This is a genomic window from Synechococcus sp. YX-04-1 (assembly GCF_030546365.1).
In the GTDB taxonomy this organism is placed as follows: Bacteria; Cyanobacteriota; Cyanobacteriia; order PCC-6307; family Cyanobiaceae; genus Parasynechococcus.
This window is the reverse complement of sequence record NZ_JAUONZ010000001.1, coordinates 371,897-427,383: the sequence shown is the minus strand read 5'-3', so window position 1 is coordinate 427,383 and position 55,487 is coordinate 371,897. Positions and strand designations below refer to the sequence as shown.

The window sequence follows — 55,487 nt, the reverse complement described above, 5'->3', positions numbered from 1 at the left end:
CCAAAACCTCCGCAAACGGCCTTAACGCCGCGGCTTCCAGCCGCACCGCGCCCCGTTGCAGTTCAGCCTCCAACCAAGCCTGAATGGCCTGCTCATCGGCGATGGATCCCGCCTGAATCAACACCTCCAGGCCCTCTGAATAGCTGAAGGCACCCACGGGCAGGGCCGGGCTGACCAATTGCAACAACGCCAGGGAGGTCATCCGTGCTGATGGCCTCCGTAGGCGCCGCCCTCAGGGGCAAACGGCTGCAGACAGCGGCTGACCGTCAATCCACGCCCTTCCAGCATCGTGGCGAGCACGGAATCCTCAGGCAGCAACAGCTCCTGCTCATGCAGCTCCAGGGCGACATGTCGATTGCCCAGGTGATAGGCCGCCTGCAACAGCTCCAGGGGATGCGAGCCCTGCACCCGCAGCAACGCTTCCGGCGCTGCCGTCACCTCAACAACGGTCGACCCAGACTGATCCCCCAGCAAATCACCCGGCTGCAGCGATCCCACACGAGGCAACTGCAGCAGCACCGGACAACCGCAAGAAGTGGTGCGACGACCACGGAGCACCGTGCGCTCTTCGGCCGTCAACGGCAACTGCAGGGTTGCCGTGGCACTGCTGTTCTGCAGGCGCTGCTCCAGCACGACCATCGCATCCGTCACGAGCACCTCCTCTCCAGATCCATAACGAAAGCGTGCCGATCAATCACCAGCACTTTGGTGTGCATTGCTACAGAGTTGAAGCCGATGGCGGCGGAGCGTGAGGCCATGCAACGTCTTGATCCTTGGCACGGCCACTGCAACCTGCAGTTTCATGCCACCAACGGCAGCACCAAACACCAGGGGGGCTGCACAGCTCCATTCAAGTTGCTCCGAAGTGAACGCGGTGATGACGGACGCTGTGAGCTGCCGGTGCTGCACACCGCTGGAGGCCTGGTGGGCGGCGATCAACTCAGCCTGGACATCAAGCTTGAAGCCAACAGCCGCTGCCTAATCACCAGCGTGGCGGCGCAAAAGGTTTATGGATCCATCGGCCGCAGCCGCCTGCAACCCGAGGGTTGCTTTGCCCATCAACAGGTGCGCTGCTCGCTGGCCAGCGGCAGTGATCTCGAATGGCTGCCGCAGGAACTGGTGTTGTACGCCGATGCCTTGTTCGAGCAGCAGCTGACGGTGACCCTGCCCCAAGACGCCTCCTTTCTCAGTGCAGAGATCGTGCGCTTGGGCCGAACCGCCGCTGCTGAAACCCTGCAGCAGGGACGTTGGCGGTCGAGCCTCACCATTCAGCGCCTCGCGGCCAGCAGCTCAACCTGGGAGCTGGCGGATCGTGTGGAACTCGGCGACGCCAGCCTGGACAGCCCGCACGGGTTGGGAGGAGCCCCGGTGTTCGGAACACTGGTTTGGGCGGCGCCGATGACCATGGGCACCGAAACAACAGCAACGCTGCTGGAGGGAGCGCGGGCCGACCGAGAGGGACTGACGGGGACGATGCGCTGCGGTGCCCTCAATCAGGGCCTGATCGCCCGCTATTCAGGCGAATCGAGCCGTGATGCCCGCTTCTGGTTCAGTCGAATCTGGGAGCGAACGCGAATGCTCCGGGAGCTGAAACGGCCTCGCATCCCCAGGGTCTGGCCCCTGCAGGAAGAGCCTCTGCGCCGACAAACGTCCACTGTGAACGCTTTCGAGGCTGCTGCAGAGACACACTGAAGGAGACCGAGCTTCGCCATGCATCTCAGTCCCCAGGAAAAGGACAAGCTCCTGATCGTGACCGCGGCACTGCTTGCCGAGCGGCGCTTGAACCGTGGCCTCAAGCTCAACCACCCCGAAGCAGTGGCCTGGCTCAGTTTTCTGGTGTTGGAAGGCGCCCGTGACGGCAAGAGCGTGGCGGAGCTGATGCAGGAAGGCACCACCTGGCTGCGTCAGGACCAGGTGATGGAAGGCGTGCCCGAGCTCATCCATGAGGTGCAGATCGAAGCCGTCTTCCCCGATGGCACAAAGCTCGTCACCCTGCACGACCCGATTCGCTGAGGCAGAACCCATGGCACCTCTCATTCCAGGCGAACTGCTTCCCGAACCGGGTGAACTGGAGCTGAATGCAGGCCGACCCGTCACCACGCTGAGCGTCTCCAACAGAGGCGACCGGCCGGTGCAGGTGGGCTCCCATTTCCATTTCGCCGAAGCCAACGCCGCCCTGCAGTTCGACCGGGCCGCAGCCCGCGGTCAACGGCTCGACATCCCCGCCGGCACCGCCATCCGTTTCGAACCCGGCGACAGCCGTGACGTGCACTTGATTCCCTTCGCCGGTGCGAGACGCGTCATCGGCTTCAACGGCCAGATCAACGGACCCCTCGACGCCTGACCCATGCCCTACCGCATCTCCCGCCAGGCCTACGCCGAGACCTACGGACCCACCACAGGCGACAGGGTTCGTCTGGCCGACACCGATCTGATCCTGGAAGTCGAGAAGGACTACACCGTCTACGGCGATGAGGTGAAGTTCGGCGGTGGAAAGGTGATCCGCGACGGCATGGGCCAATCCCAGACCCCTCGAGCCGAGGGCGCCGTCGACACGGTGATCACCAATGCCCTGATCCTCGACTGGTGGGGCATCGTCAAAGCCGATGTCGGCCTCAAGGACGGCCGGATCGTCGGCATCGGCAAAGCCGGTAACCCCGACACCCAAGAAGGGGTGACGATCGTGGTGGGTCCAGGCACCGAAGCCATCGCAGGGGAAGGACACATCCTCACGGCCGGTGGCATCGACACGCATATCCACTTCATCTGCCCCCAGCAGATCGAAACCGCTCTGGCCAGCGGCGTCACCACGCTGATGGGCGGCGGCACCGGACCAGCCACCGGCACAAATGCCACCACCTGCACCCCCGGCGCCTTCCACATCGGGCGGATGCTCCAGGCCGCTGAAGGCCTGCCGGTGAACCTGGGCTTTTTCGGCAAGGGCAATGCCAGCACCTCGGAAGCACTGGAAGAACAGGTGCGCGCCGGCGCCTGCGGCCTGAAGCTGCATGAAGACTGGGGCACCACGCCAGCCACGATCGATGCCTGTCTATCGGTGGCAGATCGGATGGATGTGCAGGTTTGCATCCACACCGACACCCTGAATGAGGCCGGCTTCGTGGAAGACACGATCGCCGCCATCAAGGGACGCACGATTCACACCTTCCACACCGAAGGTGCCGGCGGCGGCCATGCCCCGGACATCATCAAGATCTGCGGCGAGGCCAACGTGCTGCCGAGCAGCACCAACCCCACCCGGCCTTACACCCGCAACACGCTCGAGGAGCACCTCGACATGCTGATGGTGTGCCACCACCTCGATCCGAAGATCCCCGAGGACGTGGCCTTCGCCGAATCTCGGATCCGGCGCGAAACGATCGCCGCCGAAGACATCCTTCACGACCTGGGTGCCTTCTCGATCATCGCCAGCGACTCCCAGGCCATGGGCCGCGTGGGCGAAGTGATCACCCGCACCTTTCAGACCGCCCACAAGATGAAGGTGCAGCGTGGTGCCCTACCGGAAGACTCCACTCGCAACGACAACCATCGCCTCAAGCGCTACATCGCCAAGGTGACGATCAACCCAGCGTTGGCCCACGGCATCAGCACCGAAGTGGGGTCGATCGAAACCGGCAAGCTCGCCGATCTCGTGCTGTGGAAGCCAGGCTTCTTCGGCATTCGCCCGGAACTGGTGGTGAAGGGCGGTTCCATCGTCTGGGCCCAGATGGGCGACGCCAACGCCTCAATTCCCACCCCTGGCCCCGTGCACGGCCGGCCGATGTTTGGCGCCTTCGGCAAAGCCCTCGCCCCCAGTTGTCTCACCTTCGTGAGCGAAGCAGCGATGGATGCCGACATCCAACGCCAGCTAGGGCTGGAGCGCAAATGCATGGCGGTGAAGGAGACCCGCAGCGTCGGCAAGAGCGCCCTCAAGCTGAATTCAGCACTGCCCAAGGTGAGCGTGGACCCGCAGACCTATGAGGTGTTCGCCGACGGTGAACTGCTCACCTGCGAGCCCGCCGAGGTGCTGCCCCTCGCCCAGCGCTATCTGCTGCTTTGAGCCCCACGCTGTTGGTGGTCCAACACGTTGACCACGAAGACGCCGCACTGGTGGGAGAACTGGCGCGGCAACGGGGCCTGACCCTCCAGACCCTGAGGCCCGACCGGGGCGACCCCCTGCCGGACCCCAGGACGGGTGCGAACAGCATTGCGCTGGTGCTGGGGGGACCGATGAGCGTGAACGATCACGACCAACCGGGCATGGACTGGTTGCGGCAGGAACTGGACTGGTTGACGGCTTGGCACCAGCAGCGCCGGCCGGTGCTGGGCATCTGCCTGGGGGCTCAGCTCTTGGCTGTTGCTGCAGGGGGCTGCGTGAAACCCCTGCAAGTTGGAGCACCACCACAGCATCTGAAGGAATTGGGCCTCGGCGCGATCCACTGGGTCGCGGATCCGAGCGATGAGACCCTGTTGCAGGGGCAACAAAGCAGCAGCTTGGTGCTGCATTGGCATGGCGATCGCATCCACCTGCCGGCTGATGCAACGCTGCTGGGTTCCTCGCTGCACTGTGCGGAACAGGTGTTTCGGATCGGAGCCCACGCCATTGGCCTGCAATGCCACCTCGAGGTCGACGGTGATGCGCTGCAGCACTGGATCGTCAATGACCAAGACTATGTGGTGAGTGCCCTTGGGCCCCAAGGGCCCGATCGCCTGAGCCTGGACTGGCGCAGGCTTGGCGCCACGCTCCAGGAACAAGGCCGACGCTTCTTCAATGCTGCACTTGATCAGCTGATTGACATCAGCCAGGCCCACTAATTCCTACGGATAAAAATAAACAAAACCGAAAACTTTTCTGAACAAGTATCCGCCCGAACACCACTTCGGCATTTGCAGGGGCTTCAATACTTCTGTAGCAACAGCTACCGATCGTTCACTTCGCATCGCGCGAAGCGCAGTTCGTCTCAGGCCATGGAACGGGGACCTGAGCTTGCTTCGAGGACCATCCAATGACCACCCTTCTTTATCGCGGGCATCAGTACCAGCAAAACAACGCAACTGAGGGCAAGCCTTCAGTGCAGCTGGTCTACCGCCGCAACGTGTACCAAGCCCGCCAGATCAACGGCCATAGGGCTCCGGTGCAACTCGTGTACCGCGGTGTGGGCTACACGCGCTAGGGCAACTTCTCAATCCGTAGCAACTCGAACATTCCATTTGCACGGATTGGGGCGTAATAGATCCAGCTTCAGCAATGACGTTGGATCTCATCACTACTCGCCTCGACCACGGTCTCGTGCAGGTAAACCCCTCCAGCGTGCATGGCGTGTTCTGGCTGCAAACGCACTTTCCAGCTCAGGAATGGGATGCCCTGCTGTCTGGACAAGCCGCTTTTGGCATGGATTGCATCGACGATCTGATCACTGACGCCCGTCAGGCTGGCCTGAACGTGGAGTGGGAAGCTTCCGTCCCCAGCTGAATTCCACTGAATTCAAAAAAGCCCTGCAACACCGGTGTGTGCGGGGCTTTTTTAATGGCGTTGGCGAATGTGAATGCTCAAGCCACCAAGCGGTTGAGCATGGGCAATTCCGACAGTTCATCCCTCCACTCCTGGGCCCAAAGGTCCTGACTGCGCTCGTACACCTCCATCAACTGCTCCACGGCGCGCTCGTGGAAATCAACGCGCAGATCCAGCAGTGGAAAGGCGGCTTCACCGCTCACCTGCACCGCCGCTGAGGTACAGAGATTGGAACGGTGATCACCGCCAGCCGCTTCCCCGGCTTGAAGAGCCATCATCAGGCGGCGGCCCAGTTTCAAGCTGGGGTCGCTGGTGAGAAAGGCCTGCTCCATCGCCGCCAACACGGCCTCATCCACCAAGCAATTGCCAGCAACGGACAGGTCACGCTGATGGCGATGCCCTGCCCAAGGGCCGCAATCCTGCCCCGTCCAACAGGCCGTGCGACCGTCCAGGTCAATCAGGTGAAACTGACGCCTGTCACGGTGCTGATCATCGGCAAGCAGGCTGGCCAGAACGCTCTCAGCATCCGAACTCTGCTCTAGGCGCTCCAAACCACAAATCCCCAGATAGGGATTGGTGTGGGCCTGGGTAGCGACAGCACCAACCCCTGCGCGGATGTGGGGCACGGTGGATCCAACGGCCAGATGACAGGTAGCCACAGCCACACCAAAGCGACCGTTGCTGGGGTCCCTGGCCAGGATCGAAAAGGTCACGGCAGCTGACGGTCGAGCCGCAGCAACGTTTCCAGCAGGACCGCAGTGCCCGCCCAGCACTGCTCATCGCTGGTGAACTCTGCAGCGGAATGACTCAAGCCACCCCGGCTGGGCACAAAAATCATGCCCATCGGCCAGCGACGGCCGACCTCCTGGGCATCGTGGCTGGCTCGGCTGGGGAGATGGCTGTGGGACAGGCCGAGATCGGCTGCGGCCTCAGTGATCGTGGCCATCACCAAAGCATCAGCAGGGGTGGGATCAACGCTGAACTGAGGATCCACCGCAATCGGACAGCCCGTTTCAGCACCGATGCGTTCCACCTGCTGCATCAACTCCTCCACCAACTGATCAAGAACGGTCGGATCCACATCCCTCAGGTCAACCGTCAGGGCGACAGCGCCAGGAACAACGTTGGCGGCATTGGGCCAAACCTCCAGTCGACCCACGGTCGCCACCGGATCTCCGGGATGACGGGCGGCCATGGCCTCGACGGCAAGAACAAGACGCGAGGCCGCCACGAGGGCGTCCTGTCGCAGCCCCATCGGTGTCGTGCCGGCGTGGTTGGCCTGACCCTGCACCTTGATGCTGAACCGACGCTGACCGACAACACCCTCCACAACACCAATGGCATCACCGCGTTGCTCGAGAACACCGCCCTGCTCAACATGCAATTCCAAGAAGGCGGCATAGGCCTCATCTGAGCGTCGGGCCGAAGCCAAAGACGGCCAATGCCCGCCGATGCGCGCCAGGTTGTCCTGAATCGGCTGGCCATTGCTAGTGGCATAACTCTCCGGGGCATCGGATGCCGTCCCCGTCAAACCCTTGCAACCCACCATCGTCGACTCCTCGTCGGCAAAGGCGATCAACTCGATGCCATGCCGCAGGCGGATGCTCTGGTCTTGAAGCGCGCGGCAAGCTTCCAGGCCGGCCAACACCCCCAGAGCACCGTCAAAGCGTCCACCGGTGGGAACCGTGTCGAGGTGCGACCCGGTCACCAAGGCAGGACGGTGGGGATCGAGGCCTTCCAGGCGTCCGATCAAGTTGCCAGCGGCATCAACACGCACCTGCATGCCGAGCTGCTTCATCCAGTGGGCCAGCAACTCACGACCCTGCACATCCTCAGGCGAAAACCCACGTCGACAGACGCTGCCATCGGGCTTGGCGCCAATGCTGGCCAACTGTTCAATCGTTCCGATCAGCCGGTCACGGTTCGGACGTGCGACAACTTTGCTTGGCTCGATCCCGGTAGGGGTGGTCGGAGAAGCCGAGATGAGCGTGGGCAATGCCGTGACCTTCATTTCAAACGGAGGTCAATACTCACCCGAAAACCCGTGGAACCTTGTAGCTAGCGCAACGATTTAATCCTGACCAAAGAATTCAAACGGGCATCAGCACCCGCCAGCCCAGTCGGTCCGCCTCCCGGCGGGCCAACGCGGGCACGTCTTCGGCTACAAACATGCGGTGCAGCATCTGCACACCCAGCAGGTGGTTGATCACCGCATCCATCTGCACACGCTCTGCATCGGTGGTGGCCGGGTCCTCGTGACGCGCAAACAAGGCGCGAACGCCGGCCTTGCTCAACAAACCAGCGGCATCGATCGCCTCATCACTGAGGTAATCATCGGCGAGCTGCTTCATCTGCTCCCACTTCTCAGGCTCCGTATGAGCTGGCGGCGCCATGAAGGCGAACTTCTCACGCCGGTACAACACATCCGGCAACAGGCCCGCCATGGCCTCCCGCAGCACGTATTTCTCGGTTTTTCCCTTGATCCGAAGTTCGGGCGGCACCTGCACCGCAACCGCGGCCAGATGGTGATCCAGGAAGGCCGGTCGCGCCTCCATGGAATTGGCCATGTCGACCCGGTCGCCACCCCAGGTGAGAATCTGGCCCTCCAGCATGGTCTTGATCCAGACGTACTGAGCCTTGTCCAGGGCATGGCGCCCGTCCAGTTGATCCGCATCCAGTTGCTCGGCAATCGCCTTGCCCGGGGAGTAACCCTTCAGGGCTGCAGCGTGGGACTCCGACAAAAGCTCCGGCACCAAGGGCGCGCAGGCCAGCCACGGCTGCAGACAACTAGGGGTGAAGCCGACCACAGCGTCGAGATCGGGGTCATCCACCTGATTTTCAGCCAACATCGCCCCCTTCACCAAGGCATTGGACTGCTGCAGCAAGCTTTCCCAGCTGGCGCGCTCCTGCTGCGGCAGGTCATCAAGACCGTGGAGGAACATGTCGCGGCGAAAGGCGGGATAGCCGCCGAACAGCTCATCTGAGCCTTCACCGGTCATCACAACTTTGTAGTCCACGTCGTTGACATGGCGGCTCATCAAGAACTTCGCCACCGCCAAGGTGTTGTAGATCGTTCGCTCGGCATGCCAGATGGTGCGTTCCATATGGCCATAGAGCTCCTGGCCCGAAAGACGCATCAGATCCTGCTCAGCACCCGTGGCCTCGGCCATCTCCCGGGCGATCGGCGACTCGTCGTAACGGGCGTCATCAAATCCGATCGTGAACGCCTTCACCGGCGCCTGGCTGACGGCTGACGCCAAGCCGAGGATCGAACAGCTGTCGATGCCGCCGGAGAGGTAACAACCCACGGGCACGTCGGCCACCATGCGCAGCTCAACGGCCTCCAGCAACGCCGCACGCACGGCAGCGATGTGCTCGGCCTCAGTTCGGTTGGAGTCCCGCTCGTCTTTACGCGGAAAGTCGACATCCCAGTAGGTCGACTCCGACACCTCCAGCCGCCCACTCACCCGTTGCACCTTCAGCACATGGCCGGGCTTCACCTGGTGCACCCCAGCAAAAGCCGTGGTGCCGGGAACCATGGTCTGCATCAACTGGTGAAAGAGGCCCTCCGAGGTAAAGCGTCGCTCCACCGCCGGATGGGCGAAGAGCACCTTCAACTCGGAACCGAACACCAGACCCTCGGGCGTCATCGCCCAGTACTGCGGTTTGATGCCGAAGCGATCCCGCACCAGGTAAAGGCAGTCTTCGGCTCGATCAAACAAGGCGAAGGCGAACTCACCGCGCAACAAGGGCAGAGTCGCCTCCAATCCCTGGCGCTGGTAGAGCCGGAGCAGGATCTCGGAATCGCTCTTGCTGCTAAATCGCACCCCTTGGGCGGTGAGGTCCGCCCTGATGCGCTGAAAGTCGTAGAACTCACCGTTGTGCGCCATCAGCACCTCACCGTCATCGGTGAGGAAGGGCTGCCGGGCCCGTGACTCGTTCAAATCAATGATCGAAAGGCGGGCATGGCAGAAGCCGACCCCGGCCTGATCAAGCACCTCGACGCCGAAGCCGTCGGGCCCGCGATGGGCCTGAATCGCCGCCATGTTGACCAGCAGCTGGCGGTCCACCGTCTGATGACGGTCTGCGTTGAAAACACCTCCGATTCCACACATCAGCCCGCCTCAGATCACATCCATCACGCGTTCGGCCCGGTTCACCATGCAGGTGAGCAGCGCCATCCGCAGGAACACGGCACCCCTGGCCTGGCTGAAGTACCAGTTGTGGGGCGTGTCATCCAAGCAGGTGCTCAGTTCCGCTCCCCGCGCCAAGGGGTGAAGCACGATCGCTTCCGGCTTGAACGGCATGTCGCGGGTGAGGCGAAATCCGCCGCCATGCACTTCATAAGAGTCGCCCACCCAGGCGATGGCATTGATGTAAACGACATCGAGATCGGGCACTTCAGCCTGCAGATCGGTGCTGCAGCGCACCTTCATTCCACAAGCTTCGAGCTCCTCCAACTGCCCTGGGTCGAATAGCGGCTGATCCGGCTCCAGTCCGGGGGCGTGAATCACCACCACCTCATCCACGGTCTGCGGGAATTTGGCCAGGATCCTCAGCAGTGAGCGTACCGTTCGCATCCGCGACGGAATTCCGACGATTCCAATGCGGATGCGATCAGCCGGAGCCACCTCAACTTCAGCGAGCTTGGGCCGCCACTTGAAGATCGTGTACAGATCCGCCATCGCCTGCGTCGGATGTTCATCAATGCCGTTGCCCGCATTGATGATGGGAATCCGCAGGGTTGACGTCATCGCATAAACAGCACCGGGATCGCTGTCCCGTAGCACCACGCAATCGCCGTAGTTGTTGAACATGTGGGCGACATCTTCAAGGGACTCGCCCTTAGCAATCCCCGTGGTAGCCCTGTCGGTGATGTTGATCGAACTGCCGCCAAGACGATGCCAAGCACTGTCAAATGACAGGCGGGTGCGGGTGCTCGGCTCGTAGAACGCGTTGATCAGAATCTTTCCCGTCAGCGGCGTGTTGTGGCGGCAATACCGATCTGGATTGCTCTCGAACTTCGCCGCCAAGCGGAACACCTGCAACAAGGCCTCAGGTCGAAACGGTTGGATCGACACCACATGCTGATTCACCAGATCCAGCAACGGCTCTCCGTCCTCGACAATCGCGGCCAGCAGCTCCTGGGGTTGGTTCTGCCCGTAGACATCGGGACCCATCGGCTGAAACCGAATCTGTACCGACGTCGCGTCCACGACTGCTGAATTGGCCTGTGCCATAGCGGGATCGGATCAACACTCTGTTTGCCAAACCGAGTGCTAAAGCCAGGAACTACATCTTTTACCGGTAACAACAACCACACTCCTGCGTCCACGAAGAAACAGCTTCTTAAGCAAAGATCCGGAAAAAATGTTCAGACCGTTACTAACAACTGCAGCCGTCACCACACTCGACCATTCCTCCACTCAACCCACCAAATCAGCAGCAACACGAGCACAGACAGCACCAAAGCGAGCTGACTGACCACCAGAAGAAACTGAAAGCCAGACAGGCCAACAACGCTGGCCGTCAAAGGAAGACTTTGAATCATCCCTCCTCCTGCAACAAAGTGAAGTCAAACCGTTCCGGCCAAGTGCGACTGCCGATCAGCATCACGACTGCTGACACGGCCGCCGAAAACACAGCGGCGCAGTAGGGCGCTATCAGCACATAAGCGAGCAGGCCAACAACGCTGCCGGCGAGCATGGCCGCAATGGCAGCCCTGCGATTGGCCGTGCGCCAGTACAGGCCGCAGGCCACAGGCCAGACCGTGGAGGCCACCAGTGCACCGGTGAAGAACAGCACCGACGCCAGCGAATCCAGCCGCGGCCAGGACAGCGCCAGGGTGACAACCGCCAAGCCCACCACCATCAGCCGCGCCGCCTGCTTGAGCTGCAAGTCACTGGCCTGGGGCCGCAACAGGCGGAAGTACACATCCTCCGCCAACAGATCGGCGGTGGACGCCAGCAGCGAGTCCAGGGTGGAGGTGAGCGAAGCAAACACCACCACAAACACGAGAGCCGCGCCGCCGGCCCCGAGCAGATCGGCTGCCATCACGGGGAACACCATGTTCACCTGCTCGAGAGGCAACTCACGTGCCAGGGCCACCAGGCCAATGGAGCCCGTCACCATCGGCACACTCATCCAGGCGACCCCCCCCAACACAAAGGAGGTCATCACCACCGAACGCCGGCTGGCGAAGACCCTTGACCACCAGATGTTGTTGTGAAACACCTCGCCCATTGAAAAGAGGGCGGAATTCCAGGCGATCAACAAGCCCGCCGGCAGCAGCAGATCAAGCCGATCGGGATGCCGGGCCAGCAAGGAGGCATGCACCTCAGGCATCGGGAATTGTCGGAAGGCGAGCACCGCCACCACCGCCAGCAACACCATGATCAACAGCGACTGAATGAAATCGGTGCCGATCACGGCCCGCATTCCGCCAAACAGGGTGTAGACGGTGGCGACACCAATCACCACCACCATCCCCACGTGGTAATCGAAACCTGAAAGGGCCTGCAGCAGCAGGCCAGCACCCATCGCCTGGGTCATCAGAAAGCCCAAGGTGTAGATCGCGGTGATCACCATGAACACCCACCAAGCCAGACGCCCGTAGCGCAGGCGAATGAAGTCGCCGCTGGTGCGCCCGTTGGGCATCAGCTGCTTGATCCGCGAGGCCAGGGGGGCGAACAGGATCAGGCCAAGCCCGGCCAGGGCATAGCTGAACATGCCCCAAAGCCCGGTTTTGTAGCCGAATTCAGGGGCGAGCAGGGTGGTGTTACCGGTCACCCATGAGGCCATCAACGTGGCCGTGCTCAGGGCCAGCCCGATGTTGCGCCCCGCCAGCATGTAGTCATCGGCATTGCCTTGACCGCGCCGTCCCCAGGCAATCCCGAGCGCCACCCAGAAAACAGAGAACAGCACCACCAGCGCCCAGGCGATTCCGGGCTGGAGGAAGGGAACCGAGTCAGCGGACATCCGTCGATCCCCTGCGGTTCCAATAGAGATGTCCGCGCAGAATCATCACCACCGTCGCCGCAGTCACAACGGCACCAAGGGCAAAGATCAGTCGGGCCCAGAGCAGTTCATCCAAGACGAAGACCGTTTGAACTCCAGAAACAGATAAGCAAAAGAGGTTCTCAGGCCTAACCCTGTGCCCTCCATACAGGTGCCTACGGATACCCAAACATCAAGCGATCAGCGCCCTGTCGCCGGAAATTGCGGAATGTGTAGCAACTACAACCCGAAGGGGGTTGGGGCGACGCCTTGGATGACTTGCGTCCAGACCATCGAAATGTTCACCGACTACAAACCCACGGTCGGCTTCGACGAATATTTCTGCAGTGAAACGGCGAGGCCTCGCGAAGATCTGGCCACGCTGCTTGCATCGCTGGGGCAGATGGGGTTGCCCGAACTGAACCGAAGCCATGCCTCCGCCAGCCAGCTGCTGCGTCGCCTCGGTGCCACCTTCCGCCTGAACGATTCTGGCCTCAAGGGCAGTGAACGGATTCTTCCTTTCGATCCCTTGCCCCGACTGATCGGCCGCAGCGACTGGATCAACCTGGAGCGGGGACTGCTGCAACGCCTGGAAGCCATCGACTGCTTCCTCGCCGACATCTACGGCCCCCAGCAGATCCTCAACGACGGTGTGATCCCGCGGGAAGACGTGGAAAGTTCCTCCGGCTGGCGACCTCAGATGCAGGGCATCAGCCTGCCCCTCAACCGCTGGTGCCACATCTCCGGACTCGACCTGATCCGCGACGGTAATGGCACCTGGCGTGTCCTGGAAGACAACCTGCGCTGTCCGTCGGGGGTGGCCTATTTCCTCGAGAATCGTCGGGTAATGAAACGGTTGTTCCCTGGCCTGTTCGAGGGCCGTGCCGTTCAACCGATCGACGCCTATCCCTCCCATCTGCTGCGCACCCTTCAGGACCTGGCGCCCTGGAGTGATAGTCCCCGCGTAGCAATCCTGACGCCCGGGGTGTTCAACAGCGCCTATTTCGAGCACAGCTATCTGGCCCAGCAGATGGGCATTGCACTGATTGAGGGACGCGACCTGGTGTGCGAAGACGGCCGGGTGTGGATGCGCAGCACCAACGGCCTCAAGCCCGTGGATGTGATCTACCGCCGCATCGACGACGATTTTCTCGATCCCACCGTGTTCCGCCAGGACTCAATGCTGGGGGTTCCGGGCCTAATCGACGTGCTGCGGCAAGGACGGGTCGCCATCGCCAATGCCCCTGGCACCGGCGTCGCCGACGACAAGCTGATCTACGCCCACGTGCCGGCGATGATCCGCTACTACCTCGATGAGGATCCGATCATCGAGAACGTTCCCACCTATCTCTGTGCCCGGCCGGACGACCAGCGCTATGTGCTTGAACACCTCGAGCAGCTGGTGGTGAAGTCGGTGGCGGAAGCCGGAGGTTACGGAATGCTGATCGGCCCCCAGGCCAGCCGATCGGAGCTGGCGGACTTCGACACGAAGATCCGTGCGAATCCCCGCAACTTCATCGCGCAGCCCACACTGCAGCTCTCCACCGTGCCATCCCTCAGTGACGGTGAGCTCTACCCCTGCCACGTGGATCTGCGCCCCTATGTGCTGCGCGGCGCAAGCAACTGGGTGAGCCCAGGGGGGCTGACGCGGGTGGCCCTGAAGCGCGGCTCGCTGGTGGTGAATTCGTCCCAGGGGGGCGGCTGCAAGGACACCTGGATCGTCGACGACCAACGAATAGCAGCACCGCAGCCCCAGGAGGCTGTGCCGTGTTGAGCCGTGTTGCTGATTCGCTGTATTGGATCAACCGCTATCTGGAACGCGCCGAAAACATCTCGCGCTTTCTGGAAGTCAGTGAAGCGATGGCGCTGGACTGTCCTCCGGGCAGCGCCGAACCGTGGCTGCCGCTGGTGGAGGTAACGGGGGATCGCCACCGCTTCGATACGACCTATCCCGATGCGACGCCCAAACAGGTGGTGCGCTTCCTGCTGCTGGACCGCAGCAATCCCAACAGCATCGTGAGTTGCATTGCGATGGCCCGGGAAAACGCGCGGCAGATCAGGGATGTGATCACCACGGAGATGTGGGAGCAGATCAATGATCTGCACTGGAGCCTGCAGGACGACGAAGACATCTGGCGGGAACAGGTGCAGGAGCAACTGCGGATCATTCGGCGTGGCTGCCAGCTCGTTTACGGGATCACCGACACCACCCTGAGCCGTGATCTGAGCTGGCTGTTCAGTCAGCTGGGACGTTTGATCGAACGCGCCGACAAAACGTCGCGCATCCTCGACGTCAAATACTTCCTACTGCTGCCCTCCCCCGAGGAGGTGGGCGGCGTGCTGGATGAACTGCAGTGGATCACCCTGCTGCGCACAGCAGGCGCCTATCAGATGTACCGCCAGAGCGTGCAGCAAGCCATCAGCCCGGCGTCCGTGGCCCGCTTTTTGCTGCTGGATCCGAGCTTTCCTCGTTCGGTTCGGTATTGCCTCCAGGGCATCAGCAACACCTTGCAACAGATCCAGCAGCACCCGAGCCAAGACACGCCGGATGACCTCGACTGCTTGCGCGGACAGCTCCTGGCCCGCTGGAGCTACGTGCGGATCGACAACCTGATCGAAGCCGGTCTGCATGAAGCCATTGACCAACTTCAGCAGGACCTCAACCAACTCCACAGCCTGATCCAGACCCGCTACTTCACCAGCGCCGACCTCCGTTCCATCCCCACCGATCCCGCATGCGCGCTCTCATCGTTCACCGCCTGACGTATCGGTATGACGCCGCGGTTGTCCTGGGGGAGCACCGCCTCTGCCTGAGGCCTCGCGGGCAGGGGTTCCAGACCCTGCTGGAGCATCAACTCAGCGTGCTGCCTGAACCGGAACAATGTCGGGAACTAGTGGCCGCCAGCGGCGACGAAATCCAACGGCTCCGTTTTCTCGGCAGTACCGATGAACTCGTCTTTGAGGCTCGCAGCTTGGTAGAGACCCGACCGGCACCTCCGCTAGAGAGCTGCTTCAACGGACTCGAACCACCCTTGCCATACCCGCAAGGCCAGCTCAACAGCGATCTGCAGGGGGCCTTAGAAGGCTGGTTACCCAATGGCCAGCACGAACCTGCAGCCATCGATCTAACTCAAGAAGCCCTGATGGGCAGCAACCAGCAGACCCTGGCCTTTCTGAAGCAACTGATTGAACTGATTCAAGAGCGGGTGAAATACACCCAACGCCATGTGGGGCCGGCCTGGCCCGCGGGCCGAACCCTGCGCGAGCGGATCGGCTCCTGCCGTGATCTGGCGATGCTGATGGTGGCCTGCTGCCGCGTGGTGGGTCTTCCCGCCCGCTTCGTGAGCGGCTATCAACTGCAGCAACCTCCACCGAAGGACTACGACCTGCATGCCTGGGCGGAGGTCTACCTGCCCGGAGCGGGATGGCGCGGCTTTGACCCCAGTGCCGGGATGGAAGTCAACGATCGCTATGTGGTGCTTGCCACCTCATCCAAGCCGGAACTCACCGCAGCCGTGAGCGGCAGCTTCAGTGGTCCCCTTGGAACAAGCAGTGAACTGAATTGGCAAATTCAGATCAATGAAGAAAAATCCGGAACGAAACCCCCCTCACGCAACCTGGTTCAGGCCGCCTGAAGCAGAGGTTCCACCCCATGCAACTGGGGCTTCGGAGCCGAGCTCAGGGTGGCTGCCATCAAGGCCGGAATCTCAGCGCTGTTGTAGACGCGAAATTCCTGCACCAGAGAAGCGCCTTCCTCACGAACCGCCTGGTTCAAAACGACGGAACCATCGGGATCGGAGATCGAGCGGTGGAAGGTGCCGGGGGGGATACGAAGGATGTCACCACCGCTCTCGAGCCGAACGATGTGGAATGGCTTTTCCCATGCCAGATTCACCAAGAAGAAGGTTCTGCCGCCACTGGCCGCAAGCAGATTGTCTTCCTGATGGGGATGCAAATAAAACTGCCAGGCTCCGCTCTCAGGATCATTGGGGGGCGACACCGCCGGGCCGCTGTGAATCACCAGGTCGCGCGCATTCGAGGTGTCCACGGTGACGTCGAAAAAACGAACCGACGGGGTGTCGCGAAAGCGCTCGTAAGCCAGCAGTTCAAACATGTCGATGGATCCTTTTGGATCCTTCAGCTGCCCCGTTGTACCGGGAGCATCACGCAAAAACGGTGACGATCACGACGGTTCAGCCCCCCAGGTACGCCATTTCCGCATGGGTTGACGCAGCGGCGGCTGGATCACGCTCCTCGCTGTAGCGGTCTTGGCGCCGCTGCCAGAGCTGCCGCATGGCCTGCTCAAGCTGAAGCTCCGACGCGAGCGCGGGCTTGAGATCCGTGCCATCAGCCGAGAACAAACAGGTGAACGCCTGCCCATCGGCGGTGACACGCAACCTGTTGCAATCGCCGCAGAACGGCTCACTGATGGAGGCGATCACACCGATGGATCCTGCGCCATCGCCATAGCTCCAACGTCGGGCCGTCCCACCCCGCGGACGACCCATAGGTTCAAGGGGCCAACGGGCATGAATACGCTCCAGCATCTGCGCCGCCGGCAGCACCTGGTCCAGCGTCCACTGGTTGCGGTTGCCCACATCCATATATTCGATCAAGCGCAGCTCTATCCCCTGCAGCCGCGCCAAACCGGCCAAGGGCAGCAGCTGATCGTCATTGATCCCCCGTTGGATCACAGCATTGAGCTTGAGCTCACCGAAGGAGGGGTCAAAACCAGCGACCCGTGCCGCCGCGATGCCGTCCTGCACTTGGCGCACCAGGCGATCCCCAGCCACGGCGCCACCCTGCAGACCAGCCATGCGCGCCGCTGCCTCCCCTTCCGCTGCATCGAGGCTGATGGTGATGCGATCCAGCCCCGCGGCACGCAACGCCCGCGCCATCGGTTCCGATAACAGCACCCCGTTGCTGGTGAGCGCCACCGACTGAAGACCGGCGATCGGATCCGAACAATCCCGCCGGGCCTGCGCCACCGCCTCCAGCAAAGGCAACAAGCGCCGGCTCAACAACGGCTCTCCACCGGTGAGCCGCAGTGTCTGTGCCCCCAGACGCGCGGCCACACGAATGACGCGCAGCTGCTGCTCAAGCGTGAGCAGACCAGGGGGCTCCTCCACATCCGGACAGCAGTACGGACAGGCGAGATTGCAACGGGCCGTGAGCGACAGCCGCAGCACCCCGATGGGCCGGTTGAAACGATCTACGAGCGGCAGCGGAGTGCTCATTCCTCCAACGCTGCCAGATCTGCAGGGCAGTTGGCATTCAACAAAGCTTCTGCAGGCAAGCGCACCGTCTGATGGGGAACGCGGGTCAACCAGTCCATCCAGCGCAACTCTCCGCGTTGGAGTTGCTGATCGAGGCAGGAGCGGAAGGGAGAACCTGAGGGGATCACCGCCAGCAAGGGCTGCAGCCGCTGCCCGTCATGGGCCACCGCTGCTTGCTCCGGGGCACGACTCCAGGCTGCGATCAGCTGCTGGACAACGGCGGTGCGCAAAAGCGGCATGTCCACCGGCAGCACCAGCAAGGCCTCGCCGGGCATCGGAGACAGCACCTTGGCCAACGCCTGCAAGGGGCCATTCCAGGGAGGGAGCTCCAGCAGCACGGAACATCCGGGCCGGTGGGACAGCAGCTCTGCGTGCGCGGCATGGCGACTCAACACCTGCACCGGATGGCCGAGGGGCAGCAGCTGGTCGACCAGGGCCGTGAGCCAGACACCGCCAGAGGGATGCGGCAACAGCGCCTTGTCACGCCCCATGCGACGGCTGCTTCCGCCACTGAGCAAACAAACGCGCAAGCCTTGGTTCACATCGCCGACCAACAATCTGCACCAGCGAAGTCCAACAGCCCGCAAAAGTTATAACCGCTACCAAATCATTGCGGCACAAGAACATCTGATCCAATCAATCAGCCCCGTTGATGTTTGCTCCGGTACAGAAAAACAGAAATTGGTAACCAATCTGACCAAACGTGGGCCCGACGAATTGATTAACTGCGCGGGTTAAACGGATTCTTTTTTCGACCGTTTTGCCATCCCCGGGCACCTTTCCTTTTGAAGCCCGAGGTTCCTTTTCTTCTCCTCAATGCTTGGCGACCTTTGGTCGTTCCAGGGCAGGTACCGAACCCTTCACCTGACCTGGATCGCCTTCTTCCTGACCTTCGTGGTCTGGTTCAACCTGGCCCCTCTGGCCACCACCGTGAAAGCGGACCTGGGACTGACCGTTGGTCAGATCCGCACCGTGGCCATCTGCAACGTGGCCCTCACCATTCCGGCGCGCGTGCTGATCGGCATGCTGCTGGACAAATTCGGACCCCGGATCACCTACTCCTCGATTCTGGTGTTCTCGGCGATTCCCTGCCTGCTGTTTGCCTCCGCTCAGGACTTCAACCAGCTGGTGGTGGCCCGTCTGCTGCTCTCCATCGTTGGCGCCGGCTTCGTGATCGGCATCCGCATGGTGGCCGAGTGGTTCCCGCCCAAGGAAATCGGCCTGGCTGAAGGCATCTACGGCGGCTGGGGCAACTTCGGCTCCGCCTTCTCAGCCCTCACCATGGTGGCCCTCGCTGGCTTCCTCTCCTTCTCAGGTGGCTTCGAACTGCCCACCGGCGCCGTACTGAACTGGCGCGGTGCCATCGCTCTGACCGGCATCGTCTCCGCTGCCTACGGCTTCTTCTACTTCTTCAACGTCACCGACACCCCCCCCGGCAAGACGTATCAGCGCCCTGCCAAGACCGCAGGTCTGGAAGTCACCTCCATGCGCGACTTCTGGGGTCTGCTGGGCATGAACGTGCCCTTCGCAGCCATTCTCTGCGTGCTCTGCTGGCGCCTCTCCAAGGTTGGCTTCCTCACCGCTGCCACCTATCCCCTGGCCCTCGGTGCCGTCGCCGTCTGGTTTGCCTTCCAAACCTGGGGAATCATCCGCACCAACCGCGACCTGATCCTGGGCAACAAGGTCTACCCCAAGGAAGACCGCTACGAGTTCCGCCAGGTGGCGATCCTCGAGCTCACCTACATCGTGAACTTCGGCTCCGAACTGGCCGTGGTTTCGATGCTTCCCACCTTCTTTGAAACCACCTTCGACCTGCCGAAGGCCACCGCCGGAATCCTGGCGTCCTGCTTCGCTTTTGTGAACCTGGTCGCCCGCCCTGCCGGTGGTCTGATCTCCGACCGCGTCGGCAGCCGCAAGAACACCATGGGCTTCCTCACGGCCGGTCTCGGCGTGGGCTACCTGGTGATGAGCATGATCAAGCCGGGCACCTTCACCGGCACCACCGGCATTGCCGTTGCCGTGGTGATCACCATGCTCGCCTCCTTCTTCGTGCAGTCCGGTGAAGGCGCCACCTTCGCGCTGGTGCCCCTGGTCAAACGTCGCGTCACCGGTCAGGTGGCCGGCCTGGTGGGTGCCTACGGCAACGTTGGCGCTGTGACTTACCTGACCATCTTCAGCCTCCTGCCGATGTGGATGGGCGGCGGCGGCGAACCCACCCCCGAGGTGATCGCGGCTTCCAACAGTGCCTTCTTCCAGATCCTGGGCGTGGCTGGTCTGATCGTTGCCTTCTTCTGCTTCTTCTTCCTGAAGGAGCCCAAGGGGTCCTTTGCAGATCTGCACGAAGGCGAAACCGCCTGATCCATCTCCCTCCGCAGCACCCTGTCGCTGCACAACGACCCGGAGCTTCGGCTCCGGGTTTTGTTCTTTTTTTGGTTCTTGCATGGCCAACTCACCCCGCAGCGTGCGGAGCCAGTGCCCCTACTGCGGCGTGGGTTGTGGCCTCGAGCTCTTGCCTCCTGCCGTGAAGGGTGAGGCCGTAAAGCGGGATGCTGAGGGCAATCCAATGTGGACCGCCCGCGGCGACCGCGAGCACCCCTCCAGCCTTGGCCAGGTCTGCATCAAGGGCGCCACCGTCGGCGAAACCCTGGCCCCAGGCCGCCTGCGCCAACCCCTGTTCCGCCAGACCCTCGAGGACGACTTCACGCCGATCAGCTGGGACGACGCCCTCAACAAAATCACCGGTCAGATCCAGGCGAGCGTGGCCCGGCGCGGCAACGCCGATGGCATTGCCATGTATGGCTCCGGTCAGTTCCACACCGAGGATTACTACCTGGCCCAGAAACTGCTGAAAGGCGCCCTGGGCACCAACAATTTCGACGCCAACTCGAGGCTGTGCATGAGCTCAGCGGTGGCGGGCTACACCCGCAGCCTGGGCTCCGATGGTCCCCCCTGCAGCTATGAGGACCTCGACCACTGCACGGTGGCGTTTCTGATCGGCACCAATACGGCGGAATGCCACCCGGTGCTGTTCCAGCGGCTGCTGAAGCGAAAACGCAAAAACCCCGGCAGCGTCAAGATTGTGGTGGTGGATCCACGCCGCACTGATACCGCTAAAGCCGCCGATATCCACCTGCCGATTGCACCGGGAAGCGACCTGGCCCTGCTGCACGGCATCGCCCACCTCGTACTGCGAGAAAACGGCCAGGAGCCGGCCTTCATCGACGATCACACCGAGAATTACGACGCCTTTTTTGACGTCGCCGCCCGCTGGACTCCAAGGCGGGTGGCTCTGTTCTGCAACATCCCCGAAAAACGCCTGCGGGAAGTGGCAGCTCTATTCCACCGGCGCGAGAAGGTGCTCAGCCTTTGGTCGATGGGGGTGAACCAACGCCGTGAAGGAACGGCCGTGGTGCAAGGGTTGATCAACCTGCATCTGCTCACCGGCCAGATCGGCAAGGAAGGAGCAGGCCCGTTTTCCCTCACCGGCCAACCCAATGCCATGGGCGGACGCGAGGCCGGAGGCTTGGCCCACCTCCTGCCGGGCTACCGCCTGGTGACCAACGCGGAGCACCGCGCCGAGGTGGAACAGGCCTGGCAGCTGCCGGCAGGACGGATCAACGCCAATCCCGGATTGGCGGCCTGGCAACAGATCGAAGCCATGGAACAGGGAGCGCTGGATCTGTGGTGGGTGGCAGCCACCAACCCCCTGGTCAGCCTCCCGGATCTCGACCGGGTGAAGTCAGCCATGAACAAGTGCCCGCTGGTGGTGGTGAGCGAGGCCTACGCCGACTCGGAAACGTCCCACTACGCCCACCTGCTTTTGCCCGCAGCCCAGTGGAGCGAAAAAGCAGGCGCCATGACCAATTCCGAACGGCGGGTGACCTACTGCCCGGCCTATCGACGCCGCTTCGGCGAGAGCCGTCCCGACTGGGAGGTGTTTGCCGACGTGGGCCGCCGCCTGGGCTACACCGAGCAGTTCAGCTTCGATTCAGCGGCTGAGGTGTACGCCGAATTCACAGCTCTCACCCGAGGCAGGCTTTGCGATGTGAGCGGCCTGAGCCATGGGCTGCTGGAAGGCGAAGGACCGCAGCAATGGCCCTATCCCAGCGGCAGCACACCCACCACAGCAGCCAAACGCCTCTACGAAAACCATCAGTTCGCCACCCCCAACAAACGCGCCCGCTTCAGCGCCGATCAACCACTCGGACTGGCGGAACCTCCCTGCGAGACCTATCCGCTGGTGCTGACGGTGGGCCGCTACCTGGGCCAATGGCACACGATGACCCGCACCGGCAAGGTGGAGCGGCTGATGAAACAGCATCCCGAGCCACTGCTGGAGATACACCCCGGTGATGCTCAGGAGTTGAAACTGCGCAACGGCGAACTGGCGGCAATCAGCTCACGCCGCGGCCACCTCACCGCCACCGTGAAGGTCACCGATCGCATTCGGCGTGGTTCGGTCTTCCTGCCGATGCACTGGGGATTCACCCAGGAGAAGGCCTGCGAAGCGAACACCCTGATGCATGACGAGGCCTGCCCAGTATCAAAGCAACCGGAACTCAAAGCCTGCGCGGTGATCGTGGCTCCGGCCGTCTCAGTGGTGAAGCCCGTTGAACAGCAGAAAGGAAGGCTGGAGGCCCTGCGCCGGCTGCTCACACCAGCACTTCGCTGAAGGCTGCTTCGAGGTTGTGGTGATCGTGCCCCGGCCGGGCCAACTTGCACAACGCAAAGCGATCCAGCTCACTGAGCTGGATCCATTGCTCCAGGGTCAGCACCACACCCCGCGCTGTGGCGGCCTCCTGCACCACAGCGGGCAGCTCCGCCTGCTGTTGCCAGAGCGCACCGCTCACCGGTGGCAGATCCTTGGCCATGCCATCGGCCATGGGGCGCGTGCAATCGCGCAGGTGTTGGCGAAGCTGCTCGAGAGCATCAGCTGCATCCGGCCAATCCACCAAGGCTTGACGTTGCTCCTGGGAGAGTTGAAGCCAGTGGTTGAGCTTTAACTTCACCCCACAGAGATCCAATTTGCGTCGCACACACAGGGGGATGCAGCGCCAGTTACCGATGAAATCCTGCTCAAAGGCAAAGCAATGGCTGGCGGAATGACGACGGCTGGACATCAACCAAAGCCTTGATCGGTGTCAATGATGACAACGAAAGACCATGAAAACAGAGATGTTTACCTCGATACAAATGTTGGTCTGTGCGCTTCGCCCTCTCCCTTGGAATGTTGCTGGGAATGTCCCATGGATGGGTCACAGCTGAAGCACTCCAACAGCAGCCCATGCAGGGCTTTGATCCCATAAAAACTGTTAATTCCGCTACACAATTCAGCGCGTTTAGTAGTCGTTCACACCAATTCTTTCCATACTGAAGCTCTTTTCAAAGAGTTCCTGCCGTGACCAGCAGCATCTCGTCCGCTTCCGGCCGCAGCCCCATCACCCTGGCCGCCGGCTTCCTGGGTGCCTTCATCGTTGGTTCCCTTGCCGTGCAACTGGTGCGCAGCCAGACGGCCTCCATTCAGGCCGGCGCTACTGGCGTCGAGCCGGTGATCGCCGGTCCTGCCGCTCTCTGGGCTCCCTTGGCCGAGCGCGATATCGCCAGCGCCAACACAGCCGCAACCGCCCAACCCGCTGCTGCCATCCAGCCCGCTGTGGAGCCTGTTGTGGGTTCCGAAGCCACCCTCTGGGCACCCTTCGGCGAGCGCTGATCACACGGCCTAAATAAGGTGGCGGCATGGGGATTCAGCGCCGTCACTTCCTCCAGCGAACGGGCGGTCTGGCTTTGGCCGCCCTGATGCAAGCGCGCCCCGTTGAGGCAGCAGAGGAGCGGTTCTGCACCCCGAATGATCCACTCCAGGCCCTGATAGCGGGGAACCGCCGGTTCGCCGAGGCCTGGCGCCAGGCTGAGCAAGACGAAGGAACGACGCACCGAACGGCGGATCCGGACCCGCGCTGCTTCAACTCACCCAAGGCTTTGGCCACCAGCCAACATCCCTGGGCCACCGTGCTCACCTGCTCTGATTCACGGGTGTCGCCGAGCTGGGTGTTCGACACCACCCCTGGCGAGCTGTTCGTGATCCGCAATGCCGGCAACAGCGCCTTCGATGAAGCGATGGCGTCGGTGGAGTACGGCGTCAGCGTTCTCAAGACGCCACTGCTGATGGTGATGGGACACAGCGGCTGCGGAGCCGTCACGGCGGCGATGGACGCCAATCCGCTGACCCCTTCACTGGACCGTCTGATCCAACCCATCCGGAAGAACATCAACGGCAGCAGCGATCTCGAGGAAGCCGTGAAGCGCAATGCCCTCGCCAGCGCCTCCACGTTGATTCAACGCAGCGCCGTTCTGGCCGATGCCAAAGCCAGCGGTGCGCTGAAACTGGTGGTGGGTTATTTCCAACTCAGCAGCGGTGTTGTCACCTTGATCGAATGACGCAAAACCTGAGTCATCTGAACCAGCAAGGCGAGGTTCACATGGTGGACGTGGGGGACCGTCCGGCCACCAACCGCGAGGCCCATGCACGAGGGGCCATTCGCATGGAAGCCTCAACCCTCAGCATGATCCAGCGGGGCGAGACACCAAAAGGAGATCTTCTCGCAGTCGCCCGGGTGGCGGCGATTCAGGCGGCCAAACACACCTGGGAGCTGATTCCCCTTTGCCATCCCCTGCCACTCAGTGGCATGGATGTGACGATCGACGCCGACGCCTCCCTGCCTGGCCTGGTCGTCCACTGCCGTTGCCGTACCACAGGCCAGACCGGGGTGGAAATGGAAGCGATGACGGCGGTGTCCGTGGGGTTGCTGACCCTTTACGACATGCTCAAAGCGGTCGATCCAGCCATGACGATCGAGGCGATCCAGCTGGAGTTCAAAGAAGGAGGGCGGAACGGTGTCTGGAAACGCTGAGCCCTACGGACGCGAAGGGCTCCCCCTGGGCGAGGCACGTCAACGGGTTCTGACGGCGCTCCAGCCGATCACTACCAGCAGCACGGTGCCCCTGCAGCAGGCCCTCGGCCGGGTGAGCACAGCAGCTGTGCTGGCCAGTGCGGCCGTTCCGGGATTCCGAGCCTCAATCATGGACGGCTACGCCCTCGGGCAAAGCCACCAGCCCAAACTTGGGGAGACCTGGCAGCTGAAGGGACGTTCCGCCGCTGGCCAGCCCTTCAACGGGACCCTGGACAACGGCGATGCGATTCGAATCCTCACCGGCGCTCCACTTCCAGACGGTGCCGGCTGGGTGCTGCCCCAAGAGCTCATCACCGTGGAAGGCACCAGCCTCCAACTGACGGAAGAGGCATCGGATCGTCCGTGGATTCGCCCCGAGGATGAGGAATGCCAGCCGGGGGACCTGCTACTGGCCGCTGGAGAACGCCTGGGTGCCGCCGATCTCGCACGCCTCGCTGGCTGCGGCATCGCCGACCTAACCGTTGCGCAGCAACCCCGCATCGGGCTGCTGATCAGCGGAGACGAACTAGTACCGCCCGGAACAGCGCGGCACCCCGGTGCCATCTGGGAGAGCAACGGCACGCTTCTGGAGACGATGCTCCGGGCCCTCGGGCAATCGGTGACCCAGCGAAGGGTGGTGGCCGATCAACCCGACGCACTGCGGCAGGCCCTCCTTGATCTGGCCCATGACTGCGATGTGGTGGTGAGCACCGGCGGCGTCTCCGCCGGCGACACCGATTGGATCCGACCGCTGGTGGCGGAGCTGGGTGCCGTGGACTTCTGGAAACTATTTCTGCGCCCAGGTCGCCCCTTCGCCTTCGGCATCATCGGTGAGGGCGTGCCATTTTTCGGACTGCCGGGCAATCCCGTGGCGGCGGCGGTCACTGCCCTGCAACTGCTCTGGCCCGCCCTGCAGGTCCTGGAAGGGCAAAGCGAACCGGAGCTGTTCCCCCGGGTGATGGTGGAACTCGCCGACCCGTTGTCCCGCCGACCGGGACGACCGGAACTGGCACGGGCCCGCCTCGACACCAACGCCGCAGGAACGCTGCTGGCACGGGTGGATGGCTCGCAGGCCTCGTCCCGGATCGGTTCCCTGCAACACGCCGATCTGCTGCTGGAACTACCAGCGGAAGCCGGCCCGCTCGAAAGCGGCACCCGTCTCTGGGCCCAGGTGATTCGTCAGCGGATTTTCTAAGCCGGATCAGGCTGAAAGCAGTGGCGCTCCCAGGCCATGAGCTGGCCCGATGAATCGAAATGGATGCTGATCTGCTGAAACAGGGCAGCGCCGAGACGGCCACCGATCTCGAGGCTGAAGGGCTCACTGGGGAGCTCACTGGGCACCGAGAACACCAAGCCGTCGGGCATCACAGCTGAGCAGTCGTTGTGCAACAGCTGGCTTGGATCGAACACCAGCGGAGTGGCGTCCTCAGCCTGGCCGTTCACCCCCGCCTGCGGCCTGAGCATCTGCCGCTCACCGCTCCATCCCTGCAGCGGCGCCAGCAGGGCCTCGGGTGTCCCGCATGCGGGACGGTCGGGTTCGCGATCGGTGCTGTTCAAGCAACGGAAACCCACCGCCCCAACACGCTGCAAACGCCAGCCGCCGTCAAGCGGTTCCCAGAGCAGCACCAGCATCGAGCGGGAACGACCGCAGAACAGGTTGATCTCATGGCCGAAGCGGGGACGATCGGGATCAAGCCCCAGGCTGGACTGACCTCCTGCCCCGGGAAACTGCCAGCAGCCTCCACCAGCGTTGTAGGTGGCTCGACTGATGGGATAGGTGGCCTGCCCCCCGGGAGCAAAGGCCAAACCCGAACCATCCCACACCCCGTGGTCGTCATCGGAAAAGGAAATCACGTAGGTGGTGGGGTGGATCCGACGGGTCGGACGCTGGAGATCCAACCGACCGCTGCCATCCCTCTCAAACCAATGGCCACAGCCCTGCCAATGACCGGCGAAATTGCGGCGGTTGAGGGTCCATTGATCGGTCATGTCAGTGACGGCATGGAACGGTCGATCTCCTTAGGGTCGCGCCAACAGCCATCCCCGCCATGGACCTGACGATCGTTGGCTGCGGCTATGTGGGGCTCGCCCTGGCGGAGCGGCTGCAACCGAGACGGCCCCAGCTGAAGCTGACGCTGACCACCACAAGCAGCGAACGGCTGGAGCAACTCAATCCCCTGGCGGACCGGGTGCAGATCTGCGATGCCACTGACCCCACCCAGCTGTTGGACGCCCTGAGACAAAGCAACAGCGCCGTGTTCTGCCTCGGGCCCAAGGGAGATCGCCAGGTGGATGCCAACGGCTACCGCCACACCTTCGTCGACAGCTTCCGCTGCCTGACGTCGCTGTTGCCACAACTGCCGGAACTGCGGCAGATCGTCTACACGGGCAGTTGCTCGGTGTACGGCGATGCCGAGGGGAACTGGGTGGATGAGCAAACGCCACCCGAGCCAGGTCGGGGCCATGGCGATGTTCTGCTGGAAGGCGAACAACTGCTCAAGGGCATCGGCAACCGGCGGGTGTGCATCCTGCGCCTTGGGGCGCTGTATGGCCCTGGCCGCGATCTCGAGCGACGCCTGCGTGGGCTCGCCGGACTGGAACGCCCTGGAAGCGGAGCGACTTACAGCAACTGGCTGCATGTGGCGGATGCCGCCGGTGCCCTGGAGGCAGCACTCGATGCCGAATGGACCGGCGTAGTGAATGTGGTCAACGACGAGCCAATTCGGCTGCGTGATTTGGTGGGTCGCAGCCTGCAGCGCCAGGGTCTGGCCCCCGTGCGCTGGCTTGGGCAGGACGAACCGGGTTCAGGGGGCCGGCGGATTCGCAACACCCGGCTCAAACAGTTGGGCTACCAACTGCAGCACCCGAGCCTTGATCAGAGCGGCGTGTTCGCCGCCAGCCAGGTGCCCTGACCAGCGCACCACTCCCGCTTCCAAAACGGGGCCTGGTGCTTGAGTTGCTCCAACAACGCGGCCGAGCAGCGCTGCGCCGCCCCACGACGATCGGCCTGCACCGCCACCAGCACGATCGGCTCACCAGGGAGGAGTCGGCCCACCCGATGCAACACCAAAATTGGCCCCGCCCGGTGCTCCTGCTGCAGACCCTGTGCCATGGCCGTGATCTGACGTTCGCAGAGGCCGGGGAAGTGCTCCAGCTCCAGCGCCTCCAGAGGCCGGCCATCCATCGTGGTGGGACGCACCCGACCAATGAAGATCGCCGCAGCCGCCGCAGCCCCACTCCAAAGCGCAAGCTGCTGCCAAGGATCAAAGGGATCCGGGCACACCTCCACACGGCAACCGGTCACGCTTCAACCCCCTGTGAACGGTGGAAGAAAGGCCAGCTCATCTCCGGCCTGCAACGGCTGATTCGCACCAACCAACTCCTGATTCACGGCAATGCTGATGCACTCGAGCGGGCCAAGATCCAACTGATTCCAGACCTCACGGGCCGTCGAGACCCCTGGCGTGAACGGGAGGAAACGCTCGGACCAACCGGCGCGTTCGCGCAGGGAAGCGAACAGCAGCACCTTCAGCACCACGTCCATGGCAGCTGGAGCGGTTCTAGCGTCCGAAGGCTCCGCCGCTGTGCCATGGGCCTGTCCATCGCCCTGCTCACCATCTCCGACACACGCACTTTGGCGGACGACAGCAGCGGAGATCAGCTGCAGCGCAGCCTTGAAGCCGCCGACCATCGGCTTCACGAGCGACAACTCTGCCCGGATGATCGCTATCAAATCCGCCGTGAACTGAGCCGCTGGATCGCCGATCCTGCGGTTGATGTGGTGATCACCAGCGGAGGCACCGGTCTCACCGGCCGAGATGGAACCCCCGAAGCGGTGGCACCACTGCTGGACAAAAGAATCGAAGGATTCGGGGAACTGTTCCGCGTGCTCTCCTTCGAGAGCATCGGCACCAGCACCCTGCAAAGCCGCTGCCTTGCCGGCGTGGCCAACGGCACCTTTGTGTTTGTGCTGCCGGGATCTCTGGATGCGGTGACCACGGCTTGGGACCGACTCATCCGTGCTCAACTCGATGCCGACACCCAACCTTGCAACCTGGCCCAGCTCCGGGCTCGCTTGAAGGAATAAAGCGGGGATGGTCAGAACGGAATCGGCATCGTGACCGCTGCCGGCGTGGGCATGCAGGCTTCAACCTGCTGATCAATCACCTCTCCCACCACAACAATCGAGGGTGACTTGAAGGCTTCGGCTCGGCATTGATCGGCAACGTCAACCAGGGTTGCCTTGAGGCAGCGTTGCCCCGCCACCGTGCCCTGCTGGATCACCGCCACAGGGGTTGTCGCAGCCAAACCGCCCGCCATCAGTTCCTCTGCGATCCGGGGCAGGTTGTGCAGCCCCATGTAGATCACCAATCCGTCACTGGCCGCGGCCAGGGCACGCCAATCCACGGAAGGACGGCGCTTGTCGATTTCCTCGTGTCCGGTGACGAAGGTCACCGATGACCCCGCCCGCCGGTGGGTGACGGGAATTCCGGCGTAGGCAGGGGCGGCAATGCCAGCGGTGACGCCAGGCACTACCTGAACAGGGATGTTCCGCTCCGCCAGGTAAGCCGCCTCTTCGCCTCCACGGCCGAAGAGGAAGGGATCACCCCCCTTCAAGCGCACCACCGTGCTGTGCTTCTGAGCCATTTCAACGAGCACGGCATTGGTGCTTGGTTGTGGCACCGAATGATGTCCACGACGCTTGCCAACAAAACGGCGTTCGCAGGCTGCCGGCACAAGATCCAGCACTTCCTCGGGCACCAGCGAGTCGTACACCAGGGCATCGCACTGGCTCAGCAGACGATGCGCCTTCAGCGTGAGCAATTCGGGATCGCCGGGACCGGCTCCCACCAGATAAACGGTTCCGGTTTGTTCAGCGGTGGTCACGGCAGGGAAACAAGCAGATCGATCAGGGCCTGACGGGTGGGGGGATGCTCCAGGAGAGGAGGCAATCCACCAGCTTCGCTCAACGCCTCCGTCATGCGGTTCGGCGCGAGGGTTAATGGAAGTGGCCGGGCCCTGGGGTGGCGCTGCTGGAACTCGGGCCACGCGTCAAAGGCAACCAATGGCAAGCCCAGGCGAGACGCCAGCATCGCGAGGAAGCGATCCGCCACTCCCGGGCGCAGGGGGTGGTGCACCAGCACGGCATCAGCGCGATCAGACGCCGGAAGTGCTGCAAGCACAGCGTTCCACCAGATGATCCAAGAGCCCAGAAAGGGAAGCAAACGCACACTGGCTCCGGCTCCACGAAGCCTGTTCCGAATCGCCGGCACGTCCGTTCGGGCATGCGCCCCAGGCAATAGCAGCAACGGAACAAGCCAAGAAGATTGGGGAAGCGCCGACACGGGTTGTTCAGCCGTTAACACCTCCAGCTGCACAGGCGCTGATCGCCGCGGGGCCAGGAGATCGGGCAGGGAGGCCAAACAGTCCGGAACGATGCCGCCACTGCGGCCATGCACCACCAAATGCAACCCATGCCGCCGCCCATCGGAAGCGTCATTCCGTAGCAATGGCCACGGATCGATGACCGCACCAGCTGATGTCATCGGTTCGTTGTGAACGTTGGATGAGTCATGGCACCCCGCCGTAGTTTTGATCGTGCCCCATTGGACAGCCGCTCCTACCGGGAGCCGCTGCACGGACGCATTGAGCGGTACGACCGGTACGACGTCCGAGACGACCGGTACAGCCGGGGATACGAGCCCAGGGAGACCCGTTATGACCGGTATGACCGACGCTTCGACAGCCCCGCTGGACCCTCCGAGCTCGACCAAGACTTCGCTGCGATGAAGCGCGTTTGGCAGATGCTCCGGGCCGGAGCGGTGCGCATGGTTGGCGAAATCGGACGCCAATACTGAGGCCGAAGCAGGCTGCCTTTTACGGCCTCACGGGAACCCCCAGATGTAGCCGGCATTACAAATCAGACAGAACAAAGCCCTGACATCGATCAACACCAAAAGTGTTTTCTTTGTTACGGACCAGGGCTGCCGTCGCAGTGTTTATTCAGTCAACCCAACGCTCCCCTTCGTTTTGAAGCGTTGTCGGTCTTCGGGCCATCTCGATTGATTCGCGCCTCATCTTTGAGCAATCAATCCGCCCACTCGTTAATCGACTTATGACCATTAGCTCTCCCTCCAGGCCTTACCTGGATGGCAAGAAGCTCAACAAGATCGAGCAGAACAAGGCGGCCAAAGATGGCCTGTTGGTCGGCAGCGAAATCGAAAAATTCGCCGAGCTTGGCTGGGAGCAGGTGGATGAAACCGACCTTCAGCTGCGTTTGAAGTGGTATGGCATGTTCTGGCGCCCGAAAACGCCAGGCAAGTTCATGCTCCGGCTGCGGGTGCCCAATGGCGTGCTCTCGGCCGATCAGCTACGGGTGGTTGGCTCCATCGTTGAGCGCTACGGCGAAAACGGCAGCTGTGACATCACGACGCGTCAGAACCTGCAACTGCGCGGCGTGCTGCTGGGCGACCTACCCGAAATCCTCAAGCGGCTGAAGGAAGCCGGCCTAAGCACGATCCAATCCGGCTTCGACAACCCTCGCAACGTCACCGGAAACCCCATCGCCGGCATCGATCCCAACGAGATCGTCGACACGCGGCATTACACCACCGAGCTGCAGAACTTCCTCACCAACAACTGCCAGGGCAACCCGGAGTATTCCAACCTGCCCCGCAAATGGAACACCGCCGTTGCCGGCGCGAAGGACAACTTCCTGCTCCACAACGACATCGTTTTTCATCCCGTGGAACGCGATGGGTTGATGGGGTTTGGTGTGTGGATCGGCGGTGTTCTGTCATCGCAGATGAACGCCTATGCCGTTCCCCTGAACGCCTGGGTGAAACCAGACGAAATCTGCAAGATGACCGACGCCGTGATCCGGCTCTGGCGGGACAACGGTGAGCGCGACAAGCGCCCCAAAGGCCGCTTCCGCCTCTACCTGGATCAAGTGGGCCACGACGTGTTCCGCAGCCAGGTTGAAGAACTCTTCGGTCCGTTGACCCCCGATCCTGGGTCCGTGTTCAACACCACGCCCCGCTCCCACTACGGCTTCCATCCCCAGAAACAGGAAGGGCTCTCCTACGCAGGTCTTCACGTTCCTGTTGGTCGCCTGACCGCCCAGGATCTGCAGGATCTCGCAACCACCAGCCTCAATTACGGCAGTGGGGAAGTGCGTCTCACGGAAGACCAGAACGTCATCCTCGTGGGGCTTCCCAACGACAAGCTCGAGGCTTTAAAGGCTGATGCCCTGGTGCAGCGCTTCCCACTGGAGCCCGGTCACATCTCCGCAGGAACGGTGTCCTGCACCGGCAACACTTACTGCGGTTTTGCCCTCACCAACACCAAGGACCAAGCCCTGGAAGCGGCCAAGCAACTCGACCAAGAGCTCAATCTTCCTGAGGAGCTGAAGATCCACTGGACCGGCTGCCCCAACACCTGCGGCCAGGCCTACATGGGTGCCATCGGCCTCACCGGCACCAAGGCCAAAAACAGTGAAGGCGTGATGGGCGAGGGCTACACGATGACCATCGGTGGGTCCCAAGGTGCCAACCCGAGCATCGGCGAAATCCACCGCAAAGCCATCCCTGCCGATGAGATCAAAGCCGCTCTCAAAGAGGTCTTGATCGACAAGTTCGGGGCCACCCCGAAGGCCTGATCGCTGCGGTCGCCGTGACGCTTCCTTTTGAAGTCACGGCTCCCCGCATCGACCACCCCCCTCACCGTCATGGCCAACCGCAACGACGTGTTCTCTCGTTTCGTCAACTGGCTCAGCGCCAGTGGTCGCGACGGAGCCGCCATCAACCGTCAGGGCGGCAGCCCTGATCTGTTCTCCCGCCTGATGAACCGCATCAGCGGTTGACATCAAAACCTTCGTCCAACTCTCAATCTCATCCGATGGACTACGTCCTCCCCAATGAGCTTGTCGACGGCATGATTGCCGCCGGCGGCAAAAAATCAACGGTCAGCGTGAAAAACCTGCTGATCCGTGGCTTTTACTCCGGAGCCATTCTCGGCCTGGCAGTGATCCTGGCCCTCACCGTGGGCATCACCGTCAAAGCCCCCTTCGTGGGCTCACTGCTCTTCCCCTTCGGCTTCGCCAGCATCGTGCTGTTCGGCATGGAGCTGGTAACCGGCAACTTCGCTCTGCTGCCGATGGCCACCTGGGCTGGCAAAAGCACCTGGGGTGCCACCTTCCGCAACTGGGTCTGGGTGTGGATCGGCAACTGGATCGGCACCGCCGTTGTGGCCGTGATCATGGCCATCAGCCTTACCAGCGGCACTATGGACGGCGCTGCTGACAACGTCGGCCCACCGATCTGGGATGCCGTGGCTCAGAAGATCATGGCCCTCAATCAAATCAACGTTGAGAAGAAGTACGAGGCCCTGGGAAGCATGGGCTTCTTCCTCGCCTTCCTGCGCGGACTGGTGGCCAACTGGTTGGTTTGCCTGGGCGTGACCATGGCTCTGGTGAGCAAGAGCGTTCCCGGCAAGATCCTGGCCTGCTGGCTTCCGATCACCGCCTTCCAATCGATGGGCATGGAGCACATCGTGGTGAACCAGTTCCTGCACACCGCCGGCCCGATCCTCGGTTCAGGCGTCCCCTTCACCAAGGTGATCTTCTGGAACTTCCTGCCTGTCACCCTCGGCAACATCGTTGGCGGCATGGTGTTCATCGGCATGCTCTTTTACAGCACCCACCGCACTCCGATGGAGAACGTGCTGCCGACCGAGCACGATGAAAAGCTGGAGCGTGAGCTCGCTGCTGAATTGGGTGCCCGCTGATCCATCCATGAACGAGGAAGCCGTTCTCTGGGAACGGCTCGCCCGATCACGACGCGCTCCATTGGAGCCTTCTTGGCTGGGGGAGGTCTACTCCCCCAGCCTTTCTGTTGATCTGCGACGAGCCCTCTGCGAAAAACTGGGGATGCAAGCCGAGCGCGGCTGGCCCGTGATTCAAGAACTCCTCGCTAGCCATGGGGTTCTGCCCGATTTAGTGATGGCAGCAGGGCTATGCCACCAGAGTGAGGCCCGAGATTGGTTGTTGGCTCAACTCGAGCAAACTTCGGACGATGAGGACGCCAATCTGATGGTGGTTCAGGCTCTGGCTTGCTGGGGCGCCGAAGTTCCGCAATCCGTGGTGGTGAATTGCCTGCATCACCCAGGCCAACTGCACCGACTGGCCGGCCTGCAACTGCTCAGCTTCCGGTCCCACTGCCTTGACGACGATGAACTGCTGCAGTTCTGCCAAGAGGTGTTGAATGATTTTCGCGATCCAGTCGTTGTGGCGGCCATTCGGGTTCTGCAACGCCGCGATGGCGCGTTGATCAGCGAAAAGCTGGCAGACCTGTGTCGCAACGGTTCACTGCCTGTTGCCGAGGCCGCGTTCCGCGCGCTCGGTTGTATCGCCACACCTGCCAGTCAGCGTTGTCTTCTGGAGTTGAGCCAGGACCTGAATGACGAAAATCGACGCAAGATGGCCAGCACCCAACTAAGCCAACAGTTCCGCCAATAAAAAGGCCCCGCTGTTGCGGGGCCATGATGCCCTCAATCAAGGCATTTGGTTGTTCACCACTTTTTGTAAGGCAGGAACTTGCCGCACATGGTGATTTTGACGCGATCACCCTTAGGATCCTCCACTTTGTCGACATCAAGCGTGAAGTCGATCGCGCTCATGATGCCGTCACCAAAATGTTCCTGAATAACATCTTTCAGAGGCATTCCATAGACCTGCATGATCTCGTAGAAGCGATAGATCAAGGGATCAGTGGGAATCACAGGATCGAGGCTTCCCTTGGTGGGGAACTCCTGCAAAGCGGCGGTGATGGCCGGATCAAGGGAGAGCAGCTCAGCCAGCTTTTCAGCCTCTTCCTTGGAGGCCGTGGCTTGTCCATAGAACAAGGAAGCAATCCAGACCTCATCGAGGCCCATGGCCGACTCCAGATCGGCAAAGCTCATTCCCTTGGCTTTCTTGGCGGCCATCAAGGTCGCGGTGACGGTCTCCTGAGAAGGAGCTGACAACGACGGGGTCGAAGGAACAGCTGAAACAGTCATGATTGAACGAAAAGTTGTTATGGCCGCTTCAAAAACAGCGTTCCAAGCTGGAACGTCTCAGCAGCAAAGAAACTGTTGCGCAAACGCAGGCTTAACAATGAAGCATCAGCTACAAAACAACAGCCTATTTTGAAGCAACAAGCACAGCAAACAGACCCATGATGCGGGTCAAATTAGTTAGAGAAGAAATTTGAAATGAGCCAATTTTTCCAATCCATGGCAACCCTGCTTCAGGCGCAATTCCTTCCTCCAATAACAGCGCCCCAACTGATCCTGGAACGGCTCTATTACGCCGAAGGACGCCACCACCCTGAGCATCCACGTCATGGCAGCTTCGAAGGGTTATCACGGCTGAGCAGGCCCTGAGCTTTCGTAGCAATTGCTACCCCTGCCGGGTGAGTCGCTCCTGAAGACTGGCCACAGCTTGAGGCCGGACCTTTGACGAGCGCAGTTCTCTCCGGCCGCGACCGCTTCAAGCAGCACCTGCGCAAGGTGGGAAGCGGCGAACACACCAGCAAAGGGATGAGTCGCGAGGAAGCGGCTGATGCCATGGAGCTGATGCTGCAGGGCGAAGCGACGCCCGCACAGATCGGCGCCTTCCTGATTGCCCATCGCATCCGACGACCCGAGCCCCAGGAACTCACGGGGATGCTCGACACCTACCGAACCCACGGACCGGTGCTGCAATCCACCGCTGGCAGTCGAACACCGCTCTGTTTCGGCATGCCCTATGACGGGCGCACGCGCACAGCGCCGATATACCCGCTCACCGCGCTGGTGCTGCTGGCCTGTGGTCAGCCGGTGGTTCTGCAGGGCGGTGACCGGATGCCGATCAAATACGGCGTCACCGCTATTGACCTGTTCCGCCTTCTCAATCTCGACCTCACAGGTCTGCCGATCAGCGCCGTTGCAGAGGGGTTCCAGCAGAACGGCTTCGCCCTAATCCACCAACCGGATCACTTCTCCATCGCGGAAACCCTGATCGGCTACCGCGAGGAACTGGGCAAGCGTCCCCCGGTTGCCAGCCTGGAACTCCTCTGGACACCCCATCAAGGCGACCATCTTCTCGTGAGTGGCTTTGTCCACCCACCAACAGAAGCCCGCGCCTGGGAAGCCCTGAAGCAAGCCGGAGAAACCGATGTCCTCACCGTGAAAGGGTTGGAAGGAGGAACCGACCTGCCCATCGGCAGGGCCTGCATCACGGCCCGGGTGCGGAACGGCGAAGCGGAACGATTGATCCTGCACCCCCGGGACCATGGCTGTCACGACGCCGATGTGGAATGGACTGACGACAACACCTGGGCCGATCAGGCGCGAAACGCACTGCAGCACAAAGGCCCTCTTTGCGACGCCGTGCGCTGGAACGCCGGCGCCTATCTGTGGTTCTCCGGCTGCTGTGAATCCCTGGAACAAGGCATTCAACGGGCAGCGTCTGCTCTGCAAACGGGCCAGGCCCAAGCCATGCTCGATCAACTCTGCGCTTGGCGGAGCAGCTTGACCATCCGATAGCGCTCGAACGGAACGCCTCCAATCAGGATCGTCTCCGGCGTTTCCACACACCAGCCACGTCGCTCCAGCAACGGTCGGCTGAACTGGCTGGCCTCCGTTCGCAGATGCCGGACGCCGGACGCCAGCGCATCCGCCTCAATCCGGTTCAGAAGCGCACTGCCATGCCCCCGCCTCGACGCACAACCACGGCAATAGAGCAGCGACAAACGATCTTCGGGATGGCGGATCGCAAACGCTGAACCATCGGTGGTGAGCCATCCCGAGCCTTCCCGAAAACTCGCGTCGAGCACGCCAGGCAACCAAGCCAGGGCCGCCCAAGCCCTGACTTGTTCATCTGAATAAAGGAGGGGAGCCTGCGATTCGATCGCATCGGCATAGATCTCCCGCAACAGCGGTTGATCCTCCGGAGCAATCGGACGCAAAGCCATGGCAGCCGCCTGTTGGAATGTGAGTCTCTCCTGCGTGGCAGCAAGCTTGCAGCGTCCTCGGATTCCCACACTGCTCAGCGCGTTTCTCACGCTGCTTAACGACCGGCTCAGCGAAAGCATTGTTTTTCCGCTGTTGCCCTTTCTCCTCGCCCAGTTCGCCCCAGACGGACGAACCCTGGGTTTGTTGGCGGGAAGCTATGCCCTCGCTCAGTTCCTGGTCACCCCATTGATCGGCGCGCTGAGTGATCGGTACGGCCGCCGCCCCGTGATCAGCATCTGCGTCGCAGGATCCGTGGTGGGACTCGGCCTGTTTGCAGTGACGGTTTCACTGCCTTGGCCCAGCCAAAGCCTGCTTCCCCTGTTGCTGCTGTTCGCAGCTCGGATCATTGACGGCATCAGTGGCGGTACGGCAGCGACGGCCAGCGCCGTGCTGGCGGACATCACTCCTCCCGACAAGCGGGCCCGTGCCTTCGGCTTGATCGGCGTGGCCTTTGGCTTGGGGTTCATCCTTGGGCCCTTCGTTGGCGGGCAACTGGCCCAGGTGGCGGTGTCCCTTCCCGTTTGGGTGGCCACAGGCTTCGCTGCTCTCAACCTCTTGGTGGTGCTCAATCTGCTGCCGGAAACCCATCCTCAGGACTCGCGCAAAAGCCTGCCCAGAAAACGCGACCTAAATCCTTTTGCACGACTCAGCCAGGTGCTGATGAACCCCAGCGTGGGGCGACTGTGCGGAGCCTTTTTCCTGTTCTTTCTGGCCTTCAACGGGTTCACCGCCATCCTGGTGCTCTATTTCAAGCAACGCTTCGGCTGGGGCCCTGAACTGGCCACCACAGCGTTCCTTGTCGTGGGGGTCGTCGCCACCGTGGTCCAAGGAGGGCTAATCGGGCCCCTGGTGAAACGGTTTGGTGAATGGCGTCTGACCTTGCTGGGCCTGGGCCTGGTGATCATTGGATGCCTGCTGATCCCGAGCGTCGGTGCATCCGATCGGGCCGGCGCGATCTTCACAGCCGTCGGCATCCTGGCCCTGGGCACCGGCCTGGTCACACCAAGCCTGCGCAGCCTGGTGTCACGGCGCCTAGGTCGGGAGGGGCAAGGCAGCGCCCTCGGCAGCCTTCAGGCCCTGCAGAGTTTGGGCAGTTTTCTCGGTCCACCCTTGGCGGGATTGAGCTACGACCTTCTGGGTCCAGTGAGCCCCTTTGCCGCAGCGGCAACCGTGTTGGTGATCGTGATCGGCCTAGTGGCCGGCAGCCCTCTGCCGGACATCTCCGACACACAACCAAGCCAGTCCTGATTGCTACGTTTCGGCTAACGACACCAGCGCCGAGACGTTCAGCCCATGTGCGCAGCAGCATTAGCCCCGGAGCACTACATCAACCGGGAGCTGAGCTGGATAGCCTTCAACGAGAGGGTGCTGGCCCAGGCCCTGGATCCGCGCACACCTCTGCTCGATCAAGCCAAGTTCAGCGCCATCTTCAGCAACAACCTCGACGAATTCTTCATGGTTCGCGTGGCGTCACTGAAGTCTCAGGTGGAGGCGGGCGTCAGCAAACCGAGTGAGGACGGGAAGTCACCCCTGGAGCAACTGCTGGCGATCCGAGAGCGACTGATTCCCCTGCTGCGAGAGCAACAGGTGCATTACCGCCAACATCTGAGGCCGAAGCTGCTCGAGCACAAGGTTGAGCTACTCGATTACAAACAGCTCAACGACGACCAACGCCAGTGGGTTGATAACACCTTCCAGACGTCGGTGTTTCCGGTGCTCACACCCCTGGCTGTGGACCCCGCCCATCCGTTCCCCTTCGTCAGCAACCTGAGCCTGAACGTTGCCGCCGTGGTTGTTGATCCAGAAACAGGACAACGACAATTTGCACGGGTCAAAGTTCCCCAGAAAAATCTTCCTCGCTTCATCGCCATCCCGTCAGACCTGAGCGGCCAGGAGCACAAACCCGTTCACACTGCCATTGCTCTCGAACAGGTGATCGCCTTCAACCTGAAGGAGCTGTTCCCTGGCATGACAATCGAAGGGCACTACTTCTTCCGAGTGACCAGGGATGCAGATCTGGAACTGAGGGATCTGGAAGCTGATGACCTGATGCTGGCCTTGGAACAAGGGCTGCGAAAACGACGAATGGGCGGAGAGGTGGTGCGCCTCGAAGTTCCCAACGAGATGCCTCAGGACGTGGTGGAGATGCTGATGACGGGACTCAGCGTTGAAGTGGAAGACCTCTATGTCATCGATGGCCCCCTGGGGCTGGACGACCTGCTCAGCCTGACTTCACTACCGCTACCGAACCTCAAGAGCCGAAGCCACGGGGGCCAGACACCAACGTTGCTTGCCCGCAGTCAGCAACACCTGGTGGAAGAAGGAGCGATCAAGCCGGATGAATTCGAATCCATTTTTTCGGTGATTCGCCGTCAGGACATCCTTCTGCACCATCCCTACGAACTGTTCTCGACAACCGTCGAAGAGTTCATCAACCAGGCAGCGGACGATCCCCAGGTGATGGGCATCAAGATGACGCTCTACCGCACGTCAAAAGATTCCCCGATCATCGCTGCACTAATCCGAGCCGCCGAAAACGGCAAGCAGGTGATGGCCCTTGTGGAATTGAAAGCGCGATTTGACGAAGACAACAACATCCAATGGGCCCGGCACCTGGAGCAGTCCGGGGTTCATGTTGTTTACGGGGTGCTCGGGCTAAAAACCCACACCAAGATTGTTCTGGTGGTGCGCAAGGAAAAGGAGAAGCTTCAGAGCTATGCGCACATCGGAACGGGCAACTACAACTCCAAAACCTCCAAGCTCTACACCGACCTGGGCCTGCTCACAGCCAACCAGGAACTGGGGCAAGACCTGGTGGAACTGTTCAATTACCTCACCGGTTTTTCCAAGCAGCAAAGTTTTCGTCGCCTGCTCGTGGCCCCCGTCACCCTGCGGAAAGGCATGGAACTGTTGATCCGCCGCGAAATTGAACATGCCCAGCAGGGCCAAGAGGCCGTAATCCGAGCAAAAATGAACTCCCTGGTGGACCCAACGATCATTGCGCTTCTTTATGAAGCGTCCCAAGCCGGAGTCAGGATCGAATTGATCATTCGCGGCATGTGCAGCCTCTATCCCGGTCGCGAAGGACTGAGTGAAAACATTCGGGTGATCAGCATCATCGGCCCATTCCTGGAACACTCGAGAATCTTCTCGTTCGCCAACGGCGGCGCTCCGGAGGTTTACATCGGTAGTGCCGACTGGATGAGCCGCAACCTCGACCGCCGCATTGAAGCGGTCACACCGATCGAACATCCAGAACATCGCCAGAAACTAGAACGCCTGCTGCAGCTGTACTTCAATGACAACCAGGGAGCCTGGGACATGGAGAGCGACGGCACATTTGTGCAGCGCAAACCGGAAAATGGTGACTCAGAACGTAATTCCCAGATGCAATTGGTCAAGGAATGGAGCAACGGCATCCAATCCTTGTGATTCTTTTGATTTTGAGAAGTGAATGCGTCTGTGACGTCCGATACACAACATTGCTTCAAAAACAAACTTGAAGCGGCCACGATCACAGCCAAATCAGTTGTTTTGAAAGGCCAAAGATTCAGCTCCTGAAATTCTTTCGATTCGAAACAGTCAACGCTGTTGCCTGGTGCTAAGTTCAGCCCAAATTCATTCAGGAGACCAGGGTGATGGGGATCCCTCTGGAATCTTCCGGCACGACAAAAAAGTCGTCTCGGAAGGAACCTGCGTTGCCGTCCACTGGACGTCGACCATCAACTCGACAAGGAGGACGGCTTGCCACCGACTCCATCGGTTTTTATCTGAGCAGCATCGGGCGCATTCCCTTGCTGACGGCAGCTGAAGAGATCGAACTTGCACACCATGTGCAAGCGATGAAGCAACTTCAGGAGTTGCCGGAGGAGGAGCTGACCTCCAGGCATCGCCACAAGATCCGCATGGGCAAACGCGCCCGCGACCGGATGATGGCCGCCAACCTCCGTCTCGTGGTGAGCGTGGCGAAGAAATACCAGAACCAGGGCCTGGAACTGCTCGATCTGGTTCAGGAAGGTGCCATCGGCCTGGAACGAGCGGTCGACAAGTTCGACCCCGCCATGGGCTACAAATTTTCCACCTATGCCTACTGGTGGATTCGCCAAGGCATGACGCGGGCCATCGACAACAGCGCCCGCACCATTCGCCTGCCGATCCACATCAGCGAAAAACTCTCCAAGATGCGTCGCATCTCCCGGGAGCTGTCCCACCGCTTCGGCCGTCAACCGAATCGGCTGGAATTAGCGAGTGCCATGGGCATCGAACCGCGGGAACTGGAGGATCTGATCTCCCAGAGCGCACCTTGTGCATCACTCGATGCCCATGCCCGTGGCGAGGAAGATCGCAGCACCCTGGGCGAATTGATCCCGGATCCCAACGGTGAAGAGCCGATGGAAGGGATGGATCGCAGCATCCAGAAGGAACATCTGGGCGGCTGGCTGTCGCAGTTGAACGAGCGCGAGCAGAAGATTCTGAAGTTGCGGTTCGGTCTCGGAGGTGAAGAGCCTCTAACCCTTGCGGAAATCGGTCGTCAGATCAATGTGTCCCGTGAGCGCGTCCGACAGCTCGAGGCCAAAGCGATTCTCAAGCTGCGCGCGATGACCAACCACCAACAAGCCGCCTAAGCAATTTGCTTTCCTTCACCGGACCCATCGCCATCCTGATCTGGATGGCGATGGTGACAGCAGGCGCTGTGTTGTGTCGTCGGCTTCGGCCGAACCAACGGGAACTGAGCCGAAAGATTGTGCACATCGGAACCGGAGCCGTGGTTCCTTTGGCCTGGTTCTTTCAAATTCCCTTCGTCGTTGCCCTGCCTGTCGCGGCGGTGATCACTGTTTTGACGGCGATGAACCACCAATGGCGTTTCATCCCCGCCGTTGAGGATGTTGATCGCAACAGCTACGGCACCATCGCCTACGGCATCGCGATCACAACGCTGCTTCTGCTGTTCTGGCCAACCCGAGCCGATGCGGTGTCCGCCGGGGTTCTCGTGATGGCCCTGGGGGATGGCCTTGCAGGGTTGATCGGCCGCAACGTCAAGTCCCCGAAATGGGTTCTTTTTGGTCAGACCAAATCAAGTGTCGGCACAATGACCATGGCCGTTGTCTCAAGCCTGGTGCTGATCGGCCTGGCGCGATGGTCGGGGGCTGACCTGTCCCTTCCGGCAACCCTGGGCATGGTTGCCATCGCAACCGGGCTGGAACAGCTCAGCTGGGGTGGTCTCGACAACCTCAGCGTTCCCCTCAGCGTTGGAATGCTGTGGAGTCAACTGGTGGGCTGAGCCAAGCGTTGATGCTCAGGCGGTGACCGTCTGTTTGCGACTGGCCACGGCCGCGGCCAGATCATCCAACAAAGCTTCGGTGGTCTCGAGACTGATGCAAGCATCAGTGACGCTCTGGCCATAGGTCAGCTGCGTCAGGTCGGCGTTCAGTTTCTGGTTGCCTTCCACCAGATGGCTCTCAATCATCACGCCCATCACGTGGTTGGAGCCACCCCGCAACTGCTCGGCAACGCTGGCCAGGACCTCCGCCTGTCGGCGGAAGTCTTTGTTGCTGTTGGCATGGCTGCAATCCACCATCAGACGATCCTGCAGACCGGCCTTGCTCAACTCGGCTGCGGCCTCCTCCACAGCCTCCAAGTGGTAGTTGCTGCCTTGGCTGCCGCCGCGCAGCACGAGGTGGCCATAGGGATTGCCCGTGGTGCTGACGATCGAGGCATGACCCTCGCGATTGATGCCGAGAAAGTGATGCGGCTTCGCTGCCGCCTGCATGGCATTGATCGCGATGGTGGCGCTGCCGTTGGTGCTGTTCTTGTAGCCAATCGGCATCGACAGCCCTGAGGCCATTTCGCGGTGGGTCTGACTTTCCGTCGTCCTGGCGCCGATCGCAGTCCAGCTGATCAAATCGGCGATGTACTGCGGAACCACGGGATCGAGCAGTTCCGTTGCAGCAGGCATCCCCTCACGGGAGAGATCCAACAGCAATCCCCGGGCCCGCCGCAGACCGGTATTGATGTCGTAAGAATCATCGAGGTGGGGGTCGTTGATCAACCCCTTCCAGCCGACCGTGGTGCGCGGCTTCTCGAAATACACCCGCATCACCACCTCGAGCTGATCCTTCAAGCGCTCGCGGATCAGAGCCAGGCGCTGGGCATACTCCCGGGCAGCTTTGACGTCGTGCACGGAGCAGGGACCCACCACCACCAGCAAGCGCTGATCACGGCCACTGAGGATGTCTTGAATGCGCTGGCGGGCGGATGCCACGGTCTCGAGCGCCGCAGCGTCCATGGGCAGCTCCTGATGCAACACAGCAGGGGCCACCAAGGGACGTGTCTCCACCACATGCAAATCGGAGGTGGTGGCCATGACTGGACGCGAGACTCCGACCAAGGCTACGCACCCCGCTCACTGGCAACAGACACGGTCCGGAAGAATGGTGATCATCCCTGCACAGAGATCTCCATGCTGAGCGCTTACCGCGAGCTGGCCACCGCCCGGGAAGCCCAGGGCGTTCCCGCTCTTCCGCTCAACGCCGAGCAGACCCAGGGACTGACCGAACTGCTGCAGAACCCTCCCGCCGGCGAGGAGGAATTCCTGCTGCACCTGCTGAGCGAACGAATCCCCCCGGGTGTGGATGAAGCCGCTTACGTGAAGGCCACCTGGCTCAGCGCCGTGGCTCAGGGAGACGCCAAAAGCCCCCTGGTGTCACCACTGGAAGCCACCCGCCTGCTGGGAACGATGGTGGGGGGATACAACGTCGCCGCCCTGATCGAGCTGCTGAAGCACTCCGACGCTGCGCTGGCTGGCTGTGCTGCTGAGGGACTCAGCCGAACGCTGCTCGTCTACGACGCATTCAATGAAGTCATGGATCTGGCAGCGGACAACCGCTTTGCCAAGCAAGTAGTGGACAGCTGGGCCGCTGCCGAGTGGTTCACCTCCAAACCTGAACTGGCCGAGAGCATCACCGTGACGGTGTTCAAGGTCGAAGGCGAAACCAACACGGACGATCTGTCGCCGGCCACCCACGCCACCACCCGGCCGGACATCCCCATCCATGCCCTGGCGATGCTCGAGACCCGGGATCCAGAGGGCCTGAAGACCATCGCGACCCTTAAAGAAAAAGGCCATCCCGTGGCCTACGTCGGCGACGTGGTGGGCACCGGCAGCTCCCGCAAGAGCGCCATCAATTCAGTGCTCTGGCACACCGGTAATGACATCCCCCATGTGCCCAACAAACGGGCGGGCGGCGTGATCCTTGGCGGCAAGATCGCCCCAATCTTCTTCAACACCGCTGAAGACTCCGGTGCCCTGCCGATCGAATGCGATGTCACCGAACTGAACACCGGTGATGTGATCACCATTCGCCCCCACGCCGGCACGATCGAACGGGACGGCAGCGTGGTGAGTCGGTTCGACCTGAAACCCACCACGATCAGCGACGAGGTGCGGGCCGGCGGTCGCATCCCCCTGATGATCGGTCGCGCCCTGACCGACAAGGTGCGCGCCAAGCTTGGACTCACCCCTTCGGATCTGTTCATCCGCCCCTCAGCCCCAGCAGACACCGGTAAGGGCTTCACCCTGGCGCAAAAGATGGTGGGCAAGGCCTGCGGTCTCACGGGCGTCCGACCCGGCACCAGCTGCGAACCGCTGATGACCACCGTCGGCTCCCAGGACACCACCGGCCCGATGACGCGGGACGAAATGAAGGAACTGGCCTGCCTGGGCTTCTCCTCCGACCTGGTGATGCAGAGCTTCTGCCACACCGCCGCCTATCCGAAGCCGGTGGATCTGCAGACCCAGAACGAACTGCCCGACTTCTTCGCCCAGCGCGGTGGCGTGGCCCTTCGGCCCGGTGACGGCATCATCCACAGCTGGCTAAACCGGATGCTTCTGCCCGACACCGTCGGCACCGGCGGCGACAGCCACACCCGCTTCCCACTCGGCATTTCCTTCCCAGGCGGCTCTGGGGTTGTGGCCTTTGCGGCCGCCATCGGCGCCATGCCGCTGGACATGCCGGAATCGGTTCTGGTGCGCTTCAGCGGATCCCTGCAACCGGGCGTCACGCTCCGGGATGTGGTGAACGCCATCCCCTGGGTGGCCATTCAGCGGGGACTGCTCACCGTTGAGAAGGCCAACAAGCAAAACCTGTTCAACGGCCGGATCATGGAGATCGAAGGGCTGCCCGACCTGAAGCTGGAACAGGCCTTCGAACTCACCGATGCCAGTGCCGAGCGCTCCTGCGCCGGCTGCACGATCAAGCTCTCCGAAGACACGGTGAGCGAATACCTGCGCAGCAATGTGGCGCTGCTCAAAAACATGATCGCCCGCGGCTACAGCGACGCCCGCACCCTGGCCCGCCGGATCAAAGAGATGGAGGCCTGGCTGGCAAACCCGCAGTTGATGAGCGCTGACGCTGACGCTGAGTACGCGGAAGTGCTGGAGATCAACCTCGACGAGCTCACCGAACCGGTGGTGGCCTGCCCCAACGACCCCGACAACGTGAAGCTGCTCAGCGAGGTGGCTGGCGACCCTGTGCAGGAGGTGTTCATCGGCTCCTGCATGACCAACATCGGCCATTACCGCGCCGCGGCCAAGGTGCTGGAAGGCGCCGGCCAGAACACGGCGCGCCTCTGGGTCTGCCCCCCAACGCGAATGGACGAGGAGACCCTCAAAGAGGAGGGCTACTACGCCACCTTCGAAGCCGCCGGGTCCCGCATGGAGATGCCGGGTTGCTCCCTCTGCATGGGCAACCAGGCCCGCGTGGAGGACAACACCACCGTGTTCTCCACCAGCACCCGCAACTTCAACAACCGCCTGGGCAAAGGTGCTCAGGTGTACCTGGGCAGCGCCGAACTGGCCGCCGTCTGCGCCCAGCTGGGACGCATCCCCACCCCAGACGAATACCGAAGCATTGCGGCCGAGAAGATCGATCCCCTCTCCGACGAGCTCTACCGCTACCTGAACTTCGATCAGATCAGCGGCTTTGAAGACCAGGGGCGGGTGGTCAGTGCTGACGACGAAGCAACTGTTCTGGCTCAGGCCTGATCCCGGATCACCTCATCTGTGCCAGCCCTGAGCGAACCCAAACAACGACGCCACCTCCTGGGCTCCAGCCGGAGCATCAGGAGGATGTTGGAACGCCGCTGGCTGGTGGTGGTTTTGGCTCTGGCGCTCACGGGCCTTGGGGCTGCCATCACCGGCCTGCTCTTCACCAGCGGCATCAACTTGCTGCGGGATTGGCGGCTCGATCTGCTCGATGAGTTTCCAGCATGGGTGGTGCTCCCCGCCCTCGGCGCCATCGGCGGGATGGTCTCGGCCTGGTTGATCACCAACCTGTCTCCGGCCGCTGGCGGAGCCGGGATCACCCACATCATGGGCTTCCTGCGCCACCGGTCGGTGCCGATGGGGCTGCGGGTAGGCCTGGTGAAACTGGTGGCCGGCATCATTGCGATCGGCTCAGGCTTCCCCCTGGGCCCGGAAGGCCCCGCCGTTCAGATGGGCGGCTCCGTGGCCTGGCAGATGTCCCGCTGGCTGCGGGCGCCGGTGGCCTTTCGCCGGGTGATCGTGGCCGCCGGTGGCGGTGCCGGTATTGCCGCTGTGTTCAGCGCTCCGATCGGTGGATTCATCTACGCGATCGAGGAGCTGCTCCACTCCGCGAGGCCCGTGGTCCTGCTGCTGGTGATCATCACCACGTTCTCGGCCGACACCCTGGCGGATGTGCTCGGCTTTCTTGGTCTCAACCCCGGGGGCGGCGGGCTCAACAGCACCATCGGGTTTCAACTGGAACGGGAATACACCCCCCTGGTGCGCTTCCTGCCTGTTGATCTGCTGTATCTGGTCGCTCTCGGTGTGGTGATCGGTGTGCTGGCGGAGCTCTACACCCGCTACGTGCTCACCATGCAACGACAGGGCAACCGTTGGTTCGGAGACCGACTGATCCTGCGCATGACCTTGAGCGGGTTCGTTCTGGGCTGCGTCTATGCGGCCCTGCCGGATGCCTTCCATAACCCCAGCGAACTCAAGCACTTGATCGGAGCCGGCAAGGCCGACATCAGCCTGGCCCTCGCCAGCTTTGTGGTGCTCTTCTTCAGCACCGGTCTGGCGGCGGGCTCTGGAGCCCCAGGGGGACTGTTCATGCCGATGCTGACGCTGGGAGGAGCCATTGGCTTGGCCGGCGGCATTGGCGTTGAGGCCCTCACCGGCCACGTGCCCACCACTTACGTGTTCGCTGGCATGGGTGCCTTCGTTGCAGGCTGTTCCCGTACGCCGATCTCGGCGATGTTCCTGGCCTTTGCCCTCACCAAGGATCTGCTGATCCTGAAACCGATCCTGGTGGCCTGCCTCACCAGCTTCGTCATCGCCCGACTGTTCCACCCCCACTCGATCTACGAACGTCAGATGGGCATGGAACTCGACTCAGAAGATCGGATGGCGATGAAGCTCAACCGCTACAGACGTCCGTTCACGCCGCCATCCCCGCCATCAGGCCCAACAGGAGGCCCCAGCTGAATAACGAAACGCTGCTGTTCGATCCGGCCACGCCGGACCCCGAGGCCCTGAAGGCCGTGCTGGCCTTTCCCAGCACTTATTCCGTGGGGATCACCAGCCTCGGCTATCAGATCGTCTGGGCAACGCTTGCGCAGCGGTCGGATGTGGACGTGCGCCGGCTGTTCACCGACCAGGGTGATCCGATGCCACGCCACATCGATCTGTTCGGGCTCTCCCTGAGCTGGGAACTGGATGGACCGGTGCTGCCGGAGCTGCTGCAGAACCAGCGGATTCCGGTCTGGGCCCTGGAGCGGGGAGATGAGGACCCAATCGTGTTCGGCGGCGGACCGGTGCTCACGGCCAACCCTGAGCCCCTGGCACCGTTTTTTGATGCCGTGCTGCTCGGGGACGGCGAGCTGCTACTGCCCGCCTTCATCGATGCTCTGCAGAACTGCCGACAGGCACCGCGAGCGGAGCGGCTGCGACAGCTGGCTCAGGTGCCGGGGGTGTACGTGCCGTCGCTGTATGCCCCGCAGTACGACCCCGACGGGGAGCTGATTGCCGTGGAACCGATCGATCCAGCGGTTCCAGCCCTGGTGGAAAAACAGACCTGGCGCGGGAACACCTTGAGTCACTCAACGGTGGTCACCCCCGAGGCCGCTTGGCCCGACATCCACATGGTGGAAGTGGTGCGCAGTTGTCCTGAACTATGCAGGTTCTGTCTGGCCAGCTACCTGACGCTGCCGTTTCGGACACCATCGTTGGATGACGGCCTAATCCCGGCCGTGGAGAAAGGCCTTCAAGCCACAAAACGCCTAGGCCTACTGGGGGCCTCCGTCACCCAGCATCCACAGTTCTCCGACCTGCTCCACTGGTTGGATCAGGACCGTTTCGATGACACCCGTATCAGCGTCAGCTCGGTGAGGGCCGCCACCGTGACCCCTGATTTGGGTCGGATCCTGGCCAAACGGGGCAGCCGCTCCCTCACCATCGCCATTGAAAGCGGCAGTGAGCGGATGCGCGAGGTGGTGAACAAGAAACTCACCACTGAGGCCATCCATGAAGCGGCTTGCCATGCCAAGCAGGGCGGCCTCTCAAGTCTCAAGCTCTACGGGATGGTGGGCCTGCCGACGGAATCGGATGACGACGTCGAGGCAACGGCGGATCTTCTGCTGGCGCTCAAGAAAGGAACCGCTGGATTGCGCTTCACCCTTGGGGTGAGCACCTTTGTGCCCAAAGCCCAGACGCCCTTCCAATGGCAGGGCGTCCGACCGGAAGCCGAGAAGCGCCTCAAACGTCTGGCCAAACGGTTGAAACCGAAGGGAATCGAGTTCCGCCCAGAGAGCTATGGCTGGAGCGTGATTCAGGCCCTGCTCTCCCGCAGCGATCGTCGCCTGGCGCCGGTGATCGCAGCCGTTGGCGAGGGCCGCGAAAGCATGGGCGGCTGGAAGAAGACCTACCGGGCTGCGCTCAACGGCGAACTCCAGCCGATGCCGGGACCAGCCCTACCACCACCACCGCCCTGGAGCAGGGTGATCCACGACGCATGGGAGGCTTCAACGACCCTCCCCTGGACCCACCTCAGGGGGCCCCTGGCTCCGGCGACGCTGCGGGATCATCACGATCAGGCCTTGGGGGTGGAGTCTGTTCCACCTCCTGGTTGAAGGCAGCCAAACCGGCCAACAGCGTCCAGCCCAGGATGTTGAGCCGACTGTCGAAAAACGGCAGGTCGGTGGCATGCATCGCCATCAACACAAGTGTGGCGGTCCACCAGGCCCGTTCCATGGGTGATTTCTGCAGGATTCCGCGCCGCAGAGCCACCACCAGCAACAGAAGCACCGTCCCGACAACCAACAGCATCACCGGAAGGCCGTGGCTGATCGCCAACTCCAGGGGGAGATTGTGGGAATGACCATGCCAACGCTTGGCCGCATAGATCGGATACAGAACGCTGAAAGCGGCTGCCCCCCAGCCCAGCCAGGGACGGGCGGCAACCAACTCCAATGCATACCCCCACTGCCCCAGACGGGTGTGTTTCCAAGCGGTGGGCCCTCCCCGTTCAAGGAGTCGATCAAGGATCGGCTCGGGCACTAAGGCCATTGCCAGTTGGCGCAATCCGGACGGGACACCGGGGAGCACCACCAACAACAACGGAGAGGCCAGGAACAGCAGCAGGGGGAGCAACCAGAACCACTGAATCGGGCCCATCACGAGAGGAACCGACAAAGCCAGCGCTCCCATGGCATTGCGCGACTGGGTGAGAACAACGGCCAGAACTGTGGAAAGCGTGAGCATCAGAGCAGCACCACGCCGCCACCAGCCATCCGGCCGCAGCACAGCCGCGAGCATCAATGGCCAGACCACCCCGAGCCAGGCACCCGCGATGTTGGCGTAATCAAACAGGGCCGAGAGTCGCCCCTGGGGCTGACCACCGGGAGCGACGAACCAGATGATGGCGCCACCTCCAAGTTGCCAGGGTCCCTGCCAACCCAGAAACATTTGCCCCAGGCCGGTGAGCAGCACCGGCAAGGTGCCAGCCACCAGCATCCAAGCGGCCTGACGGCGCTGCTTTTCGCTGGCCAAATGGGGCTGAAAGGCCCAGAAGGCCCAGAAAAAAGGCAACCAATTGCCCAACCCAGCCCAGGCCAGAGATCCTGTTTCCGCCCCCAGCGCCCCCACCAGCATCAACACAGCAGCAAGCAGAAATGGCTGGGTCCAGCGGGCCTGCCAAACAGGCCGATCCCGACCCCGACTGCCGCTCACACAGGCCACAAACAGGCAGATGCCCGAGAGCAAAGCACTGGAGGGGAGCAGAAACAGGCCAAGCCGGAAGGCCTGACCGCCGCGATTAGAAGTCATGCAAAAACAGCCGTACGCCCGCGATACACCATCACCTGACGGCGCAGATGCAGGCGAAGGGCCCGCGCCAAGGCAAGACGTTCCGTGTCACGGCCCTTACGGATCAAATCCTCCACCTCGTCCCGGTGGCTGACGGGAACGGTGGTTTGCTCAATGATCGGTCCGTCATCAAGATCTTCAGTGACGTAATGGGCCGTCGCGCCGATGAGCTTGACCCCACGGTCCCAGGCGCGGTGGTACGGCTGAGCGCCCTTGAACGCAGGCAGAAATGAATGGTGAATGTTGATCACCTGGGGGAAACGCTCGAGGAAATCACGACTCAGCACCTGCATGTATTTGGCCAGAACCACAAGTTCAACCTCGTTCTCTTCCAGCAGCTGCAGCATCCGCTGCTCCGCTTCCGCCTTGGTATCCCGACTAACCGGAACACAAATAAAAGGAACCTCAAACGACGCGCACAGGGGTTCCAAGTCGGGATGGTTGGCGATGACCAGTGGAACCTGCATCGGCAGCTCCCCGCTTTGAACCCGCCAAAGCAAGTCCTGCAGGCAGTGGCTCTGCTTGCTGGCGAAAATCGCCACCCGAGGCAACTCGTCTGAGAAGTGGAGCTGCGCCTCCCCACCAAGCCGCTGTCCCAGCGCCTGAGCCGCTTCAGGAAGCACATCCCGGGGTATGCCGAATCCCTGGAGCTGCCACTCAATCCGGCTGAGGAACAACCCAGCTCCCGCGTCCGTGTGGTGATCGGCATGACGAATGCTGCCACCGTTGGCTGCCACCCAACCCGCCAATTCGCTGACCAGGCCCGGCCGATCGGGGCAGATCATCTGAAGGATGACCGTGGCGTCACTCACAACAACGCTTTGAAAAACAAAATTCTCCCGCGCAGGAGGGGCTGGTTAAAGTCGCAAACAAATTTTCAATCACCATGCTGAAGGCTCTGAGCCGCCTTGCCGCGTTCTGCCTCTGCGTCGCTTTGAGCCTGGGTCTTATGGCCCCGGCTGCTGTCAATGCTGCCGGCATCAGTCCTGACGATCTGGGCGTGATCCGCCGCCAAGCCGCAGCCTTTGAAGACGCAAAATCCCGTCTCCCTGATCTGGCCCGGCTGGTCAGTGAAAAGGATTGGGTCTTCACCCGCAACCTTCTGCATGGCCCCATGCAGGAAGTGAGCCGTGAAATGCTCTACATCAATCAGCGCCTCGACAAGAGCGAGCGCAAGGAGGCCACCAAGGTGGCCCGCTCCTTGAAAGAAGCTCTGGCTGATCTGGATGAAGCCGCACGCCTGCAGGACTTCAGCCGCCTGCAGAAGTCCTACAGCGCAGTAGCTGCAGGCTTTGATGCCTACAGCGATCTGATCCCTGCTGAGGCCTTCAGCTGAACCGCTCCGTTGGAGTGATTGGTGCCGGGGCCATTGGCCTCGGCACCGCCTGGCATCTGGCCCAGCAAGGGCACGATGTTTCTCTTTACGACCCTCGCCTGAACAAATCCCTTCATCGCGAGGGATCAGCAAACGATCTCAGTGGAACATCGGCATCCCTCGGGGTGCTGATGGGTCACGTGTTTCGCCGCAGCAGCGGACGAGGCTGGAGGCTGCGCCGCCGGAGCATGGAGCTCTGGCCGCAGTGGATCGAAAAGCTGCAGGCTCACCAGCCTGAGCTCAAGCTCCACCCAGGCCTGCTGCAAATCGCCGATGACGAACCAACGGCTGAGCGGATGGAGTCGCTGGCCGCCCAGCGCGTTGACCTGGGGCTACACATGGTGTCCAACGCCGATCTAGCAGCGATCTGGCCGACGGCCAGCCACGGTGGCCTCCACTCGCGTCACGACGGTCGGGTGGATCCACTGCTGCTGCAACTGGCCCTTCGGCAGGCGCTGGCAGGGCAAAGTGTGGCGCTGAATGCCACGGCAGTGGTCCGTCTGGAGCGCAACGACAACCACTGGCGTGTGCATCGAGCCGACGGAGACAGCTCCGTTCACGACCTTGTGGTGCTCTCCACAGCACTGTGCTCGGATGCCTTGCTGGAACCCCTGGGCCATGCCCGACCGATGACACCGGTGTTGGGCCAGGCCCTGTCGCTCCAACTGACAACGGATCCGACGGCGTGGAGCAACTGGCCCTCGGTGCTAGTGGATCAGGGCTTCAACCTGATTCCCACCGCACCCGGACAGTTGCTGCTCGGGGCCACCGTGGAACCGGGCGATCGCGCTTCAGAGGATCCTCTGACTCTGATGCGCAGCCTGAATGAGCGGGCACCGGAGTGGCTGAGCTCAGCCACGGTGGTTGGCCACTGGAGCGGACTGCGAGCCCGGCCCGTGGATCGCCCGGCCCCTCTGCTGGAAGAGCTGGAACCTGGGTTGATCCTTGCCAGTGGGCACTACCGCAACGGCGTTCTGCTCACGCCTGGCACCGCAGAGTGGGTCGCCGCTGCCGTTCAACAGGCATAAAAAAGGGCCCCACAGGGCCCTAACGCGTTGGTGGCTCAACCGATCACTTGGTCTCGGTGAACTCTGCATCGATGACATCGTCACTGGCGTCGCCACCACCGGCGTTGGCACCAGCACCGGCATCAGCACCAGGCGCACCAGCTGCAGCCCCTTCCTGCTGGTAGACGGAAGCACCCACGGTGTAGAGCTCCTGCTGCAATTCCTCCAGCAGAGTCTTCATCGCGTCGTAATCGTCCTTCTCGGTGGCTTCCTTGAGCTTGAGGCGCTTCTCCTCCAGCTTCGCCTTGGCGTCGGCATCGACCTTGTCGCCCAGTTCGCCCATCTGCTTTTCAGCCTGGTAGACGAGGGTTTCGGCCTGGTTCTTGAGATCAATCTTCTCGCGCTTCTCCTTATCAGCGCTGGCGTTGGCCTCGGCGTCCTTGACCATCTTGTCGACCTCGGAATCCGAGAGGGTCGACGCACCGGTGATCGAGATGGACTGCTCCTTGCCACTGCCCTTGTCCTTGGCGGTGACACTGAGGATGCCGTTGGCGTCGATGTCGAAGGTCACTTCGATCTGAGGCACGCCCCGGGGAGCCGGGGGGATGCCATCGAGACGGAAGGTTCCAAGTGACTTGTTGTCGGACGCCATCTCGCGCTCACCCTGGAGCACGTGAATTTCCACATTGGTCTGACCATCCACAGCCGTGGAGTAGGTCTCGGTCTTCTTGGTGGGAACCGTGGTGTTGCGGGTGATCATCTTGGTCATCACACCGCCGAGGGTTTCAACACCCAGGGAGAGGGGCGTGACGTCGAGCAGAAGGATGTCCTTTACCTCGCCGGCCAAAACACCGCCCTGAATGGCAGCACCGACAGCCACCACCTCATCGGGGTTCACCGTCTGGTTGGGGTCTTTACCGGTGATGCGCTTGACCAGTTCGAGCACAGCCGGGATGCGGGTGGAACCACCCACCATCACGATTTCGTCCAGCTCACCGGAGGACAACTTGGCGTCCTTGAGCGCCTGCTCCACAGGCATGGCGCAGCGGTCGATCAGCTTCGAGGCCAGTTCCTCGAACTTGGCGCGGGTAAGGGTGAGATCGAGGTGCTTGGGACCCTCAGGTGTGGCCGTGATGAACGGCAGGTTGATCTCGCTCTGGGTGGCGTTGGACAGCTCGACCTTCGCTTTTTCAGCGGCTTCGGTGAGGCGTTGCAGGGCCTGCTTGTCCTGACGCAGATCGATGCCTTCGTTGGATTTGAACGTCTCGGCCAGGTGATCAACGATCACTTTGTCGAAGTCGTCACCGCCGAGGTGGGTGTCACCAGCGGTGGACAAAACCTCAAACACGCCGTCGCCAACTTCCAGAACAGAGACGTCGAAGGTGCCGCCGCCCAGGTCGAAGACCAGGATGCGCTCGTTGCTCTTCTTGTCGAGGCCGTAGGCCAGAGCCGCAGCGGTGGGCTCGTTGATGATGCGCAGCACCTCAAGGCCAGCGATCTTTCCGGCGTCTTTGGTGGCCTGGCGCTGGGAGTCGTTGAAGTAAGCCGGAACGGTGATCACCGCTTGGCTAACGGTTTCGCCGAGGTACTTACCGGCGTCCTCAGCCAGTTTGCGCAGCACCTGAGCGGAAACCTCTTCAGGCGCGAATTGCTTATCGAGAACAGGGCACTTCACCTTCACGTTGGAGCCAGCCTTCTCAACGCCGTAGCTCACTTCTTTCGACTCCTCATTCACCTCATCAACCCGACGGCCGATGAAACGCTTGACGGAATAAAAGGTGTTGTCTGGGTTCATCACCGCCTGACGTTTGGCGATCTGACCCACCAGCTGATCCTGGTTCTTGGTGTATGCAACCACGGAGGGCGTGGTCCGGAAGCCCTCGGCGTTCGCGATCACGGTGGGCTTACCGCCCTCCATCACGGAAACACAGCTGTTCGTAGTGCCAAGGTCAATGCCGACAACCTTGCCCATCGGTGCCCACCTCCAGAAATGGTGATTTGAATGGGCTCATCCTCCACAGCAGACCCTCTGACAGGCGAGGTGTGGTTCCCGAACAGGCAGGCTGGTGGAGCGATCCGGCCCTGGCAATGATCAACGGCGGCACCAGCCTTGTGGGCCTGCTTGGCAATCCAGTGAGCCACTCGCTTTCACCAGTGATGCAGAACGCAGCCCTCGAAAGCATGGGGCTCAACTGGCGCTACCTGGCCCTGCCCTGCGAAAGCGAAAGCCTTGATCAGGTGTTGAAGGGTCTCAGGGCCGTGGGCTGCCAGGGCCTCAACATCACCATCCCCCACAAACAAGCCATCGCCGAACTCTGCGAGGAGCTGAGCCCGTTGGCGCAACGACTCGGTGCCGTCAACACCCTGATCCCAGGAACAGGCGGTGGCTGGTTCGGCACCAACACCGACGTGGAGGGCTTTCTGGCACCCCTCGGTGCCAACGACGCCTGGGCAGGACGCGATGCCGTGGTGATCGGCTGCGGCGGATCAGCTCGAGCAGTGGTCGCCGGTCTGCAGACCCTGAACCTCAGCAGCATCACCGTTGTGGGACGGCGAAGCGAGGCACTGCAAGCCTTTATTACTGATCTGCAGCAGGGCCACGCCCCTCTGACGGCCTGTCTCGACAACGCTGTTCAGCTCAACGAGAGCGTGGCTCAAGCGGCTCTCGTTGTGAACACCACCCCGGTGGGCATGGCACAGCACGGTGACCCCGAAGCGATGCCGTTGGGGGCCGAACTCTGGTCAGGCCTGAACGGAGAGGCGGTGTTGTACGACCTGATCTACACCCCAAGGCCCACCAGCTGGCTCGCCGCTGGGCAACAACGGGGCCATCGCTGCATCGATGGCCTTGAGATGCTGGTGCAGCAGGGCGCTGCATCGCTGCGGCTCTGGAGTGATCGCAATGACGTTCCTGTCGTGGCGATGCGAAGCGCCGCCGTGACTGCGCTTGCGGCCTAAGGTCC

Annotated in this window: 60 protein-coding genes (2 of these 60 running past the window's edge); 37 read left to right on the top strand and 23 right to left on the bottom strand. The window is 61.9% G+C overall.

Features of this window, described 5'->3' with window-relative positions:
* On the bottom strand, positions 1-202 hold the beginning of the coding sequence (locus Q3Y53_RS02165; protein WP_303532317.1) for an urease accessory protein UreF. 470 nt of this gene lie to the left of the window's left edge; only the first 202 of its 672 coding nucleotides appear in the window; its start codon is at positions 200-202; its stop codon lies off the left edge, out of view.
* The gene (ureE, locus tag Q3Y53_RS02160; RefSeq protein ID WP_226425019.1) at positions 199-639 is read right to left on the bottom strand and encodes an urease accessory protein UreE; all 441 of its coding nucleotides are present in this window, start codon (positions 637-639) and stop codon (positions 199-201) included. The genes Q3Y53_RS02165 and ureE overlap by 4 nt, the downstream gene beginning before the upstream one ends.
* Positions 640-756: 117 nt before the next feature.
* Between ureE and Q3Y53_RS02155 the strand changes: the two genes are divergently transcribed.
* The 7 genes from Q3Y53_RS02155 to Q3Y53_RS02125 all read left to right on the top strand — a co-directional run bounded on the left by Q3Y53_RS02155 (position 757) and on the right by Q3Y53_RS02125 (position 5,470).
* Positions 757-1,692, top strand: a complete 936-nt coding sequence (locus tag Q3Y53_RS02155; protein ID WP_303532759.1) for an urease accessory protein UreD — start codon at positions 757-759, stop codon at positions 1,690-1,692.
* A gap of 18 nt (positions 1,693-1,710) precedes the next feature.
* Complete coding sequence (locus Q3Y53_RS02150) at positions 1,711-2,013, top strand: urease subunit gamma (protein ID WP_226424642.1); 303 nt, start codon at positions 1,711-1,713, stop codon at positions 2,011-2,013.
* A gap of 10 nt (positions 2,014-2,023) precedes the next feature.
* Positions 2,024-2,344: an urease subunit beta gene (locus tag Q3Y53_RS02145; protein ID WP_303532315.1), complete on the top strand. Its 321-nt coding sequence runs from the start codon at positions 2,024-2,026 to the stop codon at positions 2,342-2,344.
* A gap of 3 nt (positions 2,345-2,347) precedes the next feature.
* A complete protein-coding gene (gene ureC, locus Q3Y53_RS02140; RefSeq protein WP_303532312.1) occupies positions 2,348-4,057 on the top strand; it encodes an urease subunit alpha in 1,710 nt (569 codons plus the stop codon).
* A 14-nt stretch (positions 4,058-4,071) separates the two neighbouring features.
* Positions 4,072-4,812 (top strand): type 1 glutamine amidotransferase, encoded by a 741-nt coding sequence (locus Q3Y53_RS02135; RefSeq protein WP_303532310.1) that lies wholly within the window; start codon positions 4,072-4,074, stop codon positions 4,810-4,812.
* 191 nt (positions 4,813-5,003) lie between these two features.
* Positions 5,004-5,171: a DUF4278 domain-containing protein gene (locus Q3Y53_RS02130; protein ID WP_226424645.1), complete on the top strand. Its 168-nt coding sequence runs from the start codon at positions 5,004-5,006 to the stop codon at positions 5,169-5,171.
* Positions 5,172-5,245: 74 nt separating this feature from the next.
* Entirely contained in the window at positions 5,246-5,470 is a 225-nt protein-coding gene (locus Q3Y53_RS02125; protein WP_368506427.1) for a hypothetical protein, read from the top strand.
* A 77-nt stretch (positions 5,471-5,547) separates the two neighbouring features.
* On the opposite strand, the gene Q3Y53_RS02120 is transcribed toward Q3Y53_RS02125, so the two are convergent.
* The 6 genes from Q3Y53_RS02120 to Q3Y53_RS02095 form a co-directional block, all read right to left on the bottom strand.
* Positions 5,548-6,222 carry a DUF1028 domain-containing protein gene (locus Q3Y53_RS02120; RefSeq protein ID WP_226424646.1) on the bottom strand — a complete coding sequence of 225 codons (675 nt, stop codon included), beginning with the start codon at positions 6,220-6,222 and terminating at the stop codon, positions 5,548-5,550.
* Positions 6,219-7,520: a Zn-dependent hydrolase gene (locus tag Q3Y53_RS02115; protein WP_303532306.1), complete on the bottom strand. Its 1,302-nt coding sequence runs from the start codon at positions 7,518-7,520 to the stop codon at positions 6,219-6,221. Before Q3Y53_RS02115 ends, Q3Y53_RS02120 begins: the two co-directional genes overlap by 4 nt.
* Before the next feature lie 79 nt (positions 7,521-7,599).
* Complete coding sequence (asnB, locus tag Q3Y53_RS02110) at positions 7,600-9,624, bottom strand: asparagine synthase (glutamine-hydrolyzing) (RefSeq protein ID WP_303532303.1); 2,025 nt, start codon at positions 9,622-9,624, stop codon at positions 7,600-7,602.
* A gap of 9 nt (positions 9,625-9,633) precedes the next feature.
* Positions 9,634-10,749 (bottom strand): aspartate carbamoyltransferase, encoded by a 1,116-nt coding sequence (locus Q3Y53_RS02105; RefSeq protein ID WP_303532301.1) that lies wholly within the window; start codon positions 10,747-10,749, stop codon positions 9,634-9,636.
* 307 nt (positions 10,750-11,056) lie between these two features.
* Positions 11,057-12,487, bottom strand: a complete 1,431-nt coding sequence (locus tag Q3Y53_RS02100; RefSeq protein WP_226424650.1) for a sodium:solute symporter family protein — start codon at positions 12,485-12,487, stop codon at positions 11,057-11,059.
* On the bottom strand, positions 12,477-12,602 hold the full coding sequence (locus Q3Y53_RS02095; protein ID WP_006850406.1) for a hypothetical protein: 126 nt from the start codon (positions 12,600-12,602) through the stop codon (positions 12,477-12,479). Before Q3Y53_RS02095 ends, Q3Y53_RS02100 begins: the two co-directional genes overlap by 11 nt.
* 201 nt (positions 12,603-12,803) lie before the next feature.
* Here Q3Y53_RS02095 and Q3Y53_RS02090 point away from each other — a divergent pair, with 201 nt between their 5' ends.
* From Q3Y53_RS02090 to Q3Y53_RS02080, 3 genes are read left to right on the top strand one after another with little or no spacing between them, the layout of a single operon-like run.
* Positions 12,804-14,279: a circularly permuted type 2 ATP-grasp protein gene (locus Q3Y53_RS02090; RefSeq protein WP_303532753.1), complete on the top strand. Its 1,476-nt coding sequence runs from the start codon at positions 12,804-12,806 to the stop codon at positions 14,277-14,279.
* Positions 14,273-15,268 carry an alpha-E domain-containing protein gene (locus Q3Y53_RS02085; protein ID WP_226424651.1) on the top strand — a complete coding sequence of 332 codons (996 nt, stop codon included), beginning with the start codon at positions 14,273-14,275 and terminating at the stop codon, positions 15,266-15,268. Before Q3Y53_RS02090 ends, Q3Y53_RS02085 begins: the two co-directional genes overlap by 7 nt.
* Positions 15,241-16,140, top strand: a complete 900-nt coding sequence (locus Q3Y53_RS02080; protein WP_303532293.1) for a transglutaminase family protein — start codon at positions 15,241-15,243, stop codon at positions 16,138-16,140. Before Q3Y53_RS02085 ends, Q3Y53_RS02080 begins: the two co-directional genes overlap by 28 nt.
* On the opposite strand, the gene Q3Y53_RS02075 is transcribed toward Q3Y53_RS02080, so the two are convergent.
* The 3 genes from Q3Y53_RS02075 to Q3Y53_RS02065 form a co-directional block, all read right to left on the bottom strand.
* Entirely contained in the window at positions 16,128-16,619 is a 492-nt protein-coding gene (locus Q3Y53_RS02075) for a redox protein (RefSeq protein WP_226401098.1), read from the bottom strand. The genes Q3Y53_RS02080 and Q3Y53_RS02075 overlap by 13 nt on opposite strands.
* A gap of 79 nt (positions 16,620-16,698) precedes the next feature.
* Complete coding sequence (locus Q3Y53_RS02070) at positions 16,699-17,742, bottom strand: GTP 3',8-cyclase MoaA (protein ID WP_303532289.1); 1,044 nt, start codon at positions 17,740-17,742, stop codon at positions 16,699-16,701.
* Positions 17,739-18,272, bottom strand: a complete 534-nt coding sequence (locus Q3Y53_RS02065) for a molybdenum cofactor guanylyltransferase (protein WP_303532286.1) — start codon at positions 18,270-18,272, stop codon at positions 17,739-17,741. The genes Q3Y53_RS02070 and Q3Y53_RS02065 overlap by 4 nt, the downstream gene beginning before the upstream one ends.
* Between Q3Y53_RS02065 and Q3Y53_RS02060 the strand changes: the two genes are divergently transcribed.
* From Q3Y53_RS02060 to Q3Y53_RS02050, 3 genes are all read left to right on the top strand, one after another.
* A complete protein-coding gene (locus tag Q3Y53_RS02060; protein WP_303532285.1) occupies positions 18,271-18,519 on the top strand; it encodes a hypothetical protein in 249 nt (82 codons plus the stop codon). The genes Q3Y53_RS02065 and Q3Y53_RS02060 overlap by 2 nt on opposite strands.
* 78 nt (positions 18,520-18,597) lie before the next feature.
* A complete protein-coding gene (locus Q3Y53_RS02055) occupies positions 18,598-20,139 on the top strand; it encodes a NarK family nitrate/nitrite MFS transporter (RefSeq protein ID WP_226424654.1) in 1,542 nt (513 codons plus the stop codon).
* A gap of 82 nt (positions 20,140-20,221) precedes the next feature.
* Positions 20,222-22,453 (top strand): nitrate reductase, encoded by a 2,232-nt coding sequence (locus Q3Y53_RS02050; protein WP_303532282.1) that lies wholly within the window; start codon positions 20,222-20,224, stop codon positions 22,451-22,453.
* On the opposite strand, the gene Q3Y53_RS02045 is transcribed toward Q3Y53_RS02050, so the two are convergent.
* A complete protein-coding gene (locus Q3Y53_RS02045) occupies positions 22,434-22,901 on the bottom strand; it encodes a nitrate reductase associated protein (RefSeq protein WP_226424656.1) in 468 nt (155 codons plus the stop codon). The genes Q3Y53_RS02050 and Q3Y53_RS02045 overlap by 20 nt on opposite strands.
* A gap of 278 nt (positions 22,902-23,179) precedes the next feature.
* Here Q3Y53_RS02045 and Q3Y53_RS02040 point away from each other — a divergent pair, with 278 nt between their 5' ends.
* The 4 genes from Q3Y53_RS02040 to Q3Y53_RS02025 are packed head-to-tail and all read left to right on the top strand — an operon-like array spanning position 23,180 to position 25,923.
* The gene (locus tag Q3Y53_RS02040) at positions 23,180-23,491 is read left to right on the top strand and encodes a hypothetical protein (RefSeq protein WP_226424657.1); all 312 of its coding nucleotides are present in this window, start codon (positions 23,180-23,182) and stop codon (positions 23,489-23,491) included.
* Between the two features lie 26 nt (positions 23,492-23,517).
* Positions 23,518-24,216, top strand: a complete 699-nt coding sequence (locus Q3Y53_RS02035; RefSeq protein ID WP_303532277.1) for a carbonic anhydrase — start codon at positions 23,518-23,520, stop codon at positions 24,214-24,216.
* A complete protein-coding gene (gene moaC, locus Q3Y53_RS02030) occupies positions 24,213-24,689 on the top strand; it encodes a cyclic pyranopterin monophosphate synthase MoaC (protein ID WP_303532274.1) in 477 nt (158 codons plus the stop codon). Before Q3Y53_RS02035 ends, moaC begins: the two co-directional genes overlap by 4 nt.
* Complete coding sequence (locus Q3Y53_RS02025; RefSeq protein ID WP_303532271.1) at positions 24,673-25,923, top strand: molybdopterin molybdotransferase MoeA; 1,251 nt, start codon at positions 24,673-24,675, stop codon at positions 25,921-25,923. Before moaC ends, Q3Y53_RS02025 begins: the two co-directional genes overlap by 17 nt.
* Here the strand turns inward: Q3Y53_RS02025 and Q3Y53_RS02020 are convergent.
* Entirely contained in the window at positions 25,920-26,717 is a 798-nt protein-coding gene (locus tag Q3Y53_RS02020) for a hypothetical protein (RefSeq protein WP_303532268.1), read from the bottom strand. The genes Q3Y53_RS02025 and Q3Y53_RS02020 overlap by 4 nt on opposite strands.
* Before the next feature lie 59 nt (positions 26,718-26,776).
* Here Q3Y53_RS02020 and Q3Y53_RS02015 point away from each other — a divergent pair, with 59 nt between their 5' ends.
* Entirely contained in the window at positions 26,777-27,640 is an 864-nt protein-coding gene (locus Q3Y53_RS02015) for an NAD-dependent epimerase/dehydratase family protein (protein WP_303532265.1), read from the top strand.
* Here the strand turns inward: Q3Y53_RS02015 and Q3Y53_RS02010 are convergent.
* Positions 27,604-28,032, bottom strand: coding sequence for a molybdenum cofactor biosynthesis protein MoaE (locus Q3Y53_RS02010; protein ID WP_226424663.1), 429 nt, complete (start codon positions 28,030-28,032; stop codon positions 27,604-27,606). The genes Q3Y53_RS02015 and Q3Y53_RS02010 overlap by 37 nt on opposite strands.
* Positions 28,033-28,035: 3 nt before the next feature.
* Positions 28,036-28,272, bottom strand: a complete 237-nt coding sequence (locus tag Q3Y53_RS02005; protein ID WP_226424664.1) for a MoaD/ThiS family protein — start codon at positions 28,270-28,272, stop codon at positions 28,036-28,038.
* A 45-nt stretch (positions 28,273-28,317) separates the two neighbouring features.
* Between Q3Y53_RS02005 and moaB the strand changes: the two genes are divergently transcribed.
* Positions 28,318-28,815: a molybdenum cofactor biosynthesis protein B gene (gene moaB / locus Q3Y53_RS02000; RefSeq protein ID WP_226424665.1), complete on the top strand. Its 498-nt coding sequence runs from the start codon at positions 28,318-28,320 to the stop codon at positions 28,813-28,815.
* Between the two features lie 11 nt (positions 28,816-28,826).
* Here moaB and cobA read toward each other — a convergent pair whose 3' ends face one another.
* Together cobA and Q3Y53_RS01990 are read right to left on the bottom strand one after the other, a co-directional pair.
* The gene (gene cobA, locus Q3Y53_RS01995; protein WP_303532261.1) at positions 28,827-29,615 is read right to left on the bottom strand and encodes a uroporphyrinogen-III C-methyltransferase; all 789 of its coding nucleotides are present in this window, start codon (positions 29,613-29,615) and stop codon (positions 28,827-28,829) included.
* A complete protein-coding gene (locus Q3Y53_RS01990) occupies positions 29,612-30,274 on the bottom strand; it encodes a DNA mismatch repair protein MutS (RefSeq protein ID WP_303532259.1) in 663 nt (220 codons plus the stop codon). The genes cobA and Q3Y53_RS01990 overlap by 4 nt, the downstream gene beginning before the upstream one ends.
* Positions 30,275-30,301: 27 nt before the next feature.
* Here Q3Y53_RS01990 and Q3Y53_RS01985 point away from each other — a divergent pair, with 27 nt between their 5' ends.
* The 5 genes from Q3Y53_RS01985 (at position 30,302) to Q3Y53_RS01965 (ending at position 34,242) form a co-directional block, all read left to right on the top strand.
* Positions 30,302-30,586, top strand: a complete 285-nt coding sequence (locus Q3Y53_RS01985; RefSeq protein WP_303532257.1) for a hypothetical protein — start codon at positions 30,302-30,304, stop codon at positions 30,584-30,586.
* 257 nt (positions 30,587-30,843) lie between these two features.
* The gene (locus Q3Y53_RS01980) at positions 30,844-32,385 is read left to right on the top strand and encodes a ferredoxin--nitrite reductase (RefSeq protein ID WP_226424669.1); all 1,542 of its coding nucleotides are present in this window, start codon (positions 30,844-30,846) and stop codon (positions 32,383-32,385) included.
* A gap of 27 nt (positions 32,386-32,412) precedes the next feature.
* Positions 32,413-32,589: a ferredoxin--nitrite reductase gene (locus Q3Y53_RS01975; RefSeq protein WP_226424670.1), complete on the top strand. Its 177-nt coding sequence runs from the start codon at positions 32,413-32,415 to the stop codon at positions 32,587-32,589.
* Positions 32,590-32,624: 35 nt separating this feature from the next.
* Positions 32,625-33,512, top strand: coding sequence for a formate/nitrite transporter family protein (locus Q3Y53_RS01970; RefSeq protein ID WP_115081352.1), 888 nt, complete (start codon positions 32,625-32,627; stop codon positions 33,510-33,512).
* Positions 33,513-33,519: 7 nt separating this feature from the next.
* Positions 33,520-34,242, top strand: a complete 723-nt coding sequence (locus Q3Y53_RS01965; RefSeq protein ID WP_226425024.1) for a HEAT repeat domain-containing protein — start codon at positions 33,520-33,522, stop codon at positions 34,240-34,242.
* Between the two features lie 53 nt (positions 34,243-34,295).
* Here the strand turns inward: Q3Y53_RS01965 and cynS are convergent, their stop codons facing one another.
* On the bottom strand, positions 34,296-34,781 hold the full coding sequence (gene cynS / locus Q3Y53_RS01960) for a cyanase (protein WP_226424672.1): 486 nt from the start codon (positions 34,779-34,781) through the stop codon (positions 34,296-34,298).
* Positions 34,782-34,976: 195 nt separating this feature from the next.
* Between cynS and Q3Y53_RS01955 the strand changes: the two genes are divergently transcribed.
* Positions 34,977-35,147, top strand: coding sequence for a cyanate hydratase (locus Q3Y53_RS01955; protein WP_226424673.1), 171 nt, complete (start codon positions 34,977-34,979; stop codon positions 35,145-35,147).
* Between the two features lie 72 nt (positions 35,148-35,219).
* Positions 35,220-36,290, top strand: coding sequence for an anthranilate phosphoribosyltransferase family protein (locus Q3Y53_RS01950; RefSeq protein WP_303532244.1), 1,071 nt, complete (start codon positions 35,220-35,222; stop codon positions 36,288-36,290).
* Here the strand turns inward: Q3Y53_RS01950 and Q3Y53_RS01945 are convergent.
* The gene (locus tag Q3Y53_RS01945) at positions 36,251-36,718 is read right to left on the bottom strand and encodes a GNAT family N-acetyltransferase (RefSeq protein ID WP_226424675.1); all 468 of its coding nucleotides are present in this window, start codon (positions 36,716-36,718) and stop codon (positions 36,251-36,253) included. The two genes, Q3Y53_RS01950 and Q3Y53_RS01945, sit on opposite strands and share 40 nt — an antisense overlap.
* On the opposite strand from Q3Y53_RS01945, the gene Q3Y53_RS01940 reads away from it, so the two are divergent.
* The 4 genes from Q3Y53_RS01940 to Q3Y53_RS01925 all read left to right on the top strand — a co-directional run bounded on the left by Q3Y53_RS01940 (position 36,717) and on the right by Q3Y53_RS01925 (position 42,039).
* On the top strand, positions 36,717-38,006 hold the full coding sequence (locus Q3Y53_RS01940; RefSeq protein ID WP_303532241.1) for an MFS transporter: 1,290 nt from the start codon (positions 36,717-36,719) through the stop codon (positions 38,004-38,006). The two genes, Q3Y53_RS01945 and Q3Y53_RS01940, sit on opposite strands and share 2 nt — an antisense overlap.
* A 45-nt stretch (positions 38,007-38,051) precedes the next feature.
* Entirely contained in the window at positions 38,052-40,190 is a 2,139-nt protein-coding gene (gene ppk1 / locus Q3Y53_RS01935; protein WP_303532239.1) for a polyphosphate kinase 1, read from the top strand.
* A 206-nt stretch (positions 40,191-40,396) separates the two neighbouring features.
* A complete protein-coding gene (locus Q3Y53_RS01930; protein WP_025362584.1) occupies positions 40,397-41,383 on the top strand; it encodes an RpoD/SigA family RNA polymerase sigma factor in 987 nt (328 codons plus the stop codon).
* Between the two features lie 5 nt (positions 41,384-41,388).
* A complete protein-coding gene (locus Q3Y53_RS01925) occupies positions 41,389-42,039 on the top strand; it encodes a diacylglycerol/polyprenol kinase family protein (protein WP_303532233.1) in 651 nt (216 codons plus the stop codon).
* Between the two features lie 15 nt (positions 42,040-42,054).
* Here Q3Y53_RS01925 and Q3Y53_RS01920 read toward each other — a convergent pair whose 3' ends face one another.
* Complete coding sequence (locus Q3Y53_RS01920) at positions 42,055-43,122, bottom strand: 3-deoxy-7-phosphoheptulonate synthase (protein WP_226424679.1); 1,068 nt, start codon at positions 43,120-43,122, stop codon at positions 42,055-42,057.
* Between the two features lie 96 nt (positions 43,123-43,218).
* Here Q3Y53_RS01920 and acnB point away from each other — a divergent pair, with 96 nt between their 5' ends.
* From acnB to Q3Y53_RS01905, 3 genes are read left to right on the top strand one after another with little or no spacing between them, the layout of a single operon-like run.
* Positions 43,219-45,801, top strand: coding sequence for a bifunctional aconitate hydratase 2/2-methylisocitrate dehydratase (acnB, locus tag Q3Y53_RS01915; protein ID WP_303532229.1), 2,583 nt, complete (start codon positions 43,219-43,221; stop codon positions 45,799-45,801).
* Positions 45,802-45,819: 18 nt separating this feature from the next.
* A complete protein-coding gene (locus tag Q3Y53_RS01910) occupies positions 45,820-47,265 on the top strand; it encodes a ClC family H(+)/Cl(-) exchange transporter (RefSeq protein ID WP_226424681.1) in 1,446 nt (481 codons plus the stop codon).
* A 56-nt stretch (positions 47,266-47,321) separates the two neighbouring features.
* The gene (locus tag Q3Y53_RS01905) at positions 47,322-48,908 is read left to right on the top strand and encodes a radical SAM protein (protein WP_226424682.1); all 1,587 of its coding nucleotides are present in this window, start codon (positions 47,322-47,324) and stop codon (positions 48,906-48,908) included.
* Here the strand turns inward: Q3Y53_RS01905 and Q3Y53_RS01900 are convergent.
* Positions 48,826-50,103, bottom strand: coding sequence for an O-antigen ligase (locus Q3Y53_RS01900; protein WP_303532225.1), 1,278 nt, complete (start codon positions 50,101-50,103; stop codon positions 48,826-48,828). The genes Q3Y53_RS01905 and Q3Y53_RS01900 overlap by 83 nt on opposite strands.
* On the bottom strand, positions 50,100-50,954 hold the full coding sequence (gene purU, locus Q3Y53_RS01895) for a formyltetrahydrofolate deformylase (protein WP_226424684.1): 855 nt from the start codon (positions 50,952-50,954) through the stop codon (positions 50,100-50,102). Before purU ends, Q3Y53_RS01900 begins: the two co-directional genes overlap by 4 nt.
* Before the next feature lie 74 nt (positions 50,955-51,028).
* On the opposite strand from purU, the gene psbQ reads away from it, so the two are divergent.
* Both psbQ and Q3Y53_RS01885 read left to right on the top strand, forming a co-directional pair.
* On the top strand, positions 51,029-51,478 hold the full coding sequence (gene psbQ / locus Q3Y53_RS01890; RefSeq protein ID WP_226424685.1) for a photosystem II protein PsbQ: 450 nt from the start codon (positions 51,029-51,031) through the stop codon (positions 51,476-51,478).
* A 14-nt stretch (positions 51,479-51,492) separates the two neighbouring features.
* Positions 51,493-52,545 carry an FAD-binding oxidoreductase gene (locus Q3Y53_RS01885; RefSeq protein WP_303532221.1) on the top strand — a complete coding sequence of 351 codons (1,053 nt, stop codon included), beginning with the start codon at positions 51,493-51,495 and terminating at the stop codon, positions 52,543-52,545.
* A 43-nt stretch (positions 52,546-52,588) separates the two neighbouring features.
* On the opposite strand, the gene dnaK is transcribed toward Q3Y53_RS01885, so the two are convergent.
* Positions 52,589-54,496: a molecular chaperone DnaK gene (dnaK, locus tag Q3Y53_RS01880; protein WP_226424687.1), complete on the bottom strand. Its 1,908-nt coding sequence runs from the start codon at positions 54,494-54,496 to the stop codon at positions 52,589-52,591.
* A gap of 116 nt (positions 54,497-54,612) precedes the next feature.
* Between dnaK and Q3Y53_RS01875 the strand changes: the two genes are divergently transcribed.
* Both Q3Y53_RS01875 and Q3Y53_RS01870 read left to right on the top strand, forming a co-directional pair.
* Positions 54,613-55,482 (top strand): shikimate dehydrogenase, encoded by an 870-nt coding sequence (locus Q3Y53_RS01875; protein ID WP_226425025.1) that lies wholly within the window; start codon positions 54,613-54,615, stop codon positions 55,480-55,482.
* Positions 55,472-55,487, top strand: the 5' portion of a protein-coding gene (locus Q3Y53_RS01870; RefSeq protein WP_226424688.1) for a Tic20 family protein. It continues 497 nt past the right edge of the window; 16 of the gene's 513 nt are visible here — the first part of the coding sequence; its start codon is at positions 55,472-55,474; its stop codon lies beyond the right edge, outside the window. Before Q3Y53_RS01875 ends, Q3Y53_RS01870 begins: the two co-directional genes overlap by 11 nt.

Bases quoted from the DNA above. Each gene is read 5' to 3' on its own strand.
- ureE (WP_226425019.1), bottom strand. From the start codon at position 639: ATGGTCGTGCTGGAGCAGCGCCTGCAGAACAGCAGTGCCACGGCAACC.
- Q3Y53_RS02155 (WP_303532759.1), top strand. From the start codon at position 757: ATGCAACGTCTTGATCCTTGGCACGGCCACTGCAACCTGCAGTTTCAT.
- Q3Y53_RS02150 (WP_226424642.1), top strand. From the start codon at position 1,711: ATGCATCTCAGTCCCCAGGAAAAGGACAAGCTCCTGATCGTGACCGCG.
- Q3Y53_RS02145 (WP_303532315.1), top strand. From the start codon at position 2,024: ATGGCACCTCTCATTCCAGGCGAACTGCTTCCCGAACCGGGTGAACTG.
- ureC (WP_303532312.1), top strand. From the start codon at position 2,348: ATGCCCTACCGCATCTCCCGCCAGGCCTACGCCGAGACCTACGGACCC.
- Q3Y53_RS02130 (WP_226424645.1), top strand. From the start codon at position 5,004: ATGACCACCCTTCTTTATCGCGGGCATCAGTACCAGCAAAACAACGCA.
- Q3Y53_RS02125 (WP_368506427.1), top strand. From the start codon at position 5,246: ATGACGTTGGATCTCATCACTACTCGCCTCGACCACGGTCTCGTGCAG.
- Q3Y53_RS02115 (WP_303532306.1), bottom strand. From the start codon at position 7,520: ATGAAGGTCACGGCATTGCCCACGCTCATCTCGGCTTCTCCGACCACC.
- asnB (WP_303532303.1), bottom strand. From the start codon at position 9,624: ATGTGTGGAATCGGAGGTGTTTTCAACGCAGACCGTCATCAGACGGTG.
- Q3Y53_RS02105 (WP_303532301.1), bottom strand. From the start codon at position 10,749: ATGGCACAGGCCAATTCAGCAGTCGTGGACGCGACGTCGGTACAGATT.
- Q3Y53_RS02100 (WP_226424650.1), bottom strand. From the start codon at position 12,487: ATGTCCGCTGACTCGGTTCCCTTCCTCCAGCCCGGAATCGCCTGGGCG.
- Q3Y53_RS02090 (WP_303532753.1), top strand. From the start codon at position 12,804: ATGTTCACCGACTACAAACCCACGGTCGGCTTCGACGAATATTTCTGC.
- Q3Y53_RS02080 (WP_303532293.1), top strand. From the start codon at position 15,241: ATGCGCGCTCTCATCGTTCACCGCCTGACGTATCGGTATGACGCCGCG.
- Q3Y53_RS02075 (WP_226401098.1), bottom strand. From the start codon at position 16,619: ATGTTTGAACTGCTGGCTTACGAGCGCTTTCGCGACACCCCGTCGGTT.
- Q3Y53_RS02070 (WP_303532289.1), bottom strand. From the start codon at position 17,742: ATGAGCACTCCGCTGCCGCTCGTAGATCGTTTCAACCGGCCCATCGGG.
- Q3Y53_RS02060 (WP_303532285.1), top strand. From the start codon at position 18,271: ATGCGACGGCTGCTTCCGCCACTGAGCAAACAAACGCGCAAGCCTTGG.
- Q3Y53_RS02065 (WP_303532286.1), bottom strand. From the start codon at position 18,272: ATGGGGCGTGACAAGGCGCTGTTGCCGCATCCCTCTGGCGGTGTCTGG.
- Q3Y53_RS02055 (WP_226424654.1), top strand. From the start codon at position 18,598: ATGCTTGGCGACCTTTGGTCGTTCCAGGGCAGGTACCGAACCCTTCAC.
- Q3Y53_RS02050 (WP_303532282.1), top strand. From the start codon at position 20,222: ATGGCCAACTCACCCCGCAGCGTGCGGAGCCAGTGCCCCTACTGCGGC.
- Q3Y53_RS02045 (WP_226424656.1), bottom strand. From the start codon at position 22,901: ATGTCCAGCCGTCGTCATTCCGCCAGCCATTGCTTTGCCTTTGAGCAG.
- Q3Y53_RS02035 (WP_303532277.1), top strand. From the start codon at position 23,518: ATGGGGATTCAGCGCCGTCACTTCCTCCAGCGAACGGGCGGTCTGGCT.
- moaC (WP_303532274.1), top strand. From the start codon at position 24,213: ATGACGCAAAACCTGAGTCATCTGAACCAGCAAGGCGAGGTTCACATG.
- Q3Y53_RS02020 (WP_303532268.1), bottom strand. From the start codon at position 26,717: ATGACCGATCAATGGACCCTCAACCGCCGCAATTTCGCCGGTCATTGG.
- Q3Y53_RS02015 (WP_303532265.1), top strand. From the start codon at position 26,777: ATGGACCTGACGATCGTTGGCTGCGGCTATGTGGGGCTCGCCCTGGCG.
- Q3Y53_RS02005 (WP_226424664.1), bottom strand. From the start codon at position 28,272: ATGGACGTGGTGCTGAAGGTGCTGCTGTTCGCTTCCCTGCGCGAACGC.
- moaB (WP_226424665.1), top strand. From the start codon at position 28,318: ATGGGCCTGTCCATCGCCCTGCTCACCATCTCCGACACACGCACTTTG.
- Q3Y53_RS01990 (WP_303532259.1), bottom strand. From the start codon at position 30,274: ATGACATCAGCTGGTGCGGTCATCGATCCGTGGCCATTGCTACGGAAT.
- Q3Y53_RS01985 (WP_303532257.1), top strand. From the start codon at position 30,302: ATGGCACCCCGCCGTAGTTTTGATCGTGCCCCATTGGACAGCCGCTCC.
- Q3Y53_RS01980 (WP_226424669.1), top strand. From the start codon at position 30,844: ATGACCATTAGCTCTCCCTCCAGGCCTTACCTGGATGGCAAGAAGCTC.
- Q3Y53_RS01970 (WP_115081352.1), top strand. From the start codon at position 32,625: ATGGACTACGTCCTCCCCAATGAGCTTGTCGACGGCATGATTGCCGCC.
- Q3Y53_RS01965 (WP_226425024.1), top strand. From the start codon at position 33,520: ATGAACGAGGAAGCCGTTCTCTGGGAACGGCTCGCCCGATCACGACGC.
- cynS (WP_226424672.1), bottom strand. From the start codon at position 34,781: ATGACTGTTTCAGCTGTTCCTTCGACCCCGTCGTTGTCAGCTCCTTCT.
- Q3Y53_RS01955 (WP_226424673.1), top strand. From the start codon at position 34,977: ATGAGCCAATTTTTCCAATCCATGGCAACCCTGCTTCAGGCGCAATTC.
- Q3Y53_RS01940 (WP_303532241.1), top strand. From the start codon at position 36,717: ATGGCAGCCGCCTGTTGGAATGTGAGTCTCTCCTGCGTGGCAGCAAGC.
- Q3Y53_RS01945 (WP_226424675.1), bottom strand. From the start codon at position 36,718: ATGGCTTTGCGTCCGATTGCTCCGGAGGATCAACCGCTGTTGCGGGAG.
- ppk1 (WP_303532239.1), top strand. From the start codon at position 38,052: ATGTGCGCAGCAGCATTAGCCCCGGAGCACTACATCAACCGGGAGCTG.
- Q3Y53_RS01930 (WP_025362584.1), top strand. From the start codon at position 40,397: ATGGGGATCCCTCTGGAATCTTCCGGCACGACAAAAAAGTCGTCTCGG.
- Q3Y53_RS01920 (WP_226424679.1), bottom strand. From the start codon at position 43,122: ATGGCCACCACCTCCGATTTGCATGTGGTGGAGACACGTCCCTTGGTG.
- acnB (WP_303532229.1), top strand. From the start codon at position 43,219: ATGCTGAGCGCTTACCGCGAGCTGGCCACCGCCCGGGAAGCCCAGGGC.
- Q3Y53_RS01900 (WP_303532225.1), bottom strand. From the start codon at position 50,103: ATGACTTCTAATCGCGGCGGTCAGGCCTTCCGGCTTGGCCTGTTTCTG.
- psbQ (WP_226424685.1), top strand. From the start codon at position 51,029: ATGCTGAAGGCTCTGAGCCGCCTTGCCGCGTTCTGCCTCTGCGTCGCT.
- dnaK (WP_226424687.1), bottom strand. From the start codon at position 54,496: ATGGGCAAGGTTGTCGGCATTGACCTTGGCACTACGAACAGCTGTGTT.
- Q3Y53_RS01875 (WP_226425025.1), top strand. From the start codon at position 54,613: ATGATCAACGGCGGCACCAGCCTTGTGGGCCTGCTTGGCAATCCAGTG.